General features: G+C 49.8%; 47 protein-coding genes (1 of these 47 running past the window's edge). 23 read left to right on the top strand and 24 right to left on the bottom strand.

The genetic code is table 11. The features are described 5' to 3' along the window. The 4 genes from J7439_RS11955 to J7439_RS11940 form a co-directional block, all read left to right on the top strand. A protein-coding gene (locus J7439_RS11955; protein WP_209202029.1) for a hypothetical protein crosses the window boundary here: on the top strand, window positions 1–110 show its end. 847 nt of this gene lie to the left of the window's left edge; 110 of the gene's 957 nt are visible here — the last part of the coding sequence; its start codon lies beyond the left edge, outside the window; it ends in the stop codon at window positions 108–110. A gap of 99 nt (window positions 111–209) precedes the next feature. Then, window positions 210–4,829 (top strand): hypothetical protein, encoded by a 4,620-nt coding sequence (locus J7439_RS11950; protein ID WP_209202028.1) that lies wholly within the window; start codon window positions 210–212, stop codon window positions 4,827–4,829. A 147-nt stretch (window positions 4,830–4,976) separates the two neighbouring features. Further along, window positions 4,977–5,597, top strand: coding sequence for a BamJ family beta-barrel-assembly machinery protein (gene bamJ / locus J7439_RS11945; RefSeq protein ID WP_209202027.1), 621 nt, complete (start codon window positions 4,977–4,979; stop codon window positions 5,595–5,597). A gap of 201 nt (window positions 5,598–5,798) precedes the next feature. Beyond that, window positions 5,799–6,335 (top strand): hypothetical protein, encoded by a 537-nt coding sequence (locus J7439_RS11940; RefSeq protein WP_209202026.1) that lies wholly within the window; start codon window positions 5,799–5,801, stop codon window positions 6,333–6,335. A 73-nt stretch (window positions 6,336–6,408) separates the two neighbouring features. Here the strand turns inward: J7439_RS11940 and gpmM are convergent, their stop codons facing one another. Continuing rightward, complete coding sequence (gpmM, locus tag J7439_RS11935) at window positions 6,409–7,941, bottom strand: 2,3-bisphosphoglycerate-independent phosphoglycerate mutase (protein WP_209202025.1); 1,533 nt, start codon at window positions 7,939–7,941, stop codon at window positions 6,409–6,411. Window positions 7,942–7,952: 11 nt separating this feature from the next. Here gpmM and J7439_RS11930 point away from each other — a divergent pair, with 11 nt between their 5' ends. The 4 genes from J7439_RS11930 (at window position 7,953) to J7439_RS11915 (ending at window position 10,022) form a co-directional block, all read left to right on the top strand. Next, window positions 7,953–8,090, top strand: a complete 138-nt coding sequence (locus J7439_RS11930; protein WP_209202024.1) for a hypothetical protein — start codon at window positions 7,953–7,955, stop codon at window positions 8,088–8,090. Window positions 8,091–8,359: 269 nt separating this feature from the next. After that, window positions 8,360–8,776: a rhodanese-like domain-containing protein gene (locus J7439_RS11925; protein WP_209202023.1), complete on the top strand. Its 417-nt coding sequence runs from the start codon at window positions 8,360–8,362 to the stop codon at window positions 8,774–8,776. Between the two features lie 81 nt (window positions 8,777–8,857). After that, complete coding sequence (gene secB / locus J7439_RS11920) at window positions 8,858–9,370, top strand: protein-export chaperone SecB (RefSeq protein ID WP_209202022.1); 513 nt, start codon at window positions 8,858–8,860, stop codon at window positions 9,368–9,370. 208 nt (window positions 9,371–9,578) lie between these two features. Next, a complete protein-coding gene (locus tag J7439_RS11915; protein ID WP_209202021.1) occupies window positions 9,579–10,022 on the top strand; it encodes a DUF29 domain-containing protein in 444 nt (147 codons plus the stop codon). On the opposite strand, the gene trmL is transcribed toward J7439_RS11915, so the two are convergent. Then, window positions 10,019–10,495, bottom strand: coding sequence for a tRNA (uridine(34)/cytosine(34)/5-carboxymethylaminomethyluridine(34)-2'-O)-methyltransferase TrmL (trmL, locus tag J7439_RS11910; protein ID WP_353623052.1), 477 nt, complete (start codon window positions 10,493–10,495; stop codon window positions 10,019–10,021). The two genes, J7439_RS11915 and trmL, sit on opposite strands and share 4 nt — an antisense overlap. A 632-nt stretch (window positions 10,496–11,127) precedes the next feature. Here trmL and J7439_RS11905 point away from each other — a divergent pair. The 5 genes from J7439_RS11905 to J7439_RS11885 all read left to right on the top strand — a co-directional run bounded on the left by J7439_RS11905 (window position 11,128) and on the right by J7439_RS11885 (window position 17,854). Further along, on the top strand, window positions 11,128–11,712 hold the full coding sequence (locus J7439_RS11905) for a hypothetical protein (protein ID WP_209202019.1): 585 nt from the start codon (window positions 11,128–11,130) through the stop codon (window positions 11,710–11,712). A 304-nt stretch (window positions 11,713–12,016) separates the two neighbouring features. Then, window positions 12,017–14,497: a TcfC E-set like domain-containing protein gene (locus J7439_RS11900; RefSeq protein ID WP_209202018.1), complete on the top strand. Its 2,481-nt coding sequence runs from the start codon at window positions 12,017–12,019 to the stop codon at window positions 14,495–14,497. 150 nt (window positions 14,498–14,647) lie between these two features. Next, window positions 14,648–15,634, top strand: a complete 987-nt coding sequence (locus J7439_RS11895) for a hypothetical protein (RefSeq protein WP_209202017.1) — start codon at window positions 14,648–14,650, stop codon at window positions 15,632–15,634. A 660-nt stretch (window positions 15,635–16,294) separates the two neighbouring features. Then, entirely contained in the window at window positions 16,295–17,260 is a 966-nt protein-coding gene (locus J7439_RS11890) for a spore coat protein U domain-containing protein (protein WP_209202016.1), read from the top strand. A gap of 90 nt (window positions 17,261–17,350) precedes the next feature. Beyond that, window positions 17,351–17,854: a hypothetical protein gene (locus J7439_RS11885; protein ID WP_209202015.1), complete on the top strand. Its 504-nt coding sequence runs from the start codon at window positions 17,351–17,353 to the stop codon at window positions 17,852–17,854. Between the two features lie 121 nt (window positions 17,855–17,975). Here the strand turns inward: J7439_RS11885 and J7439_RS11880 are convergent, their stop codons facing one another. The 6 genes from J7439_RS11880 to glnA all read right to left on the bottom strand — a co-directional run bounded on the left by J7439_RS11880 (window position 17,976) and on the right by glnA (window position 24,630). After that, the gene (locus J7439_RS11880; RefSeq protein ID WP_209202014.1) at window positions 17,976–18,686 is read right to left on the bottom strand and encodes a fimbrial biogenesis chaperone; all 711 of its coding nucleotides are present in this window, start codon (window positions 18,684–18,686) and stop codon (window positions 17,976–17,978) included. Between the two features lie 158 nt (window positions 18,687–18,844). After that, complete coding sequence (locus J7439_RS11875; RefSeq protein ID WP_209202013.1) at window positions 18,845–19,339, bottom strand: hypothetical protein; 495 nt, start codon at window positions 19,337–19,339, stop codon at window positions 18,845–18,847. Window positions 19,340–19,445: 106 nt separating this feature from the next. After that, window positions 19,446–20,924 carry a nitrogen regulation protein NR(I) gene (gene glnG, locus J7439_RS11870; RefSeq protein ID WP_209202012.1) on the bottom strand — a complete coding sequence of 493 codons (1,479 nt, stop codon included), beginning with the start codon at window positions 20,922–20,924 and terminating at the stop codon, window positions 19,446–19,448. 3 nt (window positions 20,925–20,927) lie between these two features. Further along, window positions 20,928–22,001: a nitrogen regulation protein NR(II) gene (glnL, locus tag J7439_RS11865; protein WP_286198314.1), complete on the bottom strand. Its 1,074-nt coding sequence runs from the start codon at window positions 21,999–22,001 to the stop codon at window positions 20,928–20,930. A gap of 405 nt (window positions 22,002–22,406) precedes the next feature. Then, window positions 22,407–22,967: a DUF4124 domain-containing protein gene (locus J7439_RS11860; RefSeq protein WP_209202010.1), complete on the bottom strand. Its 561-nt coding sequence runs from the start codon at window positions 22,965–22,967 to the stop codon at window positions 22,407–22,409. 259 nt (window positions 22,968–23,226) lie between these two features. After that, window positions 23,227–24,630, bottom strand: a complete 1,404-nt coding sequence (glnA, locus tag J7439_RS11855) for a glutamate--ammonia ligase (protein ID WP_101746446.1) — start codon at window positions 24,628–24,630, stop codon at window positions 23,227–23,229. A gap of 679 nt (window positions 24,631–25,309) precedes the next feature. On the opposite strand from glnA, the gene thiI reads away from it, so the two are divergent. From thiI to J7439_RS11835, 4 genes are all read left to right on the top strand, one after another. Then, window positions 25,310–26,767 (top strand): tRNA uracil 4-sulfurtransferase ThiI, encoded by a 1,458-nt coding sequence (thiI, locus tag J7439_RS11850; protein ID WP_209202009.1) that lies wholly within the window; start codon window positions 25,310–25,312, stop codon window positions 26,765–26,767. Between the two features lie 83 nt (window positions 26,768–26,850). Further along, a complete protein-coding gene (locus tag J7439_RS11845) occupies window positions 26,851–27,354 on the top strand; it encodes a dihydrofolate reductase (RefSeq protein ID WP_209202008.1) in 504 nt (167 codons plus the stop codon). Window positions 27,355–27,599: 245 nt separating this feature from the next. Beyond that, complete coding sequence (locus J7439_RS11840) at window positions 27,600–30,359, top strand: hypothetical protein (RefSeq protein WP_209202007.1); 2,760 nt, start codon at window positions 27,600–27,602, stop codon at window positions 30,357–30,359. A gap of 116 nt (window positions 30,360–30,475) precedes the next feature. Then, the gene (locus J7439_RS11835) at window positions 30,476–31,165 is read left to right on the top strand and encodes a YccT family protein (RefSeq protein ID WP_209202006.1); all 690 of its coding nucleotides are present in this window, start codon (window positions 30,476–30,478) and stop codon (window positions 31,163–31,165) included. 26 nt (window positions 31,166–31,191) lie between these two features. Here the strand turns inward: J7439_RS11835 and argA are convergent, their stop codons facing one another. From argA to J7439_RS11815, 4 genes are all read right to left on the bottom strand, one after another. Further along, the gene (gene argA, locus J7439_RS11830; RefSeq protein ID WP_209202005.1) at window positions 31,192–32,556 is read right to left on the bottom strand and encodes an amino-acid N-acetyltransferase; all 1,365 of its coding nucleotides are present in this window, start codon (window positions 32,554–32,556) and stop codon (window positions 31,192–31,194) included. A gap of 94 nt (window positions 32,557–32,650) precedes the next feature. Beyond that, a complete protein-coding gene (argE, locus tag J7439_RS11825; protein WP_209202004.1) occupies window positions 32,651–33,805 on the bottom strand; it encodes an acetylornithine deacetylase in 1,155 nt (384 codons plus the stop codon). A gap of 83 nt (window positions 33,806–33,888) precedes the next feature. Continuing rightward, complete coding sequence (locus J7439_RS11820) at window positions 33,889–35,160, bottom strand: inorganic phosphate transporter (RefSeq protein ID WP_209202003.1); 1,272 nt, start codon at window positions 35,158–35,160, stop codon at window positions 33,889–33,891. 19 nt (window positions 35,161–35,179) lie between these two features. Further along, window positions 35,180–35,860 (bottom strand): TIGR00153 family protein, encoded by a 681-nt coding sequence (locus tag J7439_RS11815; protein WP_209202002.1) that lies wholly within the window; start codon window positions 35,858–35,860, stop codon window positions 35,180–35,182. A 169-nt stretch (window positions 35,861–36,029) separates the two neighbouring features. Here J7439_RS11815 and J7439_RS11810 point away from each other — a divergent pair, with 169 nt between their 5' ends. The 3 genes from J7439_RS11810 to J7439_RS11800 all read left to right on the top strand — a co-directional run bounded on the left by J7439_RS11810 (window position 36,030) and on the right by J7439_RS11800 (window position 39,159). Continuing rightward, window positions 36,030–36,668: a CYTH domain-containing protein gene (locus tag J7439_RS11810; protein WP_209202001.1), complete on the top strand. Its 639-nt coding sequence runs from the start codon at window positions 36,030–36,032 to the stop codon at window positions 36,666–36,668. A 133-nt stretch (window positions 36,669–36,801) separates the two neighbouring features. Then, window positions 36,802–38,541, top strand: coding sequence for a type IV pilus assembly ATPase TfpB (gene tfpB, locus J7439_RS11805; RefSeq protein WP_353623051.1), 1,740 nt, complete (start codon window positions 36,802–36,804; stop codon window positions 38,539–38,541). A gap of 75 nt (window positions 38,542–38,616) precedes the next feature. Then, complete coding sequence (locus J7439_RS11800) at window positions 38,617–39,159, top strand: hypothetical protein (RefSeq protein ID WP_209201999.1); 543 nt, start codon at window positions 38,617–38,619, stop codon at window positions 39,157–39,159. Window positions 39,160–39,259: 100 nt separating this feature from the next. On the opposite strand, the gene J7439_RS11795 is transcribed toward J7439_RS11800, so the two are convergent. The 4 genes from J7439_RS11795 to J7439_RS11780 form a co-directional block, all read right to left on the bottom strand. Continuing rightward, a complete protein-coding gene (locus J7439_RS11795) occupies window positions 39,260–41,053 on the bottom strand; it encodes a hypothetical protein (protein WP_209201998.1) in 1,794 nt (597 codons plus the stop codon). A gap of 189 nt (window positions 41,054–41,242) precedes the next feature. Continuing rightward, window positions 41,243–42,388, bottom strand: a complete 1,146-nt coding sequence (locus tag J7439_RS11790) for a hypothetical protein (protein ID WP_209201997.1) — start codon at window positions 42,386–42,388, stop codon at window positions 41,243–41,245. Window positions 42,389–42,829: 441 nt separating this feature from the next. Next, complete coding sequence (locus J7439_RS11785; protein ID WP_209201996.1) at window positions 42,830–44,608, bottom strand: acyl-CoA dehydrogenase C-terminal domain-containing protein; 1,779 nt, start codon at window positions 44,606–44,608, stop codon at window positions 42,830–42,832. Between the two features lie 327 nt (window positions 44,609–44,935). Continuing rightward, window positions 44,936–45,868 (bottom strand): DUF3943 domain-containing protein, encoded by a 933-nt coding sequence (locus tag J7439_RS11780; protein ID WP_209201995.1) that lies wholly within the window; start codon window positions 45,866–45,868, stop codon window positions 44,936–44,938. A gap of 354 nt (window positions 45,869–46,222) precedes the next feature. Between J7439_RS11780 and J7439_RS11775 the strand changes: the two genes are divergently transcribed. Then, window positions 46,223–46,480 carry a hypothetical protein gene (locus J7439_RS11775; protein ID WP_209201994.1) on the top strand — a complete coding sequence of 86 codons (258 nt, stop codon included), beginning with the start codon at window positions 46,223–46,225 and terminating at the stop codon, window positions 46,478–46,480. A 91-nt stretch (window positions 46,481–46,571) separates the two neighbouring features. On the opposite strand, the gene J7439_RS11770 is transcribed toward J7439_RS11775, so the two are convergent. The 6 genes from J7439_RS11770 to bioB form a co-directional block, all read right to left on the bottom strand. Beyond that, on the bottom strand, window positions 46,572–48,362 hold the full coding sequence (locus J7439_RS11770) for an acyl-CoA dehydrogenase C-terminal domain-containing protein (protein ID WP_209201993.1): 1,791 nt from the start codon (window positions 48,360–48,362) through the stop codon (window positions 46,572–46,574). Window positions 48,363–48,499: 137 nt separating this feature from the next. Continuing rightward, window positions 48,500–49,180 carry a dethiobiotin synthase gene (bioD, locus tag J7439_RS11765; protein ID WP_209201992.1) on the bottom strand — a complete coding sequence of 227 codons (681 nt, stop codon included), beginning with the start codon at window positions 49,178–49,180 and terminating at the stop codon, window positions 48,500–48,502. Window positions 49,181–49,197: 17 nt separating this feature from the next. After that, window positions 49,198–50,109: a malonyl-ACP O-methyltransferase BioC gene (gene bioC, locus J7439_RS11760; protein ID WP_209201991.1), complete on the bottom strand. Its 912-nt coding sequence runs from the start codon at window positions 50,107–50,109 to the stop codon at window positions 49,198–49,200. Next, window positions 50,106–50,882, bottom strand: a complete 777-nt coding sequence (locus J7439_RS11755) for an alpha/beta fold hydrolase (protein WP_209201990.1) — start codon at window positions 50,880–50,882, stop codon at window positions 50,106–50,108. Before J7439_RS11755 ends, bioC begins: the two co-directional genes overlap by 4 nt. Then, complete coding sequence (bioF, locus tag J7439_RS11750) at window positions 50,882–52,105, bottom strand: 8-amino-7-oxononanoate synthase (RefSeq protein WP_209201989.1); 1,224 nt, start codon at window positions 52,103–52,105, stop codon at window positions 50,882–50,884. The genes J7439_RS11755 and bioF overlap by 1 nt, the downstream gene beginning before the upstream one ends. Then, entirely contained in the window at window positions 52,102–53,238 is a 1,137-nt protein-coding gene (bioB, locus tag J7439_RS11745; RefSeq protein WP_209201988.1) for a biotin synthase BioB, read from the bottom strand. Before bioB ends, bioF begins: the two co-directional genes overlap by 4 nt. Window positions 53,239–53,575: 337 nt before the next feature. Here bioB and J7439_RS27105 point away from each other — a divergent pair, with 337 nt between their 5' ends. Beyond that, the gene (locus tag J7439_RS27105) at window positions 53,576–54,148 is read left to right on the top strand and encodes a ComF family protein (RefSeq protein ID WP_209201987.1); all 573 of its coding nucleotides are present in this window, start codon (window positions 53,576–53,578) and stop codon (window positions 54,146–54,148) included. Between the two features lie 159 nt (window positions 54,149–54,307). Further along, entirely contained in the window at window positions 54,308–55,306 is a 999-nt protein-coding gene (locus J7439_RS11735; protein ID WP_209201986.1) for a serine/threonine protein kinase, read from the top strand. A gap of 66 nt (window positions 55,307–55,372) precedes the next feature. Here the strand turns inward: J7439_RS11735 and dnaB are convergent, their stop codons facing one another. Both dnaB and J7439_RS11725 read right to left on the bottom strand, forming a co-directional pair. Beyond that, the gene (dnaB, locus tag J7439_RS11730) at window positions 55,373–56,773 is read right to left on the bottom strand and encodes a replicative DNA helicase (protein ID WP_209201985.1); all 1,401 of its coding nucleotides are present in this window, start codon (window positions 56,771–56,773) and stop codon (window positions 55,373–55,375) included. Window positions 56,774–57,080: 307 nt separating this feature from the next. After that, on the bottom strand, window positions 57,081–57,467 hold the full coding sequence (locus J7439_RS11725) for a hypothetical protein (protein ID WP_209201984.1): 387 nt from the start codon (window positions 57,465–57,467) through the stop codon (window positions 57,081–57,083). Window positions 57,468–57,671: the final 204 nt, after the last annotated feature.

Genomic DNA, 57,671 nt, shown 5'->3' with positions numbered 1-57,671 from the left:
ATGATGGCAGGGCAGATCGCGTGGTGAGGTCATTGCCAGCCAGCGTCGTGCAGTTTTTAGATGTTGAGCTTGGCAACAAAGCATTTATGGCACTTTTACAGGTTGGCTGATGAACCTAATAATCATTTTGAGGTCAAAGGCGGTATTTAAAGTCTAATTTTGTTCAGGGTTTTATTCTGAAAACAACGGTATCAACCTATGCCCAGTGTGTGTCTGCTGGTAACCGGGAAGCCGGTTCAGCCAGGCCTTCTGATCGCAGTAGAAGTACATTTAACGGTAAAAGAGTCGCAAACCGTCAGTCTTATAGAGGCAGTGCCACCACCCCGGATTATGGCAGACAACTGGAAGAAGCCTTTTGGCAAAATAAACAATTACAAAGACGTACAGTTACCGTTACTGATGTGCTTACCGCCTTTAGCAATGATACAACGTCGATCAGAAGTGGCTTTTTCCTGCAAAGGCTCTGCTTGGAGAACGTGCTGGCTGGCAACAGAAAAGTGTCGCCGGATCAGGTCATTCAAGAATTCAACCGAAAACCGGATCGAAACAATAAGTGCAAACTAGCGATAGCACGCTTTAAGTCAGAGTGTTGCCTGAAGGGTCTGTTGTTGCTTGGCCAGAAGGTGACACCGGATGCGGTGGTTAAGGATTTCCAGGCAATCAAGGCAATACTTGCGCTGGCGCGCTTCAAAGCGGAATGTTGCCTGCAGGGCCTTACGTTGCGTGGCCAGCAGGTGACACCGGATGCGGTGATTAAGGATTTTCAGGGAGCCAACGCAACACTGGAGCTGGCACGTTTTAAGGAGCTGTGTTCGCTGAAGGGTCTGATGTTGAATGGCAAACCAGTGTTACTGGATGAGGTAATCAAGGATTATCAGGCAGCCAGAGCAATGCTGGAGATAGGGCGCCTGAAGGAGCGATGTTGCCTGAAGGGCCTGCCATTGAATAGCCAGCCGGTCACAGCAGAAGCTGTGGTTCAGGATTATCACGCAGCCGGAGCGACACTGGAGCTGGCCCGTTTTAAGGAACAATGTTTCCAGAAGGGCCTGATGTTAAACGGGCGGCCGGTCACAGCGGATACGGTGGTTAAGGGTTACCAGGCAGCCGGGGCAACACTGGAGCTGGCGCGTTTTAAAGAACGATGCTGCCTGAATGGCCTGGTATTGAATGGCCAGCCAGTCACACCGGATCTGGTGATTAAGAGTTTTCCGGATAGTCCGGCAGGCAAATTGGGGATAGCTCGCTTCAAAGAGGAATGCTGCCTGAGGAAGCTGCCATTACATGGCCAGCCGGTCACAGCAGATGCGGTGATTAATGACTTTCAGGCCATCAAGGCAATACTGGAGATAGCGCGTTTCAAGGAAGAATGCTGCCTGAGAAGCCTGAGGTTGAATGGCCAGCCGGTCACAGCGGACGAGGTGATTAAGGATTTTCAGGCCACCGGGGCAATACTGGAGCTGGCGCGCTTTAAGTCGCAATGCTGTCTGAACCGCCTGCCGGTGAATGGCCAGCCGGTCACAGCGGATGCGGTAGTTAAGGATTTTCAGATGGCCGGGGCAAAATTAGAACTATCGTACTTTAAAGAGCAATGTTATCTGAATAACCTGCCATTAAATGGCCAGCCAGTCACACCGGATGCCGTAGTCAAGAGTTTTCAGGTGGCCGGGGCAGGACTGGAGCTGGCACGCTTCAAAGCGATATGTTGCCTGAATGGCTGGCCGTTGAATGACCAGCAGGTCACACCGGATGCGGTGATTAAGGATTTCCCGAATAATCCGGAAGGCAAAATGGGGGCAGCGTACTTTAGGGCGCAATGCTGCCTGAAAGCGCTACCGGTGAATGGTCGACAGGTCTCAACGAATGCAGTGGTTAAGGATTTCCCGGCTAGTCCGGAAGGCAAACTGGCGATAGCGCGCTTCAAGCAGGAATGTTGTCTCAGGAGACTGTCGTTGTATGGCCAGCCGGTTACAGCAGATGCGGTGGTTAAGGGTTTTCCGGATAGCTGGGAAGGCAAACTGTCGTTAGCGCGCTTTAAAGAGTCGTGTTGCCTGAGCAACCTGCCATTGAACGGGCAGCCGGTCACTGCGGATGCAGTGATTAAGGATTTTCAGGCAGTCAGGGCAACACTGGAGATAGCGCGCTTTAAGGAACAATGTTGCCTGATGGGCCTGGCATTGAATGGCCAGAAGGTCACACCGGAGGCAGTAGTCAAGGATTTCCCGGATAGTCCGGAAGGTAGGCTGGGGATAGCACGCTTCAAGGAACAATGTTGCCTGAAGGGCCTGATGTTGAACGGCCAACGGGTTACACCGGACGCAGTGATTAAAGATTTTCAGGCCGCTAAAGCAATACTGGAGATAGCGCACTTTAAAGAACATTGTTGTCTGAAGGGGCTGCTGTTGAATGGCCAACAGGTGACAACCGATGCAGTGATTAAGGGTTATGAGGCCTCTAAAGCAATGCTGGCTCTGGCACGCTTCAAGGCGGAATGCTGTCTGAGGGGAATGCCGATTAATGGTCGGCAGGTCACTGTGGATGAAGTGATTAAGTATTTTCCGGATAGTCAGGAGGGCAAACTGGGCGTAGCGTACTTTAAGGAACAATGTTGCCTGAGTGGCCTGCTGTTGAATGGCCAGCAGATCACACCGGATAGTGTCGTTCAGGGTTTCCCGGATAATCCTGAGAGTAAACTGGCCGTAGCGCACTTTAAGGCACAATGTTGTCTGATGGGACTGAGGTTGAAGGGGCAGCGGGTCACACCGGAAGAGGTGGTCAAGGGTTTCCCAAATAGTCCGGAAGGCAAACTGGGGATAGCGCGCTTTAAGGAGCAGTGTTGCCTGAGGGGAATCGTATTGAATGGCCAGCCGGTCACGCCGGATGCGGTAGTCAAGGATTTCCCGAATACTTCGGAAAGCCAACTGGGGATGGCGCGCTTTAAGGAAAAATGTTGCCTGAGGGGAATCCTGTTGAATGGCCAGCCGGTCACGCCGGATGCTGTGGCCAGAGCCTTCCCGAAGAGTCCGGAAGGAAAACTCGGGTTAGTACGCTTTAAGGAACAATGTTGCCTGAGAGGCCTGCTGTTGAATGGCCAGAAGGTCAGGCAGGATACGGTGATCAAGGCCTATGAACGGGGCAACTGGTTGCTCGAAAGTGCGATTTTTTATGCTCAGCTGGCATTGAATGCCAGTGAAGTGAATGGCAACACCCTGGATAACCAGATTGTATTGGCAGCATTTGATAAAGCCCGCGGGAATCATTCTGCAAGGCAAGCTGAATACCTGATGCAAAGGTTGAAACAACCTCAGTGGTACGATGAAGCCAACGAAGATCAGGAGATCATTCAAAGGGCCTGGCAAATCTTAAACAGCGTACCGGCTAAAGATCAGCACAAGCGGCTGAAATGTGTATTGAAATTCATGGCTATGCAGTATGAATTGACCATTGATCATCGGAGCGTGTCAGCAGAACAGGTATTGCGATCCATCAAAACACTGAGGTGCTCATTTCAGAACTCACGCCTGTATTTTTTCTTCCTGGCACACTGCTGTATCACCGGACGGCCTGTTAATGGACGACAAGTCCATAAGAATCAGGTTTTGGAGTCCCTTCAGAGTTTTCCCCGGGAAAGCAACCTGCGCCATGCCCTGGGCTACTGGTTTGAACAATACAGTTCCGCAGCCAACCTGATGGATGAGTTAATGATCAGACAGGAGCATGCCATTGCTCCGGGGCGGTCCAATTATAATCGACGTGAATATGCAGCCCCTGCCTCACCAGCGCCATCCGCCATCAATCCCGGCAGGGCAGCCCCACACCCTGTTCAGCTTAAGGAATACCTCAAAGAAACAGAAAATACGTCTGCCGCAGTTACCGTCAATGCGGCTCAAACTCTAAAGCACGGTTCAACAGAGCGGCCAGCAACAGGTGGGCCGGAGTGTTCTGACAATCAGGTTCCGCAGTTAAATGGGCTCACGCTGAAAGCTCTGGAGATTATCCAGGAAATCAACCACTCTTATACCAATCCACCCATCCTGATTACCGGTTCATACTCACGTTTTTTACAGAACCACTGCTTATCATTTAATGATATTGACATTATCTGCACGACAAAAGTGTCTGCCGAAACGCTCGTTGAAAAACTGCGGGCACTGAATACCGACAAGGATTCAGACATTCCCCAGGGTGTCGTCATCTGGCGAGTCCCGGGGTGTCAGGCGATTAAACTGCCAAACGCCTACAATATTGATCTGAAAGACGGTGATCTGGGCATGAAAGCAATGGGGCTCCAGGTCAATATTGATGACAGAGTAACCGATGCAAAGGCAGCGGCCATTCAGGTTTCCGGCGTTGATCGGCCGGTATGGTGTTTGCCGTTTACTGAAGAGACCAGATTACTGAACAATACGCTGGAATACCTCGCTGAGAACCTTGATCCACTGACTGAAAAATTGCAGAAAGGCACGGTATTTCCCATACCCCGCACCATTCTTTTTAATCATCCTGAAAGCCCCAATGAGCGTATTTATGGCTTGTTTATGCGCTCCCTGCTGACCCTGAATAAAGCCAGACAGTTCATCGCCCTGCACTCTGCTGCCCCCCCCCGGGAACCTGACGACCTGACGAACCTGCTTCAGGAACAACAACGCCTTCATGCACTGACGGAGAATCTGCAAATGAAATTGCGTAACCATGTTCGCCGTCGTGATTTTGAGCACAGGGTTAACGGCTGGCTATTGACCAATCCGCCTGTGAATAATCACCAGATCAAGGGGAGGGATTTTATCAAAGCACTGATCGCGATGATTGAGCCTGCCAATTCCGCCTCCTGAGAATGGTTGAACCAAATAATATGCACACATTGGCCATTAACCAAATGAACTCATACTGTAGACAGTTATCTGACCATCAGATATCAATGGATGGCCTGCTAATCGTGTTATACTCCCGCGCTTAATTTCTATAGAAGTTGATAATTAATGTCTGATATTTACCAAACCATGGAAGAGCGGGTCAGCTACGGTATTGGTCGCCAGATGGGCGATCAGCTGGCCTCCAACCCCATCGCGGGCTTATCGATTGATGCGGTTCTGGCTGGCCTTGCAGATGCCCTGAACGGTGTCGAAAGCGTTGTTGCCCACGAAGACCTGCACGCAGCCTTTACTGAAATGCAAACACGCCTGCAGGCAGAAGAAGCGGAAAAGGCTCGGGTGCTTGCTGCCGAAGGTGAGCAGTTCCTGGCGGAAAATGCCAAACGTGAAGGTGTTCAGGTCACGGAATCCGGCCTGCAGTTTGAAATAATGGCCGAAGGCGATGGTGAAAAACCAACCCGGGCCAGTACGGTAAGAACCCATTACCATGGCACACTGATTGACGGAACCGTATTCGACAGCTCCGTGCAACGGGGAGAGCCTGCAGAATTTCCGGTATCCGGTGTGATTGCCGGCTGGACGGAAGCGCTGCAAATGATGAACACAGGTTCCAAGTGGAAGCTGTTTGTTCCTTATCACCTGGCTTATGGTGAACGTGGAGCCGGTGGAGCCATCGGTCCATACACGACGCTGGTTTTTGAAGTGGAACTGTTGGCTATTGTTTCCTGATCGATCAGGGCCTTTCAGATCCCTGTTTTTAATGACAGGGATCTGAACAACTCCTCATTTCTTCGATAACCACTTCAAAAGAAATAAATGTTTCTTTCCGAATTTAAAATCAAACTAAAAATAAATATTCATCTATTATGGTACTTTGTAAAGATCGTGAGACCGAAATAACTTGATAAAAGATTTAAAGGTACGCTACCGATGAATAATTTTAATTCCCATTTTGGTCAGTCAGGCGAATATCCATTGCCCGGCCAATTTTCGCAGACATCGATGCCAGACAGGCCTCAACAAACCCCATTTTCGCCTACTACCCAGCGAAGCCATTCTTCAACAACCCCCAAGACTGCAAACGGTCTGCCGTGTGCATCAGCCCAACCTACTTCTTTCATGCATCAGGCCACTTCACAGCCAAATGATGACAGCCCTTCAAGTCCGTCCCAGCCAACAATATCAGTTTGTTATAGAGAAGTGACTCAATATAAACAGACAACCTTTCAAGCTACTCCGGAAAAATTACGTCAATTCTGTCCGGATGCTTTACTGGAGCAGGGTTTTACCGAGATTCCCTTTGTTGATGACCTTTTACTCGCTACATCTCTTCCTGATCAACAAGCTGTGCAAGTACTGCGCACCGTCATATCATCTAATGTAGAACTCAATCGAAACCAGCATACACAGCCAGTACCGGCACAAAGCCATCACTATCCTCACAGAAACCGACGTGAAGGCATTTAACCTGTGGTATCCGACAACATCTGAAGATAAGCCTGTCACTTATCTTCAGACTCTAATCGAAAAACAGAGCAGCTTACTTAACCAGCAGGGACTTTCCTGACATCTCGGCAGGCTGTTCCAAACCCATCAGTGCCAGCAGGCTGGGTGCCAGATCAGACAGAATACCATCCTTCAGCTGAATGCCTTGCGGTCCAGCATACACCAGTGGCACCAGCTCACAGGTGTGGGCAGTGTGAGCCTGACCGGTGACCGGGTCTTCCATCTGTTCGGCATTACCATGGTCCGCGGTAATCAGGCACTGGCCACCTACTTCTTCCAGGGCTTCCAGCACACGGCCAATACTCGCGTCTACCGCTTCAACTGCTTTAACCGCTGCGTTGAAATCACCGGTATGGCCAACCATGTCGCAGTTTGCGTAGTTACAGATGATCAGGTCGTGCTCACCGCTGCGGATCTCCTGAACCAGACGATCGGTGACTTCCGGAGCACTCATCTCTGGCTGCAGGTCGTAGGTGGCGACCTTTGGTGAGGCCACCAGCACTCGCTTCTCGCCATCAAACGGCTCTTCACGACCGCCGCTGAAGAAGAAGGTGACGTGAGCGTACTTCTCGGTTTCCGCAATACGGAGCTGGGTTTTGCCCAGTTTCTCCATGTATTCACCCAGCGTGTTCACCAGTTCGCTGGGCGGGAAGGCACAGGGGGCATCGATATCCGCAGAGTACTGCGTCAGCATCACAAAACCGGCCAGATCGGCCACACGGCTGCGCTGGAAGCCATCAAAGTCCTGATCAACAAAGGCACGGGTGATTTCACGGGCGCGGTCAGCACGGAAATTCATAAATACCAGTGCGTCGCCATCGTTTAGCCGGGCCGCTTCAGCGCCAATGACGGTGGCTTTAACAAACTCGTCGTTTTCGTCACGCTCATAAGCGGCTCTCAGGCCTTCAACTGCGGTTGCTGCAGTGAACCCGGCCTTGCCATCGGTGATCAGGTCATAAGCCTGCTGGACACGATCCCAGCGGTTGTCACGGTCCATGGCGTAGTAACGGCCAATCAGGCTGGCAACACGGCCAATGCCTTTTTCCTGCAACAGGGCATCCAGCTTTGCCAGGGACGATTCAGCGCTGCGCGGTGGTGTGTCACGGCCATCCAGGAAGGCATGAACATAGACTTCTCTGGCACCACGACGGTCAGCCAGTTCAACCATGGCATGGATATGGTCTTCATGGCTGTGAACACCACCCGGAGATACCAGCCCCATAATATGAACGGCTTTACCGGCATGAATGGCTTTATCCACAACGCGGGTAATCACCTCATTCTCATAGAAGTCACCGTCCCGGATGGCTTTGGTAATCCGGGTCAGTTCCTGGTAAACCACGCGGCCTGCACCCAGGTTCATATGGCCAACTTCGCTATTACCCATCTGGCCATCGGGCAGGCCAACGTCCATTCCGGAACCGGAAACGAAGCTGTGCGGGTTCTCTTGCCACAGACGATCCATTACCGGCGTTTTGGCGGCCAGAATGGCGTTGCTGTCTTTTTCTTCACGGTAGCCGTAACCATCAAGGATGATCAGGGCGGTAGGTGTGCGCTTATCAGTCATGGGTCTTAACCTTGGCGAACGGGAAGGCTGGTGAAGAGGCTGAATGTCTGACTTATCAGCGCGATCTCTTGAACCAACCTTATGGTGAGTGGAATGGTTGGCATTCTACCTGCTTTGCCGCCGGTTTCCAGTGCAATGCCCGCTCTTGAGTGAACAGCGCAAACTATCACACCAGGGGGCGTCAACCGGCGATATCCCCTGAAAGTCTCTGCAATTTTCTGAAACTTTCCGCACAAATATCACCGACAGCGTTTATGGAGTCATTTTAGTTGGCGATGGCTTTTTGTACTAACGCACCGTACATACCAAAAGCGCACAAAAGTCGGCCAGCACTTTTTCCATCGTCCTTCCCTTACTTTCCTGAGACGGGATCAGTATACTTGCCACCTTTCAATTTATAGATTGACAGCTTGTCGGCATGGAACAATTCATCGAGTTTATCATTAACCACCCCCTGCACGTTGGTGCACTGGTGGCGCTGGCCAGCGCTTTGGCCTTTACTGAAATGCGCAAGGGTGGGCAGAGCGTTTCCACCGCCCAGCTGACCCAGATGGTCAACCAGGACCAGGGCGTGGTGATCGACGTTCGGGAAAAGGCAGACTTTTCCAAAGGTCATATCGTCAACGCCATTAACGTTCCTTATACAAAAATCAGGGAACGTGCCAGTGAACTGGAGAAATACCGCGAAAAGACCATTATTGTGGTGGATGCCATGGGGCAGCACAGCGGCAGTGTTGGCAAAACCCTGAAAACCGAGGGCTTTGCCAATGTGGTCAGACTACAGGGTGGTATGTCCACCTGGACCTCTGACAATCTGCCAGTGGTCCGAAAATAGGCTCTGGCTGGACAATCTGCACGATCATTACCAAAATGCGTTATTCGCTTGGCTTATCATTAGCTCATCAAAAGTAAGGAAATGACAATGGCTGAAAATCAGCAGCAGGCTTCTCAACAACAGCAGGCTCCGCAGTTTGCGTTGCAGCGAATCTACACGAAAGATATCTCCTTTGAATCACCAAAGGCTCCTGAGATCTTTCAGAAGCAGTGGCAGCCAGAAGTCAAACTGGACCTGAGCACCAGCAACCGCCCCCTGGAAGAAGGTCTTTACGAGGTGGTTCTGTCCCTGACGGTAACGGTGGAAAACGGTCCTGAAGATAGCCCTTCCAATAAGAAGGAAACCGCTTTCGTTACTGAAGTACATCAGGCAGGCGTCTTCCTGGCCAAAGGTCTGGATGAAGAAGAACTGCACCGTACCCTGGGAGCCTTCTGCCCGAACATCCTGTTCCCTTATGCCCGCGAAGCCATCGACAACCTGGTACTGCGCGGCAGCTTCCCTCCGCTTATGCTGGCACCAGTAAACTTCGACGCGCTGTATATGCAGGCCCGCGAACAGCAGTCCGCCAAGCAGCAGCCGGAAGCTGTTAATTGATAATACCTGGTCGGCTTCTTTCTGAAGTCGGCTTCCTTTTCCTGTCCTCCCCCAATGCCCACACCTTTGCCTCTGCTGTTATAACCATCTAAAGTCATCATAAATGCCAATGGCGCGTGAAAATATTTTGCGCCACCCTCAGGGATGAAAAATGGTTAAGCGAAATATTTTTCACGGCAAAGGAAAGCTAGCAGGCAAGGTAAGCACAATGTCCGACTTATATGAACGTGACTTTTATTCCTGGACTCAAAAACAGGCCGACCTGATTCGCGAAGGCAGGCTGGCTGAGCTGGACCTGGATAATATTCTGGAGGAGCTGGAAAGCATGGGCAGAAGTGACTACCGGGCCCTGCAGTCACGGCTGACCGTACTGTTCACGCATTTACTAAAATGGCACTTCCAACCAGAAAAGCGAAAACAGGGCAACAGCTGGGAAAGAACCATAAAAGAACAAAGGAAGCAGATTGGGCGCTTACTACTGGACTGTCCGGGACTGAAAAGCAAACTTGATGCAATGTTGCCTGTCGTTTACGAACGAGCCTTGGAAGACGCCCATGATGAAACCAATCTGCCAGTCAGCTTATTTCCAGAACAGTGCCCGTGGAGTTTCCAGCAAGCGGTGGATAAAAACTTCTGGCCTTCCAAGTCTTAGCGCCCACCAATAAACCCCATCTGCCGCCAGGCTTCATAAACCATCACCGCCACAGTATTGGACAGGTTCAGGCTGCGGCTGTCCGGGAGCATGGGTAATCTCAGGACCTGATCACCGGGCAGAGAACTCAGAATCTCAGCTGGCAGGCCCCGGGTTTCCGGGCCAAACAGCAGAGCATCCCCTTCCCGAAACCCACAGCAGCTGTAATTGCTGGTGCCTTTGGTGCTCAGAGCCAGCACCCGGCCCGGTTTGACGGTTTCCAGAAAACTTGGGTAATCCGGGTGAATCTTCAGCTCGGCAAACTCATGATAATCCAGACCCGCCCGTTTCAATCGCTGATCATCCAGCTCAAAGCCCAGGGGTTCTATCAAATGCAGACGAAAGCCGGTATTGGCACAGAGACGGATGATATTACCGGTATTGGGGGGGATTTCCGGTTGGTAGAGAACAACATCGAGCATGGGCAGATCCAATAGATGACAGAGTGTCAATCATAGAGCATCTGTGAGTTGGATGGCATTCATTGACAAATTGTGACGGCTGATCATAAACCATTCAGGTGGCCACTGAATAATTCACTGGCCAGGGCATTGGGTGGAAATCAGAAACATTATCAATGTGTAAATAAGAGACACTGAAACACAACAAAATGATCAGTATTGAGACCTGTATGTGAGCACAACACTGAAATTTTCAAACCACCATACAAATATCCACACACATTCCATTCGCAAAAACCGAGATATAGCCAAATTTATAGTGACGTAAGTCACAAAAAACTTGAGTAATATCTCTGAATATTTAAAAATCAGGTTTCAATATCATGACTGACTAAGTACTTACTGTCTGTCTGAAAGTTATACAGTAGAAGGCTTTGGTCGTAAAATAACCATTATTCGGTGTTGGCTTGCGAAGGTTTTTGACTGGAGTTGTGGAAAGTGTGAATCGTTTACTGTGAATAGTGAATGGTTCAGCGTAACAGGCTGGCATACCCAGGTAACTATGCACCCTTAACACTTCCATTTTCCATCCAACAACCAGACAACGCTAAATAAAAACATAATCACAAGAAGACAGCAGTTAACCACTGCATGGGGGCATAAGAATGAAAACATTAAGGACATTAGTACTGGCAACGGCGGTTTCTGCAGGTTTGCTGGGGTCTGCTGGGGTGATTGCAGCAACTCAAGGAACGGCTGGCCCAACTTCAAAAGGCACATTCGATATAAAGTTTGAAAAAGGATCTGTAGCAAAGGTTTGGGGGTTTAGCGATATTCCTCTTAACGGAACCCAAATATCAGAGTCAACTGCAGCTACAGACTTAATCTGTGTATTTACAAATAAAGCAGTTCTTTCAAATGACTATCAGTTAGAGATTGCCAGCCTCAATAAATTCCAACTTGTTGGTGCGGGAAGTGATGGATCAACAGCTATTGATTACGGAATTAAAGTATCTGGTTATGGGCAAGGCTCCGGCTCTCTTGATAACTCATCAATAACTCCAGGCACAGATTTAAATGTTATCTCAACAACAAATCTTAAAGCTGGAGCTCTTCTCACACAACCAAAACCCAACTTAGATTGTGCTAATGAAAATGCTCAAATAGCAGTTTGGGTAACTAGTGATATTTCTTCATTAGCAGGTGGTAGTTATTCTGATACCGTAACATTAGTTGTTACCCCACAGTAAAAAAAGTAGACCTAACCTCATTCCCACGGCCTTCCGCGGGAATGAATACCAGAAACAAGGGTCAAGAAACAAGGCTCAGGTCTTGATTCTTGAAACTAAGGTAGGCCGGTTCGCCGGCCTCGTTCCCACGCAGAGCGTGGGAATGAGAATATAAACTCTGATATCTCTGTGCCGACCGCCAGGGATGTAGGAAGTGCTGAAAATACCGGAGCGATTTTCAGCATCGTTGTGGTTAAACAACCAGGATAGATCCCCCATTATGCGTCGTTGGAAGTGCATCATTCCAATACTATCTGCATTTTCCATGTACGCTTTCAGCCACATGGCGCAGGCTGACGACCCCATTTTTCTCGCTGCCACAAACCCACCCGCCGGTTTTGAAGAGCTCAGTGACACCCAGCAATCCCTGGTGGATATCTATTTCGGCAACCGCTATATCGGTTCCCAGCTGGCCTCGTTCAGCCCAGGAATTATTGAACTGCCCAATCCCGCCGAGCTGGTGCGCCAGATCGGTAATCTGAATGACCCAACCCTGATTGTCAGCACCCTGACCGGCGAACTGAACAGCCATGCAGATCTGGTATGTTTAACAGACTCCTCGCAAAACTGCGGTATTCTGGAATCACCCGTGGCCGGTGTCATTTTTGATGAATCCCGCTTCCGGGTGGATATATTTATCAACCGTCGTTTTATGCTGACCCGTGCCGCTGATGTGCGTAAATACCTGCCCCCTTCCGATGCGGGCTTTGCCCTGATGCAGAACTTTTCTGCCACCGTCAGCGGCTCCAGTGCCGAGGACAGCGATAACAGTTATACGCTGAATGGTCTGACCATGGCCGCCTGGAAAGAAAACAGTATCTACTGGAGCTGGGACTATTCCGATACCAATCACTTCTCCGTCAACCAATTCTACGGCCAGCGGGATTTTGAAGGGGTGGAATACAACGCTGGCCTGTTATCCACCAGCGGTTTTGGTCTGAACCTCACCTCTGACCAGCCCATGGTTGGCCTGCGGATTAATAGCTCCGACAATACCCGGGAAGACCTGGACTTCTCCGGTGGTATGCCAGTTGAAGTGTTCCTGCCCACCCGTGGCCGGGTGGAAGTGCGTAAAGATGACCGGTTGATCGACAGCGCCTTCTTCGAAGCAGGCTCCCAACAGCTGGATACCACCAGCTTTCCCAGTGGCGCTTACGATATTGAGATTCGTATACTCGATGAAAGCGGCAACCTGATCGCCACTGAAAACCGCTTCTTTGCCAAGCAGAGCCAGATTCCCCCCATCGGTGAGTGGCTGTTTTTTGCGGAAACCGGCCGGGTGGTCAACCGTCAAGGGGATAAAGCCCTGCCAGAGCTGACGGAACAGTGGCTGAACCGTGCAGGTGTCAGCCGCCGGGTGCTCGACACCCTGGCGGCCACCGGTGCCGTTGCCATCAATAATGACGATGCCCTGATGGAATTCGGGCTGTATCACTTTGGCTACCGCTATGAAATCTCGCCATCACTGATACTGGCGGATAATGGTAGCCGGGGTTTTACCGCGAACAGTCGACTGACCCTGGGAGACTTATCGCTTTCGGGCAGCTATCGTCGTTTATGGCACGATGAGTCACTGACAGCCGATGTTGATGATGATGGCAATGACATTCCCGGCCTGTTTGGCAATGCCTTTGAACAGCACTCGTTTTCCGCATCCATGCCCCTGTTTGATGGCAGCCTGGGCTACCGTTACAGCCTGAACCAGAGTTATGACAACAATAATGAAGAGCAGGACCCGACCCGTACTCACAGTCTGGACTATCGCCGTACCCTGTTCCGCACCTTTGATTACGATGGCGATGTGGCTCTGAGCCTGAGCAAATCCGGTGATACAGAGATTGGTCTGGTCAGCTTCAGTTTCCGTTACCGTGAAGATCGCTGGAACTTCCGGGCCACACCACGGGCAGAGATCAGCAAACGTGATGGTGCAACGGATAGCTCTGAGCGACTGCGGCTGTCAACGTCCTGGGATGATGGCGACTATCTGGATGGCGATCTGCGCTTTGACCTGGGCGTTGAAGGCGGTACCGGTGATGAACGCATGGATGGCAGCGTTCAGTACGCCAACCATTATGGCCGGGCCAGCTTCAGTGCCAGCCATACCCGTGGCAGTGACAGTAATACCACCGCCTGGGGTGGCAGTATGAGCACCAGCTTCCTGACCGATGGCGACGTGTTTGCCCTGGGGGGGGAAGAGCGTGCAGAGAGCGCCCTGGTAGTGAATCTGGATGGCCGCCCCGGTGATGTATTTGATGTCAAGGTAAACGGCCAGCGTCGTGGCTATGCCATTGCCGGCTCCCCGTCCATTATCGCCCTGTCACCCTACGAGCAATACCGGGTCAGCCTGAGCCCGGCCGGTGAAACCCTGTACAGCTTTGATGAGCGGGAAAAAACCGTGACGCTTTACCCTGGTAATGTAATGACACTGGATTACGAGGCCATTCCCCTGCAGCTGCTGTTTGGACGACTGTTGTTTAACGGTCAACCACTGGAAGGTGCCCGTATTAACGGTGGCCTCTACCCGGGCAGCACAGATGATATCGGGATGTTTCAGCTGGAGACCCGTGCCGATGTGGGCAACCTGCAAATAGAACTGGACAACGGCTGGCTTTGCCAGCTACCCGTTAAACCACTGGATGCCGGTTATGTGCTGCAGATGGGCACCATCGATCTTGCTGACTCCCAATGTTCACCATTGCTGGAAGGCCAGCTGGCAATTACCCGGCGGGATGATGTCGACGAATAATCAAGTAGTATGCAGAATGGTTTTTTCTTGTTCCCATGCCTTGCGCAGGAACGAGATTAGTGATTGTTTCCTCTCTGGAAGGATAACCGCTTGCTCAGCATAAGTATCAGTGCAATACATTCTAGAAATTATTTTTTCTTGATACTGTTATTGACTTTTTCACTACATGGTTTTGCGGACGCAGACTGTAACTCACAGAACTGCGATAACGTTGATAACTACTGGGTAAAAATTAAACGCCTTACTGATATTGATCTTGGTTCATGGACAGGGAATGATGTGGCAAGTGGCAAGAACCAGCTTGTGAATAAAAAAACCTTTTGTGCCATTTCTTACAGGGAGGATGGCAATAATCGAGTAATGTACAATCCTGAGCTGCAACTACAGGGCCCTACTGATGGAGATGCCAGACAGTTTATTGTCAGCAATGACGGAAATCAGATACCACTTACCATTCATCTTGAGAGGTTTTCAGAGAATGATGCACCTCAAACTCCTGATCGCTTCACTCCTGGTTCTACAGTCACACTAACAGGAAATAATGAATACCGCCTGTGTAGAGAAAATGAGTTATCTGTCACAGTTACTGCCTATAAAGACGATATTATTTCTGCCGGTGCGACAGGTATTTACAGTGGTATCTTTAAAATGCAAGCAGGGTCGGGAACATCCCCGGAAAGCCCTGGGCCTGTTTTTATCGAATTTTCAATAACCCTTAATGTTGCTCCCGCGATTCTGATCTCAGGACTCGAGGATATGCTATTGTCGGCAAAAACCGGGCAGGATATTTCGGAATCTCAAAAATTTTGTGTCTATGCCGCAAGCAGGAGCAAGTTCAAAATAAAGGGGCTCAGCAGGTTTGGCTCGGGTGCTTTTCAGCTTGATAATAATGGTCAAACTATCGAGTATAACCTGACTGTCGGGCCGTCAAATAATAATGGGGCTGGTAACAGAATTACCCTTGTTGAAGGTGGTGATTTTGTCGGCCGTCCGTCATGGAAAGGAGATCAACAGCTGGATTGCGGCAATGATGAAAATATGATGCTGACTGTATCGATTAACAAAGCATCACTTGATAGCGCTAATTCAGGGCTGTACCAGGATACCGTTACGCTGATTGTTACTCCTGAATCGTAGACATTAAGGAATTTTTCCTGATGCTATAGCTGTATCCCTCGTTCTCTGGCTCGTAGTGACTGTCGCTGACGGGTTGGTGTTACGTGTTGTGGGTCTTGAATTGGAACCACAAAGAGCACAAAGAGCACAAAGGAAAAGAAAAGCTCTTCTTCGTGCTCTTTGCCGTGAAAAATATTTTGCGTAACCATTTTTCATCCCTGAGGGTGGCGCAAAATATTGTCACGCGACATGGGCATTTGTGTCCTTTGTGGTTCAAACAGTAGCCACTGCCAGATGCTTAATGTCTACCGTAGGACTCCTGAATAGCGGGATTGATAAAAATATCTCCCATTCCCATGCTCCTGCGCAGTAATGCATACCGATATTTCCATCGTTACCACTTCTTTCGCTTACCTTATTACTCTGGGAAACTCCGGTAGACACTCCCTCAGATGACAGGGCGAACGAAGAATAACAGCAAGAAACCGAACATCTTTAACAGGTTCAAGAGCAATTATCATAAAACAGGGCAGTAAACACACCTTATAAACTGACAAGTTATTAGCAGATTTTCTGGACAAACAGTACAGATATTGTACTGTCTGCAAAAGCATCCTTACCGATTATTCCGTGGTAGTTGGCAGGGATATACGGAGTGAACTTAGCGCATGGATAATATTTATGTATTTATGTACCAAGTCAGCAACGACCAACCTCTGCTATCTCATGTTTTTATTATTGTCACTCTCCCTCCCAAGCCAGGGTGCGTTCAGATTTCTGGGCAGTAATGCGGCTAATATCGAAATTCCCCTGGACTGGGAGGATTCACAGTTTGAGGTTCCGGTAAATGTGACTCTGCAGTCCTGCTTTGGAGACAGATTCGATGGCACTTTCTTTCGTGGTTGTGACTTCTTTCAGTTTGAGCAAACATACAACCTCAGAGGCTCTGACTTCACATTTCTACACCAAGAGACCAACCAGATCACTGAGGACATTGTGATTGGCCAGGTCAAATATAAGCAAGGCAGCAATGATGAAATAAACGTAAATAATGACTTCTCAGCTGGGCTTACCCCTGGCCAATACCAGGCTGTCGATGGAACATTGACGTTTACCATCTTTAATAATGCCCTGGAATCCACACTTCCTGGATTATATATCTCCAATTATTCTCTATTTGGGCAGGAAACCAGCGGCTTTATTTCTGCCAGTGACGATGTAGACCTGCTATTCAAAATCAGAATTCCAGATAGAGTCAGGATTAGTGGCCTTAAAGACATAGAGATGACCGCGGAAGGCAACCAGGCTATTACCAGCGAGCCTATGAGCTTCTGTGTCTTTTCTCAGGGAGGTACAGACTTCAAACTCAAAGCGACCGGTAAAAATGATGCCAATCAGCAGTTTTATCTGTCCCAGGGTGGAACGCCCGTTAACTATAAAATTATGCTTCAACCAGCTCTTCAGCCAGGTATTAAACAGAGCCTGTCTCCGGGTGTTTTTATTGAAGATCTGGCAGGATCTGATAGTCAGGACTGCTACAGATATACGGCAAATAATGTGCAGATATTCATCGATATTCCCGGTAATCAAACCCTTGCCACGGGTGTATATAGTGATACCGTCACTCTGACGGTTATACCTGAGTAAACGGGTCAATGAGCTTTGTCCCAAGTGATTTGCATTTCCTCTAACCTGGTCTAGCTTTGACACTCCAGACAAGTAATGAGGATGATAATAATGACCGTCGAACGGTACGAATTCCGGCTGACCCGATTAGAAGAAGAAGTGAGGGAGCTGCGTCGTAACCAGGTGGATACCAGTAAAGGGGTGGATGCCCTGGCCAGCCATATAAAAAAACATCAGGACCTGCTGCTTTCCAACCATAAGGCCATTGCCGACCTTGAGCAGGTGGTGCTGACGCTGACCGGTGATCTCAAAACCTTATCCGTTAAAGTGGATCAGAACCATATTTCCATGGAGAGCTATATTGACCGGCGAATGGAGTCTTTTGAAGCGTCGGTGAATCAACGTTTTGACAGGGTTGAATCGGATGTATCTGAACTTAAATCGGATGTATCTGAACTCAAATCGGATGTAGTCGAACTTAAAGCAGATGTGGTCGAACTTAAAGAAGATGTGGTCGAACTCAAGTCTGATGTTTCAGGACTCAAATCAGATATGTTTGAGGTGAAGTCGGATATCGCTGAGATTAAAACGCTGCTTAAAGCAAAACTGGTATAAATTTGTTTCCGGGTCTCTGGTAATCCTGTTCCCAAGATTAAGGCAGGATCCCAGAGAGTTCTGTTAAGGAACTCTCGAATCATCCCACCAGGAGTGTCACCAAGCGACAAATCGCCTGTATTTACAGAGAAAACTTCTGAGTCTCCTCAAACTCACCATCGAACAGGCCATACTGAATAAACCCTTTGCCTTTGGCTGCACCCTCCGGCAGAGGCATCTCCCAACTTTCACCGGCATAAATACGAGTACCGTCGCTCAGGTCAGTACAGCTCTCTTGTGCATTACTGGTGCAGTATTTTCCATTACGAAGCACCACGTTGATATTGCCGCTATTGGTAAACGTCATTTTGCCATTATCTAATTTACCGTCCACTTTATACTCAGGGTTCTGAGGACGGACAAAGACCAGGGCCTGATAGGCTACCAGCAGTTTGATGGCGGTTTGTTTGGCTTCCAGGTCACCAACCACAGGACGGAAGGTTACCCGATAGACCAGCTCTTTATCTTTAGGGGTTTCCAGACTCACCAACCTGACGGTTTTACGGCCATTGGGCGGAATAATAGCTTTTCCCGGTGTGGCCAGCAGTTTGATGTCATTAGGGTCTGTCACCCGAATACGTTCTTCCTGCTCCGTACCGGGATTGATGACGTTGTACACTTCGGTTTGCAGGTAGAGATTTTCTTTATCCGGATTGGAGACCACCACATCCTGCCGTGGCAGCTGGTCTGGCTTGAAGTAGACGATCATACGATCAAGAGACATGGTTGCCAGCACTTGTGAGCTGGCGATAAGAGTGGCCAGCAGGCAGGCTCCACGGACAAGGCGTTTCATGAACATATAATGGAGATTCCGATTTGCCCCGGGCCAAACTTCGCTGCATAACCCAGGAAAGTTTGAGACGACAGGGGATGAACAATATTCCCCTATTCTATTGCCACGAAAAATAATCTCAAATGGGTTTTATTGCCAAAGTTGCCTGAAACTTATCCTTACTCGGCATGGATCAATAACGTCGCAGGCTTTTTTGAACCCTGAAAGCCGGTTAGCGGCTGGGCAATCAATTGTCGGCTGCTGTTACGGCAGTCGTTTTCAACACCAAACATGGCGGAGGGCTGCCCGGTAATCCGGGTTTCTCCCGCTGGCTCAGAGACTCTTAAATCAACACCGTCGGCACCGCTGGAAGCCAGGCTGAATTGGGATAAACCACGCCCTGAAACACAAAGGGAAACCGGGCGATCAAAACTCAGCGTGCTGGTTGGGATAATAACCGGATTACCGTTTTCATCCGTTGTACTCTCATCCACAATGGCAACCTGAGATTGCAAGGACGGGTAAACAATCAGTGTGATAGAAAATGAGCCGGTGGAAGTGTTACCCAGTTTGCCCTGGGTGGCTGCTTTAACGTTTGTCAACGAAGTGGCGGTAAATATACCGAATAAGAAAAGTGCGCCAATTCCCTGGCGCAAAGATAGAGTCCGTTCCATGATTCTACTGCCTTACTGCTACATCCTGTTTTCAGTATAGGCAGTGTGAAATACGAACTATTAACCTTACGTCCTGTCAAAATTCCTTATATCAGGAGTAAGCTTTTTAACCAACCAGCTCTTCTTCTATGGGCGCTGAGGGTTCTTCCAGAGGCCCAGAGGGCTCCAGGTTCAGCTCCTTGATCTTCCGGGTAAGCGTATTCCGGCCCCATCCCAGTAATTCTGCTGCATCTTTTTTACGGCCTCCGGTATGGGCCAGTGCAGATTCAATAACAATGGTTTCAAAGGCTGGCACCGCCTGATCAAGGATGCCGACCTGACCCGCTGCCAGCTCACGATCACACCATTGGCGAAACAGTTGCTGCCAGCTGCCATAGCCGGTGACCGAACCCAGGTCACTGTCTCCCTTATCCGTAAACTCTGGGGGCAGGTCAGAGACCAGCACTTCACGGCCAGAGGCCATCACGGTTAACCAGCGACAGGTGTTTTCCAACTGCCGGACGTTACCGGGCCAGTCCAGGGTGCTGATGTAACTGGCCGTTTCCGGGTGCAGGATTTTCGGTTCCACTTCAAGCTCTTTGCCTGCCTTGTCCAGAAAGAAGCGTGCCAGTCGTGGAATATCTTCACGACGATCCTTAAGCTTTGGCAGATGTACCCGGATAACATTCAGCCGGTGAAAAAGGTCTTCACGGAACTTGCCTTCTGCCACCAGTTTTTCAAGGTTCTGATGGGTCGCTGCAATAATTCGCACATCCGCTTTAACCGGCGTGTGCCCACCCACGCGGTAAAATTCGCCATCGGCCAACACGCGCAGTAGGCGGGTCTGGGTATCGGCGGGCATATCGCCAATTTCATCCAGAAACAGAGTACCACCACCGGCCTGTTCAAAACGCCCACGACGCATGCCTCCGGCACCGGTAAATGCGCCTTTTTCGTGACCAAAGAGTTCAGACTCAATCAGGTCCCGGGGAATCGCCGCCATATTCAAGGCAATAAAAGATCGGTCCGCCCGGGGGCTGTGGCGGTGCAGGGCCCTGGCCACCAGCTCCTTACCAGTACCGGATTCACCATTAATCAACACGGTGATGTTGGAGTGCGACAGGCGGCCAATGGCACGAAACACTTCCTGCATGGCCGGGGCTTCACCGATAATCTCCGTAGACTCCTCCTGTTGCAGGGAGGCCTCCGGAACCTGTGCCTCAGCCAGTTGTTGCTGGCGATGTTCCTGACCGCGCTTGACCAGCGCTACCGCTTCATCAATATCAAAAGGCTTCGGCAGGTACTCAAATGCACCACTCTGGTAGGAAGACACAGCGCTGTCCAGATCCGAGTGCGCCGTCATGATAATAACGGGAATATCCGGCTTCCGTTCATGAACGGCCTTCATCAGTTGCAAACCGTTCATGCCCGGCATCCGGACATCACTGATCAGAGCTTCCGGTTCACTGTGTTCCAGCGCAGTCAGCACTTTTTCCGGCGCATCAAAGGATTGTGTTTCGATGCCTGCTGAATTCAGGGCCCGCTCCAGAACCCAGCGTATTGCCTGGTCGTCATCCACGATCCAGACTTTGGAACTCAAACTCATACCTCACTCCTGTGTCATATCCAGCGAAAGCGGTTCTCTGGTGATGGGTAAGAACACGTTAAAAATGGTTTCACCCGGCTTACTCTCACACTCAACCAGCCCCTGATGCAGGCTGATGATGGACTGTGCCATGGGTAACCCCAGGCCCGTTCCATCGGCACGGCCACTGATCATGGGGTAGAAAATATTGTCGATCAGATCAGGCGGAATTCCTGGCCCGTTATCAATAATGGACAAGTGACAAACCAGCCGCCGTCGCTGGGTGCCGATGGTAAATTGTCTGGCAATACGGGTTCTCAGGGTGATCAGGCCTTCAGAGCGCGGCATGGCCTGATCAATGGCCTGCATGGCATTGCGTACCAGGTTCAGAATGGCCTGTATCATTCGTTCAAAGTCACCCGGTATATCGGGAATACTTGGGTCATAGTCTCGCTTGAGCCTGAGTTCTCCACCGGTTTCGGCATTGATTAACTGCATCACCCTTTCAAGTACTTCATGAATATTCAGGTCTTCCATCTTTGGTGGCTGAAGCGGCCCCAGCATCTGGTCGACCAGGTCACGGAGCCGATCCGCTTCCTGAATAATAATCCCGGTAAATTCTTTCAGCCCCTGGTCATCCAGTTCCCTGGCCAGAAGCTGAGCTGCGCCACGAATACCACCTAGTGGATTTTTTACTTCATGGGCCAGGCCCCGAACCAGAATTCTGGAGGTTTCCTGCTTGGCGATCAGTGACTCTTCCCGGGTAATTTTCTGAACCCGGTCACGGGGATTGATTTCCAGAAGCAGCCTTGCTTCCCCGCAAGTGATGGGTGAAATGCTGTAATCCACATTGATCATCTCCCCATTGATGGGAAAGTCGGTTTCCCGACGGGTAAACTGCTGATACTGAGACAGACTGCGATCCAGATCAGCCTTGAAGTTTTCTTCAGGAATCACCGTGGTTACCGACTGGTTCAAAATTCTTTTCAAACTGGTATCCAGCAGGGTTTCTGCCGCCGGATTCAGGGTAATCACCCGGAACTCCCGGTCAAGCACCATTACCACGGTATTCAGGTTATCCAGAATGATGTTTTGCATAGTTCCTGTTTCAGGGATTATCTCTTCTAAAGAGCCAGGTAAAAGCTGCTTCATGGTCAGGTATTGTTATTACTTTTATATTTCAGGCTCTGTTGACCTGAATCTGATGAGAAACGGTATTGGCTATCGTTAATGCAAAAACCAAACCACCATTGATGGCAAGCCAGACTTTTTACAGTGAAACTTCCAACCTGCCTTATATTGCATCTATCCGGGCCATATCGCGTACCATCGAAAAGATGTTCAAACGTTAATTCCAACTTGCCAGCTGTAATTGCACCATAATAGTGCATTCATGTGATCAGAGCACCAGGTTTATGGAGCTTAAATTAGCGAGACTATGGGCTGGTTTGAAAGCGTGGGGAGTAAAGCCTATAACTCACTCTCCCTTTTTTGGTGCAGCCGTCAGGAGGCAGGAGGGTTTATAGATACTGCGGGAATGAATAAGGTTCGATGGACATGGATCGTATTGCTGGACGACTGAATGACTTTGGCCTGGTTATCAATGATCTCCACGGCAAGGTTGTGGGTACCACGCTCAACATTTTCGAGTTCAAAGGTTAAATTTCGCTTGGGGCCCGCCACCACCTTACCATCAAGCAGCAGACGAACTTTGTGACCATCAAGGATTTTTGGCGCTGTGACAATTTTTACCGTGAAATTTCCCTGGTTACGCACCGTGGCATTATTGGCTGGCTCTATAATTTGCAGTCTGCCGTAGGGCTTCTTGCTCACTTTTTGAGCAGGTTTTGGTAATTCAGGCTTATTCTCCGGTGCTGGAGACATTGGCGTAATCGGGCGTAACCTGACTTCCTCACTGGGCTGATCCGCAGGTCGGGAGTCAGTAAAGATCACATTTCCGTCCTGATCCACTGTTTTATAAATAGTGCCAAACGCAAAGTTCACTGATACCAGAGGCAGAATCACCGCCAGAAAAGACCAAACCATTGCCTTTTTTATATTCATGAGCCTCTTGCCTTAGTGAAGTCATATCCGGCTTATATCGTGTTGAGCACTGGTTAGCTTAATAGTTACCAAGACTTTTTAACAGGTAGTAACGGGGAAAACGTATGCTGGTTATTGCTTCCCGGTAATGGCCCCTGTGTACGTCTGCCACCTGCATCCATTCAGTCGTGCATTTACAGAGATCACCAGAAAGAGAAAAGCCAGAACTTTCGCTCTGGCTTGAGGTTAAACAACGACTTATCCGGTCTTGGATGATGGTTTAGACAGAGTAGTACAGATCAAACTCTACCGGGTGAGTTGTCTGGCTAACGGCAAGACACTCTTCCTTCTTGAGTTCAATGTAACCATCGATCATGTCGTCTGTGAATACGCCACCGGCCGTCAGGAACTCACGGTCAGCGTCCAGGGCAGCCAGGGATTCTTCAAAGCTGGCAGAAACCGTTGGGATCTCGGCCGCTTCTTCTGGTGGCAGATCGTACAGATCCTTATCAGCCGCATCGCCAGGATGGATCTTATTCTTGATCCCGTCCAGACCCGCCATCATCAGGGCAGCAAAGGCCAGGTATGGGTTGGCAGTGGGGTCAGGGAAACGTACTTCAATACGACGGGCCTTAGGGCTGTTCACGTAGGGAATACGGATAGAAGCAGAGCGGTTACGGGCCGAGTAAGCCAGCATAACCGGAGCCTCAAAGCCCGGGATCAGACGCTTGTAGGAGTTGGTAGAAGCGTTGGCAAAGGCGTTGATGGCCTTGGCATGCTTGATCACACCACCGATGTAGTACAGAGCTTCTTCAGACAGGCCTGCATAGCCGTCACCAGCAAACAGGTTCTCACCGTTCTTGGACAGAGACATGTGAACGTGCATACCGGAGCCATTGTCGCCTACCAGTGGCTTCGGCATAAAGGTAGCGGTCTTGCCATAGGCATGAGCAACGTTATGCACTGCGTACTTCAGAATCTGAACTTCGTCAGCTTTCTTTACCAGGGTGTTGAACTTGACACCGATTTCACACTGACCGGCAGTACCTACTTCGTGGTGATGAACTTCAACGTCAAGGCCCTGGGCTTCCATGGCATCACACATGGCGGCACGCAGATCGTGCAGGGAGTCAACCGGTGGTACCGGGAAGTAACCGCCCTTCACTTTTGGACGGTGACCGATGTTGCCGCCTTCAAACTTGGCGTTGGAAGACCATGCCGCTTCTTCTGAATTCACTTCGTAAGAAGCACCGGAGATATCAACGCTCCACTTAACGTCGTCAAACACAAAGAACTCTGGCTCAGGACCAAAGAACGCAGTGTCGGCAATGCCGGTAGACTTCAGGTACTCTTCGGCACGCTTGGCAACAGAGCGTGGGTCACGCTCATAACCCTGCATGGTGGATGGCTCAACGATGTCACAGCGCAGGTTGAGGGTGGTGGCTTCAGTGAATGGATCGATGACAGCCGTGCTGTCATCTGGCATCAGAATCATGTCGGATTCGTTAATGCCCTTCCAGCCAGCAATAGAGGAACCGTCGAACATTTTGCCGACTTCGAAGAATTCGTCGTCTATTTCACCAATGGGAATCGATACGTGCTGCTCTTTACCCTTGGTATCGGTGAAACGCAGATCAACCCACTTAACGTCATGTTCCTTAATCAGGCTAAGAGTCTTCGACATTTATTATTTCCCCTCTGGAGGACAAAAAAACCGGACAAACACCGCACTGGCGACCAATGAGATCAGGCGGTTTACTGATCAATCTCTTTGCAGTCTCATTAACGAGCAGCCAGGAGATTCGCTTGCTGGACCATGAGCAATAGCTATGCCACATTTTGCAACTTGATCAGATGGGATGGACAAAAACAGTGCTTTTCAATGAAACCTCTGAAAAAAGGCAAACATTGAGCAAAAAGAGACCGGGAAACAGCCAGATACCAGACCGGTTCACACAGTTTTTGCTTGCCTTATCCTATTCAGGCTGCTCAAAGTACACATGCTCACGATTCTCACGCACCTGAACAATGCAAGGCACCTTGAGATCCGGAAAAAGCCCGCCCGATTCGGTGCAGAGAAAACCATGAGCGCACCAAATAAGTGCAAGCAGCTTTTACAACACCCATCTGACCAAACAGCGGCTGACAGTGTAACCCCTTTGACAAGGGATTTGCAGCATTACTTACCGGCATAGAGACAAATACCGATTACGGTCCATATAAGCCGGTTTTTCGGGGCCATCCTGCAACGTGCTACAAGGGTGCCAGAGTTCTCGGTTATTCGGTATAATGCGCTGTTAACGAATGGTTAAGTTATCCGTCCTACCCGCCTTGACTAGCCAGCCCACAAGGTCTCCTGATCCATGAAGTTCATCATCAAACTGTTTCCGGAAATCACCATTAAAAGTGCCCCGGTAAGAAAACGCTTTATTAAAATGCTGCGTAAAAATATTCGCACCATTCTCAAGCGTGTGGATGAGAATATCGATGTCTGCGGTGTATGGGATCATATAGAAGTCACGACCGGTAGCAATGATCAGATCCTGATGGCAGAGGTCGGTGACCTGTTAAGCCATATCCCGGGCATTGCCTACTGGCTGCAGGTGGCAGAGCACAAGCTGGTCAGCCTGGACGATGTTCTGGAAAAAGCCGTTGAGGCTCACTCAGAAACACTGGCGGGCAAAACGTTCTGCGTTCGCTGTAACCGCACCGGCAAGCACGATTTCCAGTCCATTGAGGTAGAGCGATTTGTCGGTGGCGGTCTTATCCAACAGACCGAAGCCAAAGGGGTCAGCCTGAAAAATCCTGAAATAACGGTTCGTATTGATATCAAAAATGACCGCTATTTTATGACCCAGAAGCGGGGAGCAGGTCTGGGTGGCTATCCCCTCGGGTCTCAGGAGCCGGTTCTCTCGCTGATTTCAGGCGGTTTTGACTCTACGGTGTCGAGCTTCCTGACCATGAAGCGTGGCATCCGAACTCACTTCTGCTTCTTCAACCTGGGTGGGCATGCCCATGAGCTGGCAGTAAAGGAGGTAGCTTTCTACCTGTGGAACCGCTTCGGTTCTTCTCGCCAGGTAAAGTTCGTTACCATACCTTTTGAAGGCGTTGTCGAAGAAATACTGACCAAAGTGGACAACGCCCAGATGGGCGTTATTCTCAAGCGAATGATGCTCAGGGCCGCCAGTAAGGTGGCCAAAGAGATGGAGATGGCTGCACTGGTCACCGGCGAAGCCATTGGTCAGGTTTCCAGCCAGACACTGCCAAACCTGGCGGTGATTGACTCGGTAACCGATGCCCTGGTGCTCCGGCCTCTGATTACCATGGATAAGCAGGCAATCATCGATATATCCATACAAATCGGTACTGAAGAATTTGTTCGTAATATTCCGGAATACTGCGCAGTGATCTCGAAAAACCCTACCACCCGGGCCAAGGTTGAGAGAATTGTGGCAGAAGAGGAGCGGTTCAACTTCGATGTACTCGAAGATGCAATTCAAAGCCGGAGAACGGTCTCTATCCACGACATCATTGCGGATGACCTGACCCGGGAAGAAGTTGAGGTGGTTAATGAAGTTCATCAGGGTGAAGTGATTATCGATATTCGTCACCCCACTGAAGAAGAGATAAAGCCATTCACCATGCCCGGACGCGAGGTGGTGATCATTCCCTTCTATCAGCTGCGCACACGTTTCCCGGAGCTGGACAACAATCGACATTACCTGCTCTACTGCGAAAGGGGTGTAATGAGCCAGCTGCATGCCATGCACCTTCGGGAAGAAGGGCATAAGAATGTTGGCGTATTTAACCCGAAGCCGTAAATTTTCTACCGGGAAGGCACACCGATTTACACGCGTTGTCTTTGTGGTTCACAGCTGTATGGTTCAAAAAAGGAGTAACATGGATGAAACTGGCCCTGATCGCTGCGGTGGCAGACAACAACGCCATTGGCATCAATAATAAAATGCCCTGGTATCTGCCGGGAGATCTGCGCTACTTCAAAGCGGTTACCATGGGAAAGCCTGTGATCATGGGCCGGAAAACCTTTGACTCCCTGGGCAAGCCTCTGCCAGGCAGAACAAATATCGTCATTACCCGGGATCACAACTGGCACCACGAGGGAGTCAGTGTAGTTCACAGCCTGGATGATGGGATTGCCCTGGCGGAGGCGGCTAACCTGATCAACGGTAACGAAGAAATCATGGTCATTGGTGGCGAACAGATCTATCGACAGGCAATTGATCAGGCTGACCGGCTTTACCTGACCCGGGTGTATCAAAGTTTTGACGGTGATGCCTTTTTCCCGGACATCAACCCGCAGGAGTGGCGGGAAATCTCCCGGGAAGACACCCAATCAGAAGATAAGCAGCCACTGACTTACAGTTACCTGGTGCTCGACAGGGCCTGAATATCAGCGCCTGTCGTTTTTCCTCTTCCCCCCCTTGGCATAAGCCACATTTCCTGCCGCCTCAGATGCAGGAAATGCCCTTTTCTCCAATTCTGATTGTCTATAGTTAGTTGAACAGCTTGTCATGTTGCGTGGAAAAACTGTCTGTTGTCTATCTTGTTCGCTGGGCAGACAAGGCATCATTTTTACAAATAATCAATAAGTCAATTCAAGCCTTGAATAAGGGTTACCTTAGGGAATGAGGAATGCCCCGGATACCATCAACAGATCATATCTCTTCGCACCGCGCAGGATACCCGCCATCCGAACCCGGTAAAGGTCAACACGCCACGGATACCCGGGAAATAAAATCGGTTGAGACCACCATTCAAGCGGCTGAGCATATTGAATCCAGGCACTGGCATAACCGTTTAATCTCTTTCTGTAAGGAAAAAATAAATCGCTTTATTCACCCTGCCCCCTCAATGAAAGTGAGTGATCTGGTTGATGATCTGACCAAATACAATCCTGAGAACCCACAGAAAGTACTTGCTGCATTAAAACTGCATGCTGGCCACATCAAGCTGCATCGATCAGAAGATGGCAGACTGGGTATTTCGGATGGAAAGATCGCTATCAGCACAGAAACGATGGAAGCTGTCGTCAAATCCACTCAACTCAGCACCATGGATATGGCCTATGAGTATTTACGTAAAGGTAAAACGCCACCTGAAGGCTTCCTGCAACAAGTACTACTGCCGCATATCCATAGAAAAATTCGCCTGGCAATGCGGTATGAAAAAACCTCCGGGCTACCAGTCATGCAGCAACAACTTCAGGGAAGAGAGCAATATGGAATATATTCTGAGCAACAATATGAATATATTAAAAACTTATTAATAAAGGTTGGCATAAAGGATGAAAAAACGTTCACTTTTGAACGAATGCTTGAGTTTAAAAAAGAGTTACGAAACAATCTGGTCCTGCCCATTGAGGAACAAAAATCAGCAACCGACAATAAAGTAAAAAGTATTGACAGCAAAGCCCTCAATCATCAGCAACCGCCACTTCCTCAGCTACCTGAGCCGAAGAGAACAGGTCATTTTATCGAGAAAGAAGACCGTAAACATATTCAACAACTGGCTTCAGGAGAACGTTTTTTTGCAAATATACACCTTAAAGATGTTGGCAACAGAATAAAGAGAAATATCTTACGTAACAAACGATATCAGATTTACAATTTCTTTATTTTACTGACTGGAGCCATCCTCACAGCTATTTTCCCACCCGCTGGAATCGCCATTGGTATTGCCGTAGCTGTCGGACTGATCACTGATCTGGGTTACATCGCTTTCTGGTCTTCCAGTACCGAACTCTGGCGCAGGGTCAGGATGGTCAGAGGACTTAAACAAATAAAAAAATACGCTGATTTTGACTATACCAACTTTGATAAGTCAAACGACAAGAAAAGAAAAAAGCTAATAAATAAACTTCGTTATCGATGCACTCATAAAACCTTTTCACAGATATACAACGCTTATGCCGATCTCGAAAAGCAAGCAATAAAACTCAAAACAATGGCAGAAAAAGAACAGAAGACTCTGGCAGAGTCTATTGCTTTAGAGAAAGAGAAAGCACTGTATTTTGAGCGAAGAAAAAAACTGAAAGCCAATTTGTTTTACTTTGACAAGCTTATCGAGAATGTCGTGATCAGCCGCACCATTCTTGAAAACCGGCATATAAAGGATCTGGAAGATCTGTGGAATTCAAAATTTAAAGATATGCCTTCTGAAAAAAGGGAAGAACTGTTCAAGAGTGTTACCACAAACAAAAAGTTAACCATTCACGGCTACCAGATAAAAACCAATAACAAAAACTGGATGCAGCAAATCATTCCTCACTGGATGAATCCAGCTTGGAAAGAAGAAAGTCAACCGGATTCTGAAAATTCGGGAATTGAGCCTAAAAAAGAATCTACGGCCTTTAAATCAGCCGGGATTTTGAAAAGTATGATTCAGGATTTTTTCTATACCCAAGTCAAAGGAACCTTATATAAAAATCTGGTAAAAATTTTCAAAATAGCTGGAAAAAGAGGAAGTACCATCAATATAACCCCTGTCGCTCCAAAGATCACTTTGAGTGGAGTCTTGTGCTATGTGGCTTTCTTTTTTACGGATATGGCTGCCGATCATGCAAATACCAAAGTTAATAAAAAGAGAATGGCAAAAATCATTAAAAAGCAGTCTGATTATACCAGACAACTGTTTGGCAAACGGCTAAGAACAGGGCGTGAGGAAGTTGGTACGCTACGCTCACTGGCCAAACAGGAATTGGAGCCAATGGTTGATCATTTACTCCAGTCGATAAAATCAATGGAAAAAATTGGCAACAGCCTGGAAGAAGCCAAACAGAGAAGTGAGCTTCTCAACAAAGGGCCGTATGAGTCAATGAGTGATGAAGAAGCCGCGATAATTATCCTTAAACATGCCGCCTTACAACAGTTGCTTGATCAGGAAATTAACAGTGCATTCGGTACATTCTATCGTGTTGTTCAGGAAAAAAGCGCAAACTGGAACAAGCAAATAGCCAAAACACTGATTGGTAATAGTGTACGGGTTATTTCTACTGTATCCGAAGGCCAGGAACGCAGATACATACCAAAGGCTGCCGGTTTGAGAGAATCGGCGGATCAGCATTCTCACAATGAACATCAGCGTTTATCATCTGAGGATTTCTTGTACTCTATCCGAAACCAACCCTGTGGCCGTCTGATTATTCGGTTTCGTACAGGAGAAATATCAGAAGGCCTGGCACTCAAGGAGATCAGAGAACTCGATAGTCTGGACGAACTGCTTGACTTAAGAACCTGGATTGAAAAAGCACAAAGAGAAGGAAGTTACCAGAAGCACGAAGAAACTCTCAGGCTGTTCCACAGCATTATTACTTATGTTATTGGTAGCAAATATAACGCTTCTCAATCCCCTCAACACCCAATTGGCAATCAGCGCCCGATTGGTCCGGTTTAGCCATGTACTGGCCATCGATAGCAACCCGCAGGCCCGAAAATTCGGAAAACAACAATACGAAACGGTAGTTGTACCAACCTATAATCGATAGATTATCTATAGGAGAACACTGCCTTATGTTTGTACGTCGTCTGTTGGGTGCTCTGTTGATATCCACTCTGGCCATGCCGGTTATTGCTGACAATACACTGGTACTGCCTGAGAAAACAAAGCTGCTGGTTCTTGATGGTAAGGATGCCGATCATCTGGGCAGCAAGAAGGACCTCTCTCTTGGCAATGGCCGTCATCAGTTGGTATTTCAGCTGAAAACGCTGGTGAGGGACGGTGGTGATACCAAAATGTTTACCACCAGCCCGTATATCATGACGTTTGACCTGTCTGGCGATCAGACCTACACCATTAATGCCCCGAGACTGAAAACAACAAGAGATACCGATAAACTGTCACAGTCGCCAAAGGCTCAATTCTCAATTACCAATTCCAAAGGTCAGACGATTCCCTATGAATTCAGCGTGCTTAATAAATCCGGGCTGTTAATCGGTGGAGACACGGTGGAGGATATCCAGAAGTTTAACCTGTCTGACAGTCCGGCGGCTGTTCGGGCAATGGCCGGAACCGTTTATATTGCTAACCCGCAAGGTGTCTCATATCAGGTTGCTCAATCCAGGCCTTCTGTCATGCCAGCACCGGCAACGGCTCAGCCAATGAGTGAAAGCATGCTGCAGTACTGGTACAACCAGGCAGATGAAACAACCCGTGAGCGATTCCTTCAGTGGATTTCTGACAGTAAAAAAACCGGGAAGTAGTCCACCCGGTTTTTGCCCGTTTTCAGTTAACCTATCGTTTTCATAAGAACCTTTGACTGCCTTTTGGGGTTATATTTGGCTTTAAGCTCTGCCGGCAAATCATCACAGGCAACTTCAGCAAATTCCCGCTCAATAAACCAATGGGTAGTCTGGGTGGTCATGACGTAGATTTCGTTCATGCCCTGTTCTTCTGCCAACGCTTCAATATGGGCGAGCAAACGATCACCGCGCTGTGCATCGCGATATTCAGGATGGACCACAACACAGGCCAGTTCTGCTGCGCTGGTACCATTTTCATGGTACGGATGAAGAGCAGCACAGCCGATGATCATCCCATCCAGCAACACGACACTGAACAGCTTTATTTCCCGTTCCAGCTCTTTTCGGGAGCGACGGCGCAGTATGCCTTTTTCCTCGAAAGGACGGATCAGTTCAAGAATACCGCCCACATCCTCAATGGTTGCTCCACGGACTTCTTCGTAGTGATCCCTGGAAATCAGCGTACCGGCACCATCACGGGTAAACAGCTCCATCAGCAGCGATCCATCATCCTGATAGCTGATAATCTGAGCCCGTTCGACACCATCGGAGCAAGCGGTCACGGCGGAGGACAGCAGTCGTCTGGACTCTCCAGTCTGCGACTCAAGTTCATTAATGGCCTCATGGGGAGAAATTCTATTGATCAGATTCCCCTGATGATCAAAAATCCCCTGCTGCTCAGCGTAAAGTATCAATTTTTCAGCTTGCAGACTGATGGCGGTCCGGGTAGCCACTTCCTCTGCTTCAATATTGAAAATCTCTCCGGTGGGAGAAAGCCCGAGGCAGGAGAGTAACACCACATAACCACTGTCCAGCAGATGATCGATGGCCTGACTGTCTATCTTCCGGACTTCGCCCGTATGCTTAAAATCGATACCATCAAGCACACCCAGGGGTTTGGCGGTCACAAAGTTACCACTGACAACACGAATCCTGGCACCATGCATGGGCGAGTTCACCAGCCCCACCGAGAGCCTTGATTCAATCAGGGCTCGCATATTTCCTGCAGCATCTTTGACACACTCAAGGCTCTGCCTGTCAGTAACCCGTCGTTCATTATGCAGTCTGCCATTGCCAGCCCCGCCCTGATGAATAACTGTTTTAATGCCACGTTCCCGTAAACGCTCATCAATCTGAGGGCGGGCACCGTGTACCAGCACCAGTCGGACACCCAGGCTGCTCATCAGTGCAATATCACTGATGATATTACCAAGGTTGGGGTGAGCCAGCGTTTCACCACTGAGCATGATCACAAAGGTTTTCCCCCTGTGGGCATGAATATAGGGTGATGATTGACGGAAAAACTTCACGTACTTTTCTACGTTGTCTGCTGAATGTTCCTTTTTTTTCACGCAAGCCACACTTGTTTATCCATGACACACTCTATTAAAGGCCGCCCTGAGCATCACATGCTCAGGTTATAAGAACATCGTGCAGTACTTCTCTTCAAGATAAGCAGTACTGCCTGATCAATGACTGCAAAATAGCAATCATTGGCTTTATCCGTTCCTGTGAGAGGTATTCATCTGGCTGATGAGCCTGATCAATATCACCTGGTCCCAATACCACGGTATCCATACCCAGTCGGCTAAAGAATGGAGCCTCAGTAGCAAATGCTGCGACTTCTGCCTGATGCCCTGTCAGCTTCTCACAGGCAGCAACCAGACCCGAATTCTCAGGACCGGCAAAAGCTTCAATAGCCGGTGTAATTGCTTCGAGTGAGATCTCAACCTGATCCGCTTCAGCAATTGGTAAAAGCCTCTGACGAATTTGCTGCCGCAGTTGTTCACTGTCCATCCCCGGCAGCATACGAATATCGAAGTCCAGCTGGCACTGCCCACAAATCCGGTTAGGGTTGTCGCCACCATGAATGCAACCCAGGTTCAAGGTAGGGGTCGGAATGGTAAAGCCAGGGTTCTGATAACGCTCGGCCAGTTCGGCGCGAAACTGCATCAAGTCAGTGATCACCTTGTGGGCTGTCTCCATGGCATTACGGCCCAGTGCCGGATTACTGGAATGGCCTGATTGCCCGAGAATCTGAATACGCTCCATCATAATGCCTTTGTGCATATGAATAGGTCGCATCCCGGTAGGTTCTCCCACCACAGCATACCGTGCTTTTGGTCGACCAAGTTCCGCCAGGGCACGAGCGCCATTCATTGAGGACTCTTCATCCGCCGTGGCCAGAATGATCAGTGGTGCTTTCAATGGCCTGTCCAGATACCCCCGAACGGCCTCCATGACCAGGGCAAAGAAGCCTTTCATATCGCAGACGCCCAATCCATAAAACCGGCCATCTCTTTCTTCCAGGGCAAACGGTGAACTTTTCCACAGGCTGTCATTGTAAGGAACCGTATCCGTATGCCCGGCCAGTACCAGGCCTCCCGGGCCACTGCCAAGAGTTGCCATCAGGTTTGCCTTGTGGGGAGCCCCGGGCAGGGGTTGAATCTCACACTGAAACCCCATCGCTTCCAACCACACCGCCAGCTCATTGATAACCGGCAGGTTACTCATATCCAGATCAGGAAGGGTTGAGCTGACAGAAGGTATCTCGATCAATCTTGAAAGTGCATGCTGAAATGTTGGCTGCTGGCTGCTCATAACCCTGATTACCACCGTCTAATGAAGGGAGTCTCTTAAGATGATAAACAGGGCAGGCCTTATTGGAAACTAAATCCGGGGCTTCAGCCAAAAATCAACTTGAGGCAGTGGAAGAAAATAATCGCCAGGATCGCTCCTGCTGGCAGAGTGACCAGCCAGGACATAAAGATGGTGCTGATAACGCGCAGGTTCAAAGCACCAATCCCCCTGGCCAGCCCCACGCCAAGAACCGCACCAACCAGCGTATGGGTTGTGGAGATCGGCAAGCCAGTGCCGGACGCCATCACCACCGTAGAGGCGGCCGCAAGCTCTGCAGCAAAACCCCGGCTGGGTGTCAGCTCGGTGATATGAGAACCTATGGTAGCCATGACCCTATAGCCCCAGGTCGCCAGCCCTGCCACAATACCTACAGCACCCACCAGCAGAACCCAGGGCGGAACGGAAGACTTGCCGACAATTTCACCACCACTGATCACCACACTGACAACCGCTGCCAATGGCCCCACCGCATTGGCCACATCGTTGGAGCCATGGGCAAAGGCCATGGAACAGGCGGTAAAAATCATCATAACCCCAAAGACTTTCTCCACACTGGAGAAATGAAACGACATATCCGCCTGAATATCTTCCTTTATTTTTGCCAGCGCCATCTGGCCAATAAACATTATGACCAACCCGATAATCAGTGAGAGCACGGTGCTTTCGGTATAATCCAGCGGCAAGCCAATATGCTTGAGGCCCTTGATCAGCGTCACCATCGACATCATGAAACCAACCAGAAACATATAAAGGGGCATATAGCGCTTGGCGTTTCTAAAGGGGTTTTCAGTATCCAGAATCAGCTTCTGCACGCTGACAAAAATCAGGAAGGCGAACAGCCCTGACATCAGGGGGGAAACAACCCAGCTGCCAACAATGGCTGCCACTTTTCCCCAGCTGACGGTGTCGGCAGAGATACCAACAGCCGCAAAACCGACAATGGCCCCGACAATAGAATGGGTAGTGGACACCGGCCAGCCGTAATGCGTAGCGATCAGTAACCAGGTGCCCGCAGCCAGCAGCGAAGCCAGCATGCCATATACCAGCAGATTGGGATTCTCGGCCAGAAGGGGTATGGATGGGTCAATAATCCCCTTGCGTATGGTTTCAGTGACCGACCCGCCCGCCAGATAGGCACCGGTGAACTCCAGCAGGATGGCGATACAAATAGCCTGTTTAACCGTCAGGGCTCCGGAGCCAACCGACGTCCCCATGGCATTGGCAACATCGTTGGCCCCAACCCCCCAGGCCATAAAAAACCCAAACAGACAGGCCAGGATCAGGAAAACTGTGCCATATTCAGCGATAATACTCATCAGTCTGCATCCGGTTCAGTTAACGGGCCAGCAACAACTGGAGGTAACTACCAACACGGGAAGCCCGATCCGCAAGATCGCCCACCCATTCGATAATTTGATACAGAAACATGACGTCAACCGGTGGCAGCGTTTGCTCAAGATCAAACAGCATACGGCGTATTTTTACCTGGTCCTTGTCAGTTTCGCTCTCAATGTTGTCCAGCTCTTCAACCATTTTTTCCACCAGATCAACTTCCCGCCCCTGAAAACCCGTTTCCAGAAGCTCGTCCAGCTCATGAATGGCTTTCAATGCCTGTGCAGTTGTGGCAATTGAAAGGCGTACATAGGTAATGAATGCTTCGTGCATGGATTCAGGAATAACCATCTTTCTTCCTACCACAAGGCCTGCAATGTCCTTGGCACGGTTAGCCACTTTATCCTGAACGGTCACGATTTCCAGCAGATCGGTACGGGGAACGGGGAGAAAAAGGCTTTTGGGAAGTGACCGGCGGATACTTCGCTTGATGGCATCCGCTTCGTGCTCAAATTTGGTGATTGTCTGCTGAACCTCACAAGCTGTCTCCCACTCTTCGGCAAACACTGCCTGAAAGAATGGCTCCAGCTGTAACGCACATTTGTAAACAGTGGAAATGTGCTTTTGAATAGGTCCTATTGGTGAGCGGCCGAAAACACTCGCCAGTATGTTGCTGGTAGGCATTTTTCAAATCCATCCGGTTGAACGCCTGATTATAGAAGGCCGTTTCAACTCCTGCACAGATGTGCATCAGCTGGCGCACAGAGCACAGAGTGCCTTTACCCGTGAACCTATGATTTTTATATAATTTCTCCGTCCGATAGAATTTGACAACCGCATTGTGGATAAGAAAATGAGCCAGGAAACCGAATTAAAGCTCTCTGTGCCTGCCGATCAGATTGAGCCGCTGAAGAGTCACCCATTCTGGCAGGAACATGCAGTACAGCCATCAGAAACCCTTCACCTTGGGAATACCTACTTTGATACCCGGGACCTGAGACTCAACCAGGCCAGGGTGGCTTTGCGGATTCGTGAAGTTAACGGGCAATATATCCAGACTCTGAAAACCCGGGGAGAAAGCATCAATGGCCTGAGCCGCCGGGGCGAATGGGAGTGGCCGCTGCGCACCAATAAACTGGACGGGCAGGTTTTGCCGCCTGTCTGGCCCGCTGAGCTCAGTGATATATCGATAGAGCAGCTCAAACCTCTATTTACGACCGACTTCTACCGCACTCGCTGGCTACTGGTCTGGCAAAGCCCTTTTGCCAGGGTTGAGGCGGCACTGGATCAGGGGGCGGTAACGTCAGGCACTGTTTCCAGCCCTATTTGTGAGCTGGAACTTGAACTGATGGAAGGCGATGAGTCTGCACTAATGGCCATCGCCTCTGCCCTGCCGCACAGCTTTGAACTCACCCCGTCTGACCAGAGCAAGGCTGAACAAGGTTTCCAACTGATAGCCAACAGGCATTGCAACACTGAGCCGGGCAAATGACAGGAATTTACTGAAACAATAAATCCATTTGTCCCCACGCCGAAAAAAAAGAGAGAATATAAGGAAATTCCAGCTGCAAACGGTATTTCACGTGAACAATAATAAAGCAGATGGCCTGCAACACAGGGAGCAAATGCTGGATCTGGCAATGGTTGTGTCTGACCTGGTCAGAAGCAAGCATATAGAGCAGGCAACAGCTGATGATATTCTCAGCCGCCCACGCACACCTGAACAGGTCCGTCTGCACCCCCTGGAATACCTTGCTGACCTGGAGCTGGATGATCTTTGTCATCCGGGTAACAAGCTGGATATTGAGCGCCTGTGTCAGTGGCTCGCCGAACTGGCTGGTCAGGATTACTGCCACATCGATCCTCTCAAGATTGATGCTACTGCCATTACCCCCATCATGTCCCATGCCTTTGCCATGCGACACCAGATCCTTGCCGTCGAGGTGACCAGCACTGAGATAGTGGTGGCCTCTGCCCAGCCATGGCATCGGATCTGGGAAGACAATCTGCGCCATGTTAATCGCCGGGAGATCCGGCGGGTGGTTGCGAATCCAACCGATATCCGGCGTTATACCGTCGAGTTCTATCGTCTGGCCCGGTCAGTGATGGGAGCCAGCTCGGAGGCTGGTGTCACTTCTACCTCGCTCAATAGCTTTGAACAGATGCTGGAGCTGGGCAGCATGAAGGCTCCGGATGCCAACGATCAGCATATCGTCAACATTGTTGACTGGCTGCTCCAATACGCTTTTGAACAAAGAGCCAGCGATATCCACATTGAACCCCGCCGGGAACAATGCAATCTCCGCTTTCGAATTGATGGTGTACTGCACTCGATTTATCAGATGCCAGTCAAAGTCGCCGCAGCAATGACCAGTCGCCTGAAAATTCTTGGCCGTATGAATGTTGCCGAAAAGCGCAAGCCGCAGGATGGACGGTTGAAAACCCGTAACGCCGATGGCTATGAGGTCGAACTGCGTTTATCCACATTACCTACCGCATTTGGTGAGAAGCTGGTGATGCGGATTTTTGACCCGGAAGTGCTGGTAAAATCATTCAGCGATATGGGTTTCTCCAGAGAAGATGAACGGCGCTGGAAAGCCATGTCAGGCCAGCCCAACGGTATCATTCTGGTGACTGGTCCCACAGGCTCTGGTAAAACCACCACGCTGTACTCAACACTGAAGCAGCTGGCCACGGATCAGGTGAATGTCTGTACTATCGAAGACCCTATTGAAATGGTGGAGCCTGCCTTCAACCAGATGCAGGTGCAGCACAACATCGACCTGACCTTTGCCTCAGGGCTTCGGGCACTGTTAAGACAAGATCCTGACATCATTATGGTGGGTGAGATCCGTGATCTTGAAACCGCCGAGATGGCAATTCAGGCCGCTCTGACCGGGCATTTAGTCATTTCTACCCTGCACACCAATGATGCGCCCTCTGCCCTGACCCGTTTGCTTGAGCTTGGTGTTCCCCCTTATCTTATTAAAAACACCGTGCTCGGTGTTATGGCACAACGCCTGGTCAGAACCCTCTGCCCGAATTGCAAAGTGAAAGCGCCGCTGGACACCAGTGGCTGGAAAGCCCTGACTAACCCCTGGCCAGCATCGGCACCCTCAGAAGTTTATCAGCCTGTTGGTTGCCTTGATTGTCGTGAAACGGGTTATCGTGGGCGTGCCGGCCTCTATGAGATTTTAACCATGAGCCCTCAGCTTAAAGATCTGGTTAATGAAAATCCTGACATTACACTGCTCAGCCAACAATGTATCAAGGAAGGCATGTATAGCCTGAGACAATCAGGTGCACAGAAAGTTGCCGCTGGAATGACCACCATAGAAGAAGTGATGCGGGTCACTCCCGAGTGAGCCCGGCAGGCTCCATGTCAGGGAATGGCTTTCAGGGAAAAAATAACAAATCATAAATTCAGGGCCTTTGAAGATATGAAGAAATACGCCTTTCTTTTACTGCTGTTGATCTTTTCAGCACTGATCAACGCGAGCAGTAATAAGCCGACGTCAACAGCTATTTACTCCGATAAGCATGGCCTGAAAATGATCGTCACAGAGGAGTCGGATTCATTTGCCAGACAGATGACGGCAAACACGCCCGGCAAGGGTCGTAAACAGGCCCTGCAGAACTATATCAACAGCCTGCTAAAGGCTCACGCCGTCTATAGCCAGGACGAAAGCCAAGAGAAACCCACGCTGGTCTATCAAATTCAAGCCAACCAGGAAGGAACCATTGTTGCTACCCGCAGTGAGCAGAGCAGATACGGAGTACAGATAGGTAACAGAAGCTTACCGGTATACGGCATTCACTATGATCTTGAATCCGATTGCTCATGGCAGGAGCAGCTTTGCTGGGTATTTTATCCTTCTTCCCATCAGCAAAAAGAACGATGGTTGGAAATTGCTTATGCTCCCCATGTCATTGGGGAGTTAACTGAAGGTGTCAGTTTGCTAATACGAAATCTTCAGAAGTAATCATTGAGCCTGTAAATAAATTCTGTAGCATCCATTGTTCAATCTCTGCTGACCAACAAAGTCCTTCGCGAGATTCGGGGCAGTTTATAAAATATCCGGGTTAAGGAGCAACAAGCTTCATGGGTTGGTAATATCGAAAGTCCAGGGCTCTATCCCGATAGGTATACAATTCTTTCATCAGCTCCCTGCCACACAAAATTTGTGCCCCCATCGCCATACTGTCATAGGGCACTCCGGATTCAGTGACCGCAGCCACGTGGCAGGTATGGCATATTTGGCCACCCTTCCAGAGTTGGATGGACACCTTGCTGAAATAACCATGTTGCCGAATATCAATTTTGTCCGGTTGCTTTTGCCTGAGTTGGTTCATCACCTGCTCTAACGTTCTGCGTGCGTTTGCTCTGTTGCCAGTAGTATCGAAAAAATGCAAATTGGCAGTCTTGGCCCCCCCTTTTGATAAATCAACCATAAACCTGATTGCCTTTCTGGCATGAGGGCTTGTGAACGCTCGCTGCCCGAGCAGCATTTCAACAATTATGTGCCAGTCAGAATAGCTTTTATCGTAGTTTGAGTAATAGAACTCTCCTGAAGCTTCCAGAGCAACAACGTGCAAAAATTTTCCCAGCTCCTTGTTGCGGTCCTCTTTGGTTAACCCTTTTTCAGTTTCACCCGGCGCTTCGTCAGACTCTACGGCCCGGCAATCGTCTTCGTCATTATAACCGCTGGCAGCTGCCACTGACGTGTTGGCAGGCTGCCCATTGTCAGTGCCATCCATTTTGGCAAGTAATGAGACAAACTCTTGCGAACAGTAGCCGAGGGACTGACCGGAATACCTTAATAAAGTGATAAACCCCTCCAGCTCTTCCAAACCCCATTTCTGTGGTGGTAATGGCGAAATCAGGTGATGATAGGCAGCCATAAATTCGGAAGAAAAGCGAAGATTAAGGACGGCCTCAAAAAGCATGTGATGCCAATAATTTTCAGCATCCGGCCCCGGGCTTATTGCCATTGTGTCCATCATTGCTGAATCGATCATTTCCAGGGCCTCCAGATGCAACCTGCTGTCTGCCACTGACATTCTTACCGATCGATCAATCATTACTGAGAGTCTTTCCAGATAACTCTGCGTTACAGCTGGCTTGTGTTTTCCCTGACGTTCAACAATCATTCTGGCAATGCGGGCAAACTCTTCCAGCTCTGACAGCACGGCAGCACTCTGATTTCTCACCTGGTGTTCGGAGCTGACATTTTTGCGGAGCTGGTCAGTCAGGTTTTTTTTAAAACCTTGATCCAACTCACCAGACACAATGGTTGGACCAACATTATGCAACAACGCCTGCATTGGCGGTGTGAATTGAGAAAAAAGCTGTTTGATTTTGCCAGTAAGCTGTTCATAACAGTGATCCGCTTCGCCGCTACTGCGGTTAAAACAGGTTTTCAGTTGTTTCACCAGCTCTGTTTTTTGTTGTTCAACATAAGATAAAAAGCTGGAGGCTATCCTTTTTTTCAGGTCATCCATGGTTTTCAATTCTGCAGTGAAGAAATCGCATTCATTGATAAGTTTATATAATTCGCCTATTTCCTTGAGAGACTCTTCAGTTGGGAGGCCATCTAATAATGGTTTGATCTTTTCCAGGTAGATGAAAAACTCGGGAGAGGCTTTCTTCCCCGTTTCCACACAACCTCTGATACCATCTCTGACAATGGCAAGGTTATACTCTGATACGCTTCGCTGTAATGGCTCAGTGCCGGGTGGCGCATAACTGGCTGGTAAACCGGGAGAATCAGAATGGGCCCTGACATCACGCCCCTCTCTGAACCCGGATGTTTCAGCACGCTCAGACGATACTGTTCGTTGATAGCCTCGCGCAGCAGCACTGCCAAGCAAATCCACAGGATTATCCTCACTATTTAGGGAGCACGTTTATGAAATATCCGGACTAAGAGGCTGTCCGAGAATTCCATTAGATAAAATAGACGGGAATAAGTTCAATCAGCCCGGTAGTATCCGTTGTATCAAACGCTTTGTGGATATCTCTAAATTATGATCAGCAATTATGAATGACCCTGTTGATCAAATAGCCTAATTAGCACATAAGCCTTTCCAAAGACCATTAATGGGATCGTAGCCGCAGTCATTTCCCTGAATGTCTTTCTTTAATATTTCAAATTTAACTATGGGATCAAAATCAAGTGCCTTAACGTAATCATAATGTTCTTCTAAATTGGTAAACCAACGCAGTTGACCTCGCTCCGGATACTTGCTTCCTCTTCCCTGGGCAAAATACCATTGCTGAGAACCGGCACCGGGCAGACAGTGTTCCAGTGTCAGTTTCCCCGCTGACCAGCTTAAGCAGAACTGCTCCCCGGCCTGTTTATTAAACAGTTTTTTGGACACCAGGTCATAGCGCCAGACCTGATGACTGACAGATTGGCAGGCAGTTACCTGAACCTTTGCCCCACCAAAACAATCGTACTGTCCAACACTGTCCATATGACATTGTGTGACCGCAAGACAATGATTGTTGCTGAAATCACCAAGGTGCAACTCTTCTGTCAGCTTTGTTGGCGTTGCCTGCCATGGCCAATGGCCCGACCAGTGCCAGGACTGAACTTCCTGTTGTTTCAGTGCCTCTTCACCCACTTCAAATCCTGCACACTCAACCCTGCCGGTAAAAGGACTCAGATAGCATTGATCATCTCCCGTTTCAGAGTCAGTAAAGTGGAACGAGACCGGTGAAGTATCCGTATGACTTTGCAAGAGTGTTACAAACGCAAGAGGGTCAAAATAATCAGCCCGGCTGTAAAGATGATCCTGTTGATTGAAAAACCATAGCTGTTGCAAACTTGCTGGTTGGCAAACGTCCATGGCCAGATGTTTCGACAGCCGGGTCAAACACAGATCAGCACTTCGTTCCAATGAGTGAATTCGTTTCTTTTGGAAGTCAAACTTCCACCTCTGTTCAGGTTGTTTTTCATCACAGACCCCGAACGTTATCCTGTTGCTATTAGCACAGTCATCCGTCAGTCTGCTTTCTTCAGAGCTGCAGCCTTCCTGCTCATCCATTACAACCAGACACTGGCCTGTATCTTTTTGTTTTAACAGAAAGTTACTGGCATAAACCGGAGGTTTAACATCATCCATTCCATAGGCATTATTGCCGGGGGTCATGATCAATAGATAGATACATATCGGGTATAAAGACCTGTAGGCTGAGCTGAGAGTCATGTGTATCCCCAAACTTTATTTCAATAAAGATTACGCGAACCATTAGGGCCTGTTGACGTTTCGTTGCGTGCTCAGTGGCTCAGAAAGGCGTCATATGCGCGAAAGACTTGTGCAGCGCGTAGTTATTCTACGCCAAGCAAGTCTGACAAAGCAGATGGCACCTTTCTGAGCCACCCTTCGGGCGTATCAGGGCACCCCTATGTCTTCGTTGCGGCATTTTGAAAGGCAACCAGCCTTCCTGCAATGCCGCGCCTCGTCATAGGAGCGCCCTGATACGCTGAGCACGCAACGAAACGTCAACAGGCCCTAATAACCCATGCAACAGAACATCTGGATTTCTCTATTTTTATTGGCCGTAATCCTGAAAAATAAAGACCCAAAAACCAGAAAACCCCGCAAAGCGAGGTTTTCTGGTTTCAGCTGGAATGATCTTGCTTGCTATTAGAATTGACCAGGAGATAAGGCAAATAGTTCCTCAGTTCCCGAAAGAGCAGCGGCCGCTGAACTTTCAAAGCGCGGCAGTAAACGCTTGAAATAATACCGGGCAGTCAGCTGCTTGGCTTCCAGCCAGGATTGGTCCTCACTGCCTTCAGCAAGCTGGCTCGCTGCTGTTTTCGCCATTAATGACCACATCCAGCCATAGGCAACGTAGGCAAAAGCATTCAGGTAATCAACACAGGCAGAATTAATGACATTGGGGTCATTTTTCGACTGCGCCAGAAGTTTGCGCGTCAGCTCCTCAAGCTTATCAACGGCAGTCAGCAGCTCTTTAGCAAATTCATCATTAGCGTCCACTGAGCCCCGAACTTCACTCAGGAATGTTTCCAGGTAGGCTCCACCACTCAGGGCAATTTTACGTCCGAGCAGATCCAGCGCCTGAATACCGTTGGTTCCTTCGTAAATCTGGGTAATACGCACATCCCTGACCAGTTGTTCCTGGCCCCACTCACGAATAAAGCCATGACCACCAAACACCTGCTGACCGGCAACACAGCTTTCCAGCCCAACATCGGTTAAAAAGGCTTTCACAACGGGAGTCAACAACGCTACCAGGGCAGAAGCCTTCTCTTTTTCATGGTCATCCTGACTGAACTTGGCAATATCCAGTTGTTTGGCCACATAGGTGGAGAAAGCCCGGCCGCCTTCATTCATGGCTTTCATAGTCAATAGCATTCGCCGGATATCCCCATGGACCATTAATGGGTCCGCCGCTTTATCTTTTTGCACAGCGCCACTGGCGGAACGTCCCTGGATGCGATCCTGAGCATATTCGAGGGCGTTCTGGTAGGACATCTCACTGCTGCCAAGCCCCTGAATCCCCACAAACAGGCGCTCGTAGTTCATCATGGTAAACATGGCATTCAGGCCTTTATTCAGTTCTCCCACCAGATAGCCTTTGGCCCCATCAAAATTCATAACACAGGTGGCGGAGCCGTTAATGCCCATTTTGTGTTCAATGGAACCACAGGCAAGGGCATTTCTTTCACCCAGAGACCCGTCGTCATTCACCAATACCTTAGGTACCAGAAACAATGAGATGCCTTTAGGCCCGGGAGGTGCATCGGGAAGCTTGGCCAGCACAAGGTGGATAATATTCTCAGTGAGATCGTGCTCCCCACCGGTAATAAAGATTTTGGTACCGGTGATGGCGTAGCTGCCATCGCCATTGTCTTCCGCTTTGGTACGGATGATGCCAAGATCCGTGCCAGCATGGGGTTCCGTCAGACACATGGTTCCCGCCCACTCACCGGAATACATTTGCGGCAGGTACGCTTCTTTTAACGCGTCGGAAGCATGGGCATCAATCGCCAGACAGGCACCAGCCCCCAGGCTGGGGTAGAGAGTGAATGCCAGGCTGGCACTGCAGACCATTTCATCAAATTGGGCAGCAAGTACCTTGGGCATTCCCATACCACCATAAACGGGATTACCACCCAGCCCGCTCCAACCACCTTCAGCGAACAGTTTGTAGGCCTCTTTATAACCTTCCGGCGTAGTTACCTGACCGCTATCCCATTGACACCCTTCTTCGTCTCCCGGGCGGTTCAAAGGGGCAATGGTGCGAGAAGCCAGTTTGGCGGCTTCTTCCAGAATCGCATCTGCAGTTTCCTGATCCACCGTTTCACTGACAGAAGGCCACTGAGCCCACTGCTCAGCTACGTTGAATACGTCGTACATTACGAAGCGCATGTCGCGAAGGGGGGCTTTGTACTCGGCCATTACTCTCCACTCCTGGAATTTTCTTCTTACTATTGGAATACAGCCATTATGCCATTGAGTTATACGCAGAAAGACACAAAGTGGCTCATAGCTGTTTTACCGGCAACCTGTCAGGTTTGAGCGTCCATGATGGTGTTGGTAATAAAAATGTCTGCTTCTGAAGAGCATAGCGGGGTTACTTGACGAAAAAGCGAGAGTACCATTTATCGCAACCACACCAGGACAGCTTTCAGTCACACAGGCTGTTGAGTTCCGCGGTGCCATGTTACCTGAAGAGTCCCTGTTTTTCAGCAAAAGACTGTGCTTCTTTGTGTTCCCTTGTCGTATTTAGAAATTAAAGAAAACCTCCACGCCGATGTAGCGATGATCAACGCCGAGTGACGTTTTCCGGTAAGGGGAAAAACTGACAGCCGGTGGCATAACGCTTAACCGAATGGACAAATTTTGTATTGTCCCCTCACCACGATCACCGCCGACCCACTCACTGATTTTGCCAACCGGGTCCAGCAGAAACAGTGCGGTAGAGCCTAACGTTCTGGAGCCCATTACCTCACTGTCATTGTCCAGAATTTTCTGTTTTTTCTGATAAGCCCATTCCCCATACAACCACCCGCCGAGAGGAGTCACAATGATATCTTGAATGGACGGCGGCTCACACATCGCCTCAATGCCGTATTCATACAGGAAAGTGGACATCAAAAATGAATAAACAAACGAGTTCCACTGGTTATAGCCCGATGACCGGGCCATAACGTAGTACACACCACCAAAATAAGGGTGCCCGATATAATTGATGTACCATTTATCGGTGTCCCATACAGGCCCTGACCTGACATTGCTCCACCACTTTTTGATGGGCCTGATTTCCGATTTATCCCAATTGGAAACACTTTCTGGTAACAGAGCGATCACTCCCAAAACCCCCAGCGCCAAGCCAAACGTCACTTTTGTTTGGTACCATAGTCTGGCCTGATTCTCTGCCGGTTTTTTATCGAATAGCGTGATGTCCCAACTTTGGCCTTTATCTTTCAAGAACCAGCGCCAGTCATCAGAAGGCAATGGCGATTGCTGCACAAATGGTGGTGGATGTTGGCTAAATACTTCTGCCTGATGGGTCAGATCATGATGCACAGCAGCCAGTGAAGGCCCTTGAGCAGGGTTGAAATCATCAGAAAAAACAGGCGGCGATAATCCCGATAACAAAAAAAAGAAGGCAAGAAGAATTAACAGGTTTTTTATCGTTTGGGTATTCTTCTTCATGATGCGACATCAACACAGCGTAATTGCTGAATTCAGCTCCAAGGTCTTATAAAAGCAAACTCAGTTTTATAGACCATATTTTTATGGCTGGCAAAACAGTCAATGCGGCTAAAGACTGAGTTCAAACGCACCAAAAAAGTGAAACAAGCAAGAAACATCCTTTTTCACTGAGATCTTCATGAACATCCATCATAAATAAGTGCCAATTGCCGATAAAGTAAGCTAACTTAATTTAACCGTCTTCTTTTTGTTTGATTATTTTATCGGATCAAACCGTGTTGATTCGATTGCTCGTTTCCGGAAGATAAGCTGTCCTGCAGTTCCGATATTGTTGACCAGATACTCAGGCGTCTTATGCGATATCTTCTAGTCTTGATCACTGCAATCCTGCAGATTTTTTTTTCCACCCTGTTTAACCAGTTAGCCAGCAAATTGCTCAGACCTCGTGGTCGAATCATCTCCAGAAAAGAGCGCATCAAGCGCAGCTGGGTCAGAACGATCTGGTTGGTAGCAGGCACTCTCATGCTATTTAATCCGGCACTCCCGGTGATTATGATTATTGCCTTACCCACTACTTTTCTGAGCTTTATGATTCTTGATGAAATGCAGTAATAACCTGCAAAAAAAAGGCTACCAACCGGTAGCCTCTCTATTTATTGCTTTACTTATGGCTGATTCGCTTTCAGCCCGTCAGACCAGCGAATTAAACGTCGCCAAAATCATCCTCTTCCATGGCCATCAGGTTGTCGGCACCGGACTCAATGCACGCCTTGTGCATCTGAGCTCTTGGTAACAGGCGCTGGAAGTAGAACTGTGCAGTCTGGATTTTAGCCTTATAGAACCCTTCTTCAGTGGTACCATTCGCCAGAGCTTCTTTTGCCGTAAGTGCCATCCGGGCCCAGAAGTACGCAAGGCAGGCATAACCGGAGTACATCAGGTAGTCAACCGAGGCTGCGCCAACTTCTTCCTTGTTCTGCATAGCCTTCATACCAATCTGCATGGTCAGGTCGCCCCACTCCTTATTCAGGGCAGTCAACGGCTTGATAAACTCCTGGAGTTCTTCATTGTCTGCCTGAGCCTGACAGAACTTATGAACCATCTTGGTGAATGGCTTCATGGTAGCACCCTGAGTCATCAGGACTTTACGACCCAGCAGGTCCAGCGCCTGAATACCCGTGGTTCCCTCGTAGAGCATGGAGATACGGCAGTCACGAACGTTCTGCTCCATCCCCCACTCACTGATAAAGCCATGACCACCGTAACATTGCAGGCCGTGGTTAGCGGCTTCAAATCCTGTCTCGGTCATGAACGCCTTAACAATAGGCGTCAGGAAACTCATTTCCAGATCTGCCTGCTTCCGGACTTCTTCATCGGGACTCTTCACCAGGTCGGCCATTTGTGCCACGTAGTAAACCAGTGCCCGATTACCTTCCGTCAATGCCTTGATGGTCAACAGCATACGGCGAACATCCGGGTGAACAATGATCGGGTCGGCAGGACCATCAGGGTTCTTCGGACCGGTGAGAGAACGCATCTGCAGGCGGTCACGGGCATATCGAACAGCACCCTGATAAGCGATTTCTGCATGGGCAAGCCCCTGAATACCCGTACCCAGACGAGCAGAGTTCATAAAGGTAAACATGTGGTGCAAACCTTTATTCTGTTCACCGATCAAATAACCCGTGGCATCGTCAAAGTTCATCACACAGGTGGCGTTACCATGAATACCCATCTTGTGCTCGATGGAACCACAGCTGACACCGTTGCTTTCACCCGGAGCATCCGGGCGATGACGGGGAACAATAAACAGGGAGATACCTTTGGTGCCTTCAGGCGCGTCCGGCAGACGGGCAATAACGATATGAACAATATTCTCTGCCATATCGTGCTCCCCGGCAGAGATAAAGATTTTGGTACCGGTAATACGATAAGTGCCGTCTTCCTGTGGTACAGCTTTGGTTTTCAGCATACCCAGATCAGTACCGCAGTGAGGTTCCGTCAGACACATCGTACCTGTCCACTCACCGGAAATCAGGCGGGTAAGGTAGGTTTCTTTCTGCTCATAGGTACCATGAGCTTCCAGAGTATTCATTGCGCCATGGCTCAGCCCGGGATACATCCCCCAGGACCAGTTGGATTCCCCCATCAATTCACTGAGCACCAGGCCCAGGGAAGCAGGGAGCCCCTGACCACCATGCTCGGCATCACTGGACAGTGAAGGCCAGCCACCTTCAACAAACTGTTGATAGGCTTCTTTGAATCCGGTTGGGGTTTTAACGCCTTCTGGTGTCCAGGTACAACCTTCCTCATCACCGACACGATTCAGCGGTGAAAGTACCTGTTCACAGAATTTGGCACCTTCCTCCAGGATAGCGTCTACCATATCCGGAGTGGCATCCTGGCCTTGAGGGAGGTTTGCGTAATGTTCTTCATAGCCAAGAACTTCATTGCGGACGAAGCGGATATCTCGCAGGGGGGCTTTATATTCTGGCATGATGCATCCTCGATATTCTTTTACTTATGGATAAAGATGAGTGTAGCACAATTCAAACAACTGTTTGAAACTTACGTTTAGATAGAATAAATGTCAATACATGCCAGCAAAAGTTATTACGGGTGAATTCAAGTAAATCAAGCCAATGGTGAAATATCCAGATACCCGGCGACCTGACTGGCACTGGTCTCCTCAAGAAAAGGCACCACACCAAGACAGGGTGCTGGAATCAGGCTTTTCAGGGTCTCCAGATTTTCATCATAACGGCTCATATCAGGATCCACCTGATTCGCCACCCAGCCTGCCAGCCTGACACCATCACGGAGAATAGCTTCAACCGTGAGCAAGGCATGGCTGATACAGCCCAGCTTTATGCCAACCACCAGAATGGCAGGAGTATTCAACGCTTTTGCCAGTCCGCTGACCATCTCCCGTGAGTTCAGAGGGACCCGCCAGCCACCAGCGCCTTCGATAAGAGCCAGATCATTTTTTTGCATCAAGGCACCGCGGCTGTAACCCACAAGTCGATCCAGGGTCATACGTACACCGGCTTCCTGTGCCGCAATATGGGGGGCAATGGCAGGTGCCAGAGCCAGGGGGTTTACCTGTTCGTAAGGTAGAACAAGCGTCATGGCTTCCATCAATGCCAGTGCATCGTCATTTCTCAGGCCGTTTTCAGTGTGCTGACATCCTGCAGACACCGGTTTTAAGGCCAGCGTCGTTAACCCTTTTAAGCGAGCCGCCTCAAGCAGCCCACAGCTGACGACAGTTTTGCCGACATCCGTATCTGTACCGGTGACAAAATAAGTTTTTCCCATTTTCTCCTGCTCTTTTTCTATTGTTCACAAACTGGCTTCTGCAAGACGCCGTAGATAACCTGATAGGTCAAAGGCAACCCTTCAGGCTGTCGCATTTTTTCATAAGCCTGTTGTAACGCTTCAAGCTTCCGTCGGGTCACCAGGCCACCCTTATCCGCCAATACGGTGTTTACCCCCAGAGCCTTCAAACTGCGCAACAGGGAGATCACGTCCGAATAGAACAGTGTTTCAGGCTTCAGTGAGAAAGCCAGGCGAACCAGATCACTGGCGTTCAAAGACTGTTTTTGAGTGTCAACACTGTCAAAGCGGTTAACCCGATTCTTTTCTCCCGCCAGACACCATGCACTATCCAGCTCTTTCAGGCTGCCTTCAGCCAGGGTAGAAAAGACAAAATTCCCACCGGGCTTCAGCACTCTGCTCACCTCGCCAAGCACCTGCTCAAAGTTGCACCATTGAATAGCCAGGCTGGAATAGATCAGATCGACAGCGCTGGACTGCAATGGCATGGATTCAATATCACCAGAGCACCAGTCAACCCGGGGATGGCTGGTATTGTGCCGGGCAAATTGCAGCATCCCCATGGCCAGGTCCATACCGATAACCACGGCATTGTCATATCGTTCAGCCAGTGTCAGTGTGTGCAAACCGGTTCCGGTACCCAGGTCAAGAATACGGTGGGAGTGTAACGCTTTTGAGCCTGACTGCTCTAAGCTGAGCTGGGCCGGTAATCCCTGCATCGTCCGGGCAGCGACCCGCTTCTGTAATATGGCCGCCCGATCATAACTGTCAGCAGCCCGGCTGAAGTTTTCAGCAATACGCTGCTTTACCCGAGTATTTGCCCGGTCTGTTGAAACGTTGCTGGCAGAGGAGGCAGGCCGAAGATCTGCCATGCCACCGGCAACCTCATTATGGACAGGGATCGAACTCATGTTGCAACACAACCCTCCCCGCTGGACAGCCGCCGCACCTCACTGATAACCGGCCCGGAATCATCCATAAAGAAACAATGCCCGCCATCAAGCACCTGAACCCGATGCTTCGGAAACTGCTGCTCAATGGCATCAGCTGCCCCTACCGGAACAAGGGCATCGTCTTTACCAAACAGATGGGTCACCGGGCAGCGAATATCACCAAACGCGGAGCGAAGATCACTCTTGCCCAGCATGCCCAGCAGGCTTAGCAGGGTGCTGTCTTCGGCCTGATGATCAAGGTCAGCATCAGACAGTAATGCCTGCAAGGATGTTGACAGTTCTTTACGCCGTGGACTGCCGGCGCTGCACAGCAGAACAAACTGCTGCAGCGTCTTTTCACGGGACCGGGACATGCCTTGATAAAAACGGGCAAACAGCGTCGGATCCATTGCCGGTTGCCAGCTGTCATTCTGCACAAAACAGGCATTCGCCCCCAGGTTAACGACAGCGGCCACATTATCCGGATACCGGCTGGCATACAGCGTTGCCAGCATTCCGCCAAACGACCATCCCACCAGCACGGCAGGCTTCTCAAACAGCTGGTGATCCAGATAAGTCAGCAATGAGTTCCAGTCATGGCTTGTTTTGTACGCTTGTGACTCACGAACCAGGCCTGGCAACTCGACAATGGAAACCCTGCGATGGTCGGCATCCAGGGCCTCCGCCAGTGACGCCATGGCACCGGCTGGCATGGCCCAGCCACTGATTAAAACGATCGGGTAGTTACTCATCAGGACAACACTCCTGTCATCGATAAAGATGCGGTGGCAGGTTGATCAGAAACGTCTGCAACACCTGTCGACTGTGCAGCCATTGTAAGGGCATCCAACAGACGATCAACATGATGCAACTTATGGGATGCACTGAAGGTAATACGTAACCGGGAAGATCCTTCAGGCACCGTCGGAGGACGGATTGCCGTGACCAGTATCCCCTGCTCAGACAACCGGCGGCTTATGGTCACCGCCCGTCTTGCACAACCAACCAGCAACGGTTGTATCGGTGTTGGTGACGGCATCAGAGGCAACCCCAGCTGCTCACAACCGGACCTGAAATATTGAATCAGTGTCTGCAAATGTTCCCTGCGCCACTGTTGTTCCCGTAACAGGTTCAGGCTGGTCAGGGTCGCCGACGCCACAGCCGGTGGCATGGACGTGGTATAGATATAAGTCCGCGCAAATTGAATAAGTGTCTCAATCAAAGCGTTACTGCCAGCCACAAACGCACCATAAGTTCCAAATGCTTTGCCTAACGTCCCCACCAGCACAGGCAAATGTTTCTGGCCCAATCCATAGGCTTCGGCAACACCACCGCCAGTGGCTCCCAGGAAACCAAAACCGTGGGCATCGTCCACCATCAGCCAGGCCTGGTGCTGCTCAGCAAGATCCGACAGCGCCTTTACCTGCGCAACATCGCCATCCATGCTGAACACTCCATCCGTTACGATCAACTTGCGTCGGGCACGGGTTTTCTGAAGTCGGTTAGTGAGGTTATCCACATCATTATGCAGGTAACGCTGGAAGCGGGCACCAGATAATCGTCCGGCATCCAGTAATGAGGCATGATTCAGGCGATCCTGAAACACCGCATCCTGCTTACCCAGCAAGGCACTTATCACACCCAGGTTGGCCATATAGCCATTGGCAAACAGCAGCACACGCTCTCTGCCGGTAAATTCCGCGAGTGCTTCTTCCAGCTGATGATGTGCCCGACTGTGCCCCACCACCAGATGGGAAGCACCGCCACCCAGCCCATAATGATCCGTTGCCTGTTGAAAGCATGCTATTACATCGGGATGGTTCGCCAGCCCGAGGTAATCATTGCTGCAGAAGGCAAGACAGTGCTGGCCATTGATAATGACTTCCGGACCCTGGGGCGAGTCCAGGGTTTGACGACGGCGATAGAGGCCCGCTGCATGGCGGGCCTCAAGATCCTGTTCCAGATTGAAGCTCATCGGCCATGACCAGCCATATTTCGATCAGACTGGCTGGCCATTGCGTCGTAGTAATGATCATTGCTTTTTTCAGCGTCGTACATCGCTTTGATCGGACATTGTTTATCAGGCTCAGGCGCTACCGGCTTACCCCAATCATGCCCTTTATTAATGCCAAGCTTGGCAAACAGCTGCCGGTCCTTATTCGCCTCAGGGTTCGCGGTGGTCAGCAGTTTATCGCCAAGGAAAATTGAGTTGGCCCCCGCAAGAAAGGCCAGCGCCTGAAGCTCATCACTCATCTGCTCACGCCCGGCCGACAGACGGACGTTGGACGCTGGCATCATAATTTTGGCCACGGCAATGGTACGGATAAAATCAATACCATCCACCGCCTCAGCGTCTGCCAGTGGCGTGCCAGCGACTTTCACCAGCATATTGATGGGCACACTCTCCGGATGCTTCGGCATATTAGCCAGCTGAACCAGCATCCCGGCACGATCGCGCTCGTTTTCACCCAGGCCCACAATTCCACCACTGCAGACATTCATCCCCGCCTCCCGGACAAACGCCAGAGTGTTCAGCCGGTCAGCATAAGTTCGGGTGGTAATGATGTTGCCATAAAATTCTGGTGAGGTATCCAGATTGTGGTTGTAGTAATCCAGTCCTGCACCGGCCAGCTCCGTGGCCTGATCCTCACTCAGCATACCCAGGGTCATACAGGACTCAAGACCCAGTGCTTTCACCCCCTTAATCATTTCAATAATGTAAGGCATGTCCCTGGCGGGAGGATTTTTCCAGGCCGCGCCCATGCAGAAGCGGGTAGCACCGGAAGCCTTGGCGCTTCTGGCTTCCTCCAGCACCTTCTGCACCTCCATCAATTTTTCTTTTTCCAGACCGGTATTGTAGTGACCACTCTGGGGGCAATACTTGCAATCCTCCGGACAGGCACCCGTCTTGATCGACAACAATGTGCTAACTTGCACCTGGTTTGGATCAAAATGTGCTCTGTGAGCCAGTTGGGCCTGAAAGATCAGATCATTGAAGGGCTTTTGGAACAGCGTTTCTACTTCTGACACCGTCCAGTCATGACGAACGACACTGTGGCCAAAAGAGCTTGAGAAACTTTCTGCTGGAGCTGAACTGGTATTGGACATGACATCCTCTGGGGGAGGGAACACCGATCACGGAAGGGAAGAAAACCCTTGTTAACGGAGACCTGAGATTTATTCATTGTTTGAGTTAACAACCATGAAAATGAAATTACCAATCAGTAGAACGACATTTTCACAATAAAGATGCAAAAGATGATAACGGAATTACTGCCACCGTCAATCTATGAAACTCTTTAAGGTTTACAACTGGTCTAATTTTAAACAACAAGTACAGATCAAATGCATTCTTTGCCGGGGCCATACCACACTTGCCCAACCGCTTTGCCAGTTATGCCTGGCAACATGCCCGGTCCCACTGTGTTTTTGCTCCTGCTGCGGCGTGCCCATTCAAGACAGCGACACGGGAATCTGTGGCCAGTGCCTGAAGCAACCACCCTTATTTGACCACTGTCTTTCACCATTTCTGTACCAGTTTCCCGTCAACCGGATATTACAAATGGTGAAATACCAGTCCAGACTGGAACTGATAAAACCAATGGCTGCATCACTGGCTGAATGGTTGATGGACTATTACCTTGATGATCAGTGGCCAGAAATCATGTTGCCGGTACCACTGCACCGCAAACGGTTGCGGGAAAGAGGTTATGACCAGACGCTGTTGTTGACCAAAGCCCTGAAGAAACTGCTCAGTTTCAGAGATCTGAACATTGAACAGCAGTTGATCAAAAGAACCATCCACTCTGTGCCACAGCAAAGCCTGGATGCCACCGCCCGACAAAAAAACATTCGCAACGCGTTCACTTTAAACGGCAAACCGCCGTGGCACCACGTTGCCTTAGTGGACGATGTGGTAACCACCGGTGCCACCGTCAATGAAATCACCCGACTGTTGAAAAAAAGTGGTGTCAAACGCGTGGATATATGGAGTGTTGCCAGAACACCGGAGACCTGATGATTATTGGAGCTACTCCCGGACAGCCTTCGGGTACTGCATTTCAGGGCAATTATCCACATTAACTGCAAATCAGAATTCCACCCGACGTCAGTGGCCAGTCTTTACTATTGGTTATAGAATCCCCTCCACAGAACTCAGACTCCTACGGAGGCCAGCATGAACACGCCTACTCAACATCCATACGACCAGCTGACGCCTGACCGGGCACTGGACGCCGTTGAGAGCGCAGGATTTCTGAGCGATGCCCGCATTATGGCCCTGAACAGCTATGAAAACCGGGTTTACCAGGTCGGCATTGAGGAAGGTGAACCCCTGATTGCAAAATTCTACCGCCCCGAACGCTGGTCAAAAGATCAGATTCAGGAGGAACATCAGTTCACCCTGGATCTCAAGGCGATGGAGTTACCGGTGGTCGCCCCGATGGCTGACGAAAAAGGCAATACGCTGCATGAGTTTGCAGGCTTTCTGTTTGCCCTGTTTCCCCGTCAGGGCGGCCATGCACCGGAACTGGATAATCTGGATAACCTGCTGACCCTTGGTCGTACCCTGGGACGCATGCACAAACTGGGATCAGCCATTGACTTCCAACACCGCCCGGCGATCAGCTTGCAGCGATACGGCATTGATAATGTTGAGTATCTGCTGGAAAACGACTTTATTCCTGCTGCTCTCCTGGAAGCTTACCAGACCCTGACCCGGGACCTGCTCCATCGCCTGGAACTAATGACGCAACAGCATACGTGGCAATCCATTCGTGTCCACGGTGATTGCCACAGCGGCAACATTCTCTGGCGGAACGAGGCCCCACACTTTGTTGACTTTGACGATACCTGTATGGCTCCGGCGATTCAGGATCTCTGGATGTTGTTATCCGGAGATCGCCAAGAGCAGACCCTGCAAATGGCCGAGATTCTGGAAGGTTACACAGAGTTTATGGATTTCAGCCCTTCAGAGCTAAACCTGGTGGAATATTTCCGTACCCTGCGACTGATCAATTACAGCGGCTGGCTGGCAAAGCGCTGGGATGATCCCGCCTTTCCCATGGCATTCACCTGGTTTAATACCGAACGGTACTGGGCAGAGCATATTCTTGAATTGCGGGAACAACTGGCAGCCCTGGACGAGCCACCACTGTCCGTCTTTGGACAGGTTTAGGTCTATCACACCACCAGGGAGGCTGTTTTCTTCCTTCGTGGTCTTTGTGCCTTTGTGGTTAAAACATCAGTCCTCTTCAAACCGGTAAGCATCCGGTGCCAGGTTCTCAAAGCGGGTAAACTGGCCAATAAACGCCAGTCGGCAGGTACCGATGGGGCCATTACGCTGCTTACCGATAATAATTTCAGCAACTCCCTTGTACTCGGTATCCGGGTTATACACCTCGTCCCGGTAGATAAACATGATCACGTCGGCATCCTGCTCGATGGCACCGGATTCGCGCAGGTCGGAGTTGACCGGGCGCTTATTGGGTCGCTGCTCAAGAGAGCGGTTCAACTGCGACAAGGCAATAACAGGGACATTGAACTCCTTGGCAATGGCTTTCAACGATCGGGAGATTTCCGAAATCTCGTTGGTTCGCCCCTCACCAAAACCGGGAATCTGCATCAACTGCAGGTAGTCAATCATGATCAGGCCCAGGTCACCATGTTCCCGCACCACCCGGCGAACCCGTGAGCGCATTTCCGAGGGGCTGATACCGGCCGTATCGTCAATAAACAACTTCTTGTCTTTAATGCGCTCAACCGCCGACAACAGTTTTGGCCAGTCTTCTTCTTCCAGCTGACCACTTCTTACCTTGGACTGGTTGATCCTGCCCAGAGAAGAAAGCATACGCATCATCAACTGCTCACTGGGCATCTCCAGGCTGAATACCATAACGCCCTTCTCACTGTTCAGCAGGGCGTTTTCCACCAGATTCATGGCAAACGTCGTCTTACCCATGGAGGGACGGGCAGCCACAATAACCATATCGGAAGGCTGCAGACCGGAGGTCATTTCATCCAGATCTTTAAAGCCGGTGGTGGTACCGGTAATGGCGTTACCGGCATTAAACATCTCATCAATTTTCTTGACGGTGTTTTCAAGAATCTCCCGCACCCCCATCGGGCCACCGGTGTTCGGGCGCTCTTCGGCAATATTGAAGACCAGCCGCTCGGCTTCATCGAGAATCGCCTGACTGTCTTTTCCTTCCGGATTATAGGCACTGTCCGCAATCTTCTGGCCGGTATTGATCAACTTGCGCAGTACGGAACGCTCAAAGATAATCTCCGCGTAGGCGCGAATATTCGCCACACTGGGCACACTGCCCGCCAGCTCCGCCAGATAAACCAGCCCGCCCACCTCATCCAGCTCACCCCGGTTTTCCAGAATCTCGGCAACCGTCAGAGGGTCAAAAGGCTTGCTCTCATTGCTCAGTGTACTGATGGATGCATAGATACGCCGGTGCCCCGGATTATAGAAGTCATCCGACGTCAGCTTATCCACCACCCGGTCCAGGGCCTGATTATCCAGCATCAGCCCCCCGAGCACGGACTGCTCCGCTTCTATGGAGTGAGGTGGTGTTTTAATGGCAATCGTGGCTTCATCGATGGGAAGCTCCAGCTCACGGGGACGTACATCCAACATAGTGACGATCTGAGAAAAAAGATTAAATGATGATACGAATTCAGGAGGTAAAAATACAGCGACAATATCTTTTATGATCCTGTTCAAGCCATTGACTTAATTATCAGGTCTGTCAAACAAGGCTGCTGTATTTGCTGATTCAGCGGGCAGGCCGACTTCAGCGTCATTATAGGGATGTTGCAGGCAATCCACTGAACAATGACCAGCCAGATCAGCGTTTAACACCTTGCTTTTATCTTCTTACGCCTGACCCGCAACAAGTTCAGAAGAACCTCCTACAAGACCTGGCACTGATTTCTCAGCTCTGTCAGTCTTGTACCTGGCTCATTTCATGGGCTAGTTCCTGCGTAGAAACACTCTGCCTGTTCATTCGTTCTCTGATTCCCTGAATACCCTGTGATACCGAGTTGACCGCAGCGCTTGCCAACTCTCTACCACGAGTCAGTGGTTTCATCGCCAGCTTCTGACCACGCAATCCCTCCCGGTAACCGGTAATCCACTGATAGGTTGAATAGCCGACAATCCCCAATCCCAATCCGCCCGCCAGAAGGGAACCTGTGGTAATTCCTCCCAGCGTAGCGGATGTTGATGCTGTAGCGGCTGTTGACACTGTGGCGGCGGCTGCTGCAGCTGTTGGCTCTTTCGCGGCTGTTGACGCTGTAGTGGGTGTTGATGCTGTAGCGGCTGTTGACACACTTGGGTCTTCTTGGCAAAGAAGCTGATCATAGGAGATAGATCCAAAATTCTTTTTATTGCCATTGACAAAGCTGTTCACCGCCGTGGTGTTGGCAACCGTTCCGTAAACCTCCCCCCCCCCCCGATGCCGGCGTCTGCATCGTCACCCGAGGTTGTGACATGGCTGTTCACCGCCGTGGTGTTGGCAACCGTTCCGTAACCC

It is taken from the genome of Salinisphaera sp. G21_0 (genome assembly GCF_017744115.1).
Classification (GTDB): domain Bacteria; phylum Pseudomonadota; class Gammaproteobacteria; order Pseudomonadales; family Endozoicomonadaceae; genus Endozoicomonas.
This window is presented reverse-complemented; position numbering and strand designations above follow the sequence as displayed.

Coding starts and splice junctions, on each gene's coding strand:
- thiI (WP_209202009.1), top strand. CDS start 25,310: ATGAAGTTCATCATCAAACTGTTTCCGGAAATCACCATTAAAAGTGCC.
- J7439_RS11905 (WP_209202019.1), top strand. CDS start 11,128: ATGAAAACATTAAGGACATTAGTACTGGCAACGGCGGTTTCTGCAGGT.
- J7439_RS11880 (WP_209202014.1), bottom strand. CDS start 18,686: ATGAAACGCCTTGTCCGTGGAGCCTGCCTGCTGGCCACTCTTATCGCC.
- J7439_RS11940 (WP_209202026.1), top strand. CDS start 5,799: ATGAATAATTTTAATTCCCATTTTGGTCAGTCAGGCGAATATCCATTG.
- J7439_RS11915 (WP_209202021.1), top strand. CDS start 9,579: ATGTCCGACTTATATGAACGTGACTTTTATTCCTGGACTCAAAAACAG.
- J7439_RS11840 (WP_209202007.1), top strand. CDS start 27,600: ATGCCCCGGATACCATCAACAGATCATATCTCTTCGCACCGCGCAGGA.
- bioD (WP_209201992.1), bottom strand. CDS start 49,180: ATGGGAAAAACTTATTTTGTCACCGGTACAGATACGGATGTCGGCAAA.
- J7439_RS11925 (WP_209202023.1), top strand. CDS start 8,360: ATGGAACAATTCATCGAGTTTATCATTAACCACCCCCTGCACGTTGGT.
- dnaB (WP_209201985.1), bottom strand. CDS start 56,773: ATGTTGGATGTACGTCCCCGTGAGCTGGAGCTTCCCATCGATGAAGCC.
- J7439_RS11770 (WP_209201993.1), bottom strand. CDS start 48,362: ATGCCAGAATATAAAGCCCCCCTGCGAGATATCCGCTTCGTCCGCAAT.
- gpmM (WP_209202025.1), bottom strand. CDS start 7,941: ATGACTGATAAGCGCACACCTACCGCCCTGATCATCCTTGATGGTTAC.
- J7439_RS11860 (WP_209202010.1), bottom strand. CDS start 22,967: ATGAATATAAAAAAGGCAATGGTTTGGTCTTTTCTGGCGGTGATTCTG.
- J7439_RS11875 (WP_209202013.1), bottom strand. CDS start 19,339: ATGGAACGGACTCTATCTTTGCGCCAGGGAATTGGCGCACTTTTCTTA.
- glnL (WP_286198314.1), bottom strand. CDS start 22,001: ATGCAAAACATCATTCTGGATAACCTGAATACCGTGGTAATGGTGCTT.
- J7439_RS11820 (WP_209202003.1), bottom strand. CDS start 35,160: ATGAGTATTATCGCTGAATATGGCACAGTTTTCCTGATCCTGGCCTGT.
- J7439_RS11735 (WP_209201986.1), top strand. CDS start 54,308: ATGAACACGCCTACTCAACATCCATACGACCAGCTGACGCCTGACCGG.
- glnG (WP_209202012.1), bottom strand. CDS start 20,924: ATGAGTTTGAGTTCCAAAGTCTGGATCGTGGATGACGACCAGGCAATA.
- glnA (WP_101746446.1), bottom strand. CDS start 24,630: ATGTCGAAGACTCTTAGCCTGATTAAGGAACATGACGTTAAGTGGGTT.
- J7439_RS11815 (WP_209202002.1), bottom strand. CDS start 35,860: ATGCCTACCAGCAACATACTGGCGAGTGTTTTCGGCCGCTCACCAATA.
- tfpB (WP_353623051.1), top strand. CDS start 36,802: ATGCTGGATCTGGCAATGGTTGTGTCTGACCTGGTCAGAAGCAAGCAT.
- bamJ (WP_209202027.1), top strand. CDS start 4,977: ATGTCTGATATTTACCAAACCATGGAAGAGCGGGTCAGCTACGGTATT.
- J7439_RS11780 (WP_209201995.1), bottom strand. CDS start 45,868: ATGAAGAAGAATACCCAAACGATAAAAAACCTGTTAATTCTTCTTGCC.
- secB (WP_209202022.1), top strand. CDS start 8,858: ATGACAATGGCTGAAAATCAGCAGCAGGCTTCTCAACAACAGCAGGCT.
- bioC (WP_209201991.1), bottom strand. CDS start 50,109: ATGAGTTCGATCCCTGTCCATAATGAGGTTGCCGGTGGCATGGCAGAT.
- J7439_RS11810 (WP_209202001.1), top strand. CDS start 36,030: ATGAGCCAGGAAACCGAATTAAAGCTCTCTGTGCCTGCCGATCAGATT.
- J7439_RS11790 (WP_209201997.1), bottom strand. CDS start 42,388: ATGACTCTCAGCTCAGCCTACAGGTCTTTATACCCGATATGTATCTAT.
- argE (WP_209202004.1), bottom strand. CDS start 33,805: ATGAGCAGCCAGCAGCCAACATTTCAGCATGCACTTTCAAGATTGATC.
- bioB (WP_209201988.1), bottom strand. CDS start 53,238: ATGTCCAATACCAGTTCAGCTCCAGCAGAAAGTTTCTCAAGCTCTTTT.
- bioF (WP_209201989.1), bottom strand. CDS start 52,105: ATGAGCTTCAATCTGGAACAGGATCTTGAGGCCCGCCATGCAGCGGGC.
- J7439_RS11885 (WP_209202015.1), top strand. CDS start 17,351: ATGACCGTCGAACGGTACGAATTCCGGCTGACCCGATTAGAAGAAGAA.
- J7439_RS11755 (WP_209201990.1), bottom strand. CDS start 50,882: ATGAGTAACTACCCGATCGTTTTAATCAGTGGCTGGGCCATGCCAGCC.
- J7439_RS11835 (WP_209202006.1), top strand. CDS start 30,476: ATGTTTGTACGTCGTCTGTTGGGTGCTCTGTTGATATCCACTCTGGCC.
- J7439_RS11845 (WP_209202008.1), top strand. CDS start 26,851: ATGAAACTGGCCCTGATCGCTGCGGTGGCAGACAACAACGCCATTGGC.
- J7439_RS11775 (WP_209201994.1), top strand. CDS start 46,223: ATGCGATATCTTCTAGTCTTGATCACTGCAATCCTGCAGATTTTTTTT.
- J7439_RS11785 (WP_209201996.1), bottom strand. CDS start 44,608: ATGGCCGAGTACAAAGCCCCCCTTCGCGACATGCGCTTCGTAATGTAC.
- J7439_RS11800 (WP_209201999.1), top strand. CDS start 38,617: ATGAAGAAATACGCCTTTCTTTTACTGCTGTTGATCTTTTCAGCACTG.
- J7439_RS11900 (WP_209202018.1), top strand. CDS start 12,017: ATGTACGCTTTCAGCCACATGGCGCAGGCTGACGACCCCATTTTTCTC.
- J7439_RS11890 (WP_209202016.1), top strand. CDS start 16,295: ATGTATTTATGTACCAAGTCAGCAACGACCAACCTCTGCTATCTCATG.